Here is a 41,597-nt window from a genome sequence, read left to right as displayed (position 1 = left end):
ATGATGTTTCCAGTGATGTATTAGTAAAAAACTTCCCGGTTACCGACCGGGGCAAGCTGGACTGGTGGCAAAAGAATCATGCCTGGCTGAAGGAGAAATATGGCGTGCCGGAGTTTGCGCAGGACGGGAGCTTTTCTGTCTGGTTCTGGAATTTCGGTGATGGCTATAAGGCGTTGCCCACCCATGATTTGCGGTTAAGTCGCCAGACATCAGACTTACTCTGTTTCGATAAAATGAAAACAAAAAAGAACTGTATTGAGAAAGATGCTGTTCTCCATGTAGGTTCCACCTTTGACAAAAATATCTATTTTCTTCTTTTTGAAGGAAGTTATATCCAAAGTCCAAACGGGAAAATTGAAATCAGAGAGTGGAAATAGCTTCGCTGACGGTATCAACCCACCCGGAGATGCTCCGGCTGGGTTGATATCAGACAGGCTACAGACAAGGATGAAAAATGCGTTATCTGAGATATTTGCTGTTGCTGGGTATTATGCTGATGGCTGCCCACTTCTGTTACAGCATCTGGCAGGACTTCGAACCGGTAGAGATCGTGGCAGTGCATAAAGATGATGTTTCCAGTGATGTATTAGTAAAAAACTTCCCGGTTACCGACCGGGGCAAGCTGGACTGGTGGCAAAAGAATCATGCCTGGCTGAAGGAGAAATATGGCGTGCCGGATTTTGCGCAGGACGGGAGCTTTTCTGTCTGGTTCTGGCGGTTCGGCGAGGGTTATAAAAAATTGCCAACTCATGATTTTCGCTTAAGCGTAAATACCCCACAGTATCTCTGTTTCGCCGAGATGAAAACAGAAAAAAACTGTATTGAGAAAGATCCATTATTAACAGTAGACACGGGATCTGATGGATCAATCTATTACACCCTTTTTGAAGGGAGTTACCGACAACGACCTGGCGGAAAAATTGAAATAATAGAATGGGAATAATAATGCTATGAATAAACCCATCCGCCCTTTTCCGGGGGATGGGTATAGGATTGACGACAGACAAGGATGAGGAATGAAATATCTGAGATATCTGCTGTTGCTGGGTATTATGCTGATGGCTGCCCACTTCTGTTACAGCATCTGGCAGGACTTCGAACCGGTAGAGATCGTGGCAGTGCATAAAGATGATGTTTCCAGTGATGTATTAGTAAAAAACTTCCCGGTTACCGACCGGGGCAAGCTGGACTGGTGGCAAAAGAATCATGCCTGGCTGAAGGAGAAATATGGCGTGCCGGAGTTTGCGCAGGACGGGAGCTTTTCTGTCTGGTTCTGGAATTTCGGTGATGGCTATAAGGCGTTGCCCACCCATGATTTGCGGTTAAGTCGCCAGACATCAGACTTACTCTGTTTTGATGAGATGAAAACAAAAAAGAACTGTATTGAGAAAGATGCGGTTCTCAGGGTCGCCAGCTTTGATAAAAATATCACTTTTTTGCTGTTTGAAGGAAGTTATATCCAAAGGCCAAACGGGAAAATTGAAATCAGAGAGTGGAAATAGCTTCGCTGACGGTATCAACCCAGCTGGAGATGCTCCGACTGGGTTGATACCAGACAGGCTACAGACAAGGATGAAAAATGCGTTATCTGAGATATTTGCTGTTGCTGGGTATTATGCTGATGGCTGCCCACTTCTGTTACAGCATCTGGCAGGACTTCGAACCGGTAGAGATCGTGGCAGTTCATAAAAACAAGGTTGTCAGCAATGTGTTAGTAAAAAACTTTCCGGTTACCGACAGAGGAAAGCTGGACTGGTGGAAAAACAATCATGTCTGGCTGAAGGAGAAATATGGTGTGCCGGAGTTCAGGCAGAACGGGCGGTTTATCATATGGTTCTGGCGGTTCGGCGAGGGTTACAAAAAGTTACCCACTCATGAATCCTGGTTTAGTGTCAATACTCTGCAGTATCTCTGTTTCGCCGAGATGAAAACAGAGAAAAATTGTATTGCGAAAGATCCGGTTTTACTGGTCGACACGGGTTTCGATGGAACAATTTATTACACCTTATTTGAAGGCAGTTACCGACAAACGCCAGGTGGAAAAATTGAAATAATAGAATGGAAATAATAATGCCGTGAATCAACCCACCCGCTCTTTTTCCGGGTGGGTTGATATCAATTTGCCGATAAACAAAGATAAAAATTGCGATCTCTGAAATATCTGCTGCAGCTTAGTCGGCGTTATGACGACAGCTTATTTTTTTGTCGGGTGGCAAAAGTTTCAGCTGATAGCGATCGTCACAAGGCGACTCATGACCTCCTTGTACGGAGCACTTTGTATCCTGCGAGGCTATCAACGATACAAACTCGCTTTTCCCAGACCGCCAAACAGATTCATTTTGTAACGGATCACCGCTTTGGCTGCGTTAATCGCCTCCGGATAAATCACATTTGGATCCCACCAGCTTTCGCGCGCCAGAATCTCACGTACTTTCGCAAAATAGGCGTACTTCATATCGCTGGAAATATTGATCTTACCGACACCCAACGTCACGGCTTCGGCAATCTCTGCATCGGGATTGGCTGAACCGCCGTGCAGCACCAGCGGAATGGTCACACGCTGCGAAATCTCTTTCAATATATGCATTTGCAGTTCCGGCTTCATATCTTTTGGATAGATGCCATGCGCAGTACCAATCGCCACCGCCAGCGTATCGACGCCGGTGCGCTGCACAAAATCTTCCGCCTGCGCCGGTTCAGTGTAGATGACTTTGCTTACGCCGCCTTCTACCGTGGTGCCGGTATCGCCAATAGTGCCGAGCTCGCCTTCCACCGAAACGCCTACGGCGTGCGCCAGCTCCACCACTTCCCTGGTCAGCGCGACATTCTCTTCATATGGCAGCAGCGAGCCATCAATCATCACTGATGTGAAACCACACTGGATAGCACGCAGCACCTGCGCAATTGACGCGCCGTGATCAAGGTGCAGGGTGAAGGGCACTTTACTGTTCAGGGTGCGTTCGCGCACATAGCCAAAAAACGCATCGGTAACAAACTCCAGCTCGCTTGGGTGGATGGAGATGATGGCGGGCGTGTGGGTGGCTTCGGCTTCTTCTACTACCGCGCGGATAAAGCAGCTGTCCGCCACGTTAAATGCGCCAATCGCAAAGCGATGTTCACGGGTCGGCGCCAACATTTCTTTCATTGAAATCAACATGTTAATATTTCCTTAGCGTGAGTTTTACCAGAGCCGACGCGCACGCCGACCCGATGACAATAAAAGGGAAAACCCTGGCATTCCGGCAACGGAATGCGACCGATCAAACCTGATGCACCGATCCCGACCAGCTCAGGTATTCCACCACGACTTCACGGCAGGCGGTTTCCATCAGCGCGAGCAGATCGGCCAGTTCGGCCTGCGGATGCTGTTTCAGCGCCTGTCCCAGCGCTTTTTGGCCAGCCTCAAATACGGCTGCGCCCACATTGATTTTGGCTACGCCATACTGACTGACGCGACGAATATCCTCGGCGGGGGTACCAGACCCACCATGCAGCGCCAGCGGACGCGTCGAGACGTCATACAGTGCCTGCAAGCGCTGAAAATCAATCTTCGGCTTCACGCCTGCCGGATAGAGCCCGTGTGCGGTACCGACCGAAATCGCCAGCAAATCGATATCGGTTTGCTCAATGAAAGGTAAAACATCATGCACCTGCGTCATTTTCACCGAAGCATCGGCCAGCTGATAAGTCGGCGCATCGGCGATATGCCCAAGCTCACCTTCCACGCACACTCCGGCGGTGTGCGCCAGCTTCACTACCGCCGCGGTCTGGCGGATATTCTCTGCCAGCGGCTCGGAAGAGGCGTCGATCATCAGTCCGGTAAAACCCGCGCGAAACGCCTGACCAATCAGTGGAAAGGCCTTGCCGTGATCGAGCGCCAGCGCCACGGGCACAGTTGCCGCGTCGGCCAGCGCTTTCACCAGCGGCACCGCCACCGCAGGCGGGAAATGTATGCTATGCCCCTGATAAACGTTAAGAATCAGTGGCGCACGCTGCTGTTCGGCGGCCTGAATGGCGGCGCGCGCAGTTTCAAGGTTGAAGCAGTTGATCGCCAGTACCGCATACTGTTGACGGGCGGCGGCCTGAATCAGGTCCTTCATCATGGCAAACATGGTGGCTCCTTATTCCAGAGTGAATTTGATCTCTTCATCGCGGACGCCAGGGGCTTCCACATCATCGAACTCTTCATCCGCTTGCGTGACCGGCTTTTTCATCACCGACAGCATCACGCCGCACACCACAGTGCCGATAGCCAGTGCCAGGCAGAACATCAGCGGTTTAGTGAACAGGGGCACTACGAACATCCCGCCGTGCGGCACCGGCGCTTCTACCCCCCAAACCATAATCAGCCCACCGGCAATCGCCGAGGCGACCACGCAACTGGCGACTACGCGCAGCAGGTCACGCGCCGCAATGGGTATCACCCCTTCGGTAATCATGCAGATGCCCATCGGGAAAGCGGCTTTCAGCGCCTCTTTCTCGGCTTTGGTGTATTTATGGCGTGTCAGCAGGAATGACAGCGTGATACCGAAGGGGGGAATCATCGAGCCGACAAACTTTACGGCTTCCGGTCCGTAGATACCGTCGACCAACATGCCGTCAGCGAACAGCGACATGGTTTTATTGATGGGGCCGCCGAAATCGAACGTTGCCATGGCACCCAGGATCGCGCCCATCATGAATTTTGAGCCGCCCTGCATCGATTGCAGCAGATGAATCAGCGCTTTCTGCAGCCAGACAATCGGCTGTCCAATAAAGGTCATCATCAGGAGTCCGGCGATAATGGTGCTCAACACCGGCAGTACCATAATTGGCATCAATCCCTGCATCGACTGCGGCAGCTTAATAATGCGCCGCAGCAGCAGCAGGGTGTAACCCACCAGGAAGCCGCCAAGCATGCCGCCAATAAAACCGGTGCCGATCTGGCCGCAAATAAAGCCGACAATCAGGCCGGGTGCGAAGCCGGGGCGATCGGCAATGGAGTAAGCAATCGCCGCGCTGATCAGCGGCACAATCAGCCCCATCCCCCAGCCACCAATCTGGTTCAGCATCCAGGCAAAGGTACCCGGGTGTTTGCCGACATCTGGCCCGCCAAGTAGCTGGCCGAGCGCGATACAGATACCGGCGGCGACGATCAGCGGAATCATCCAGGAGATGCCGGTAAGCAGATGCCCTTTAATCTCCTGACCATACTGACGTTTGTGATCACTCATGATGGGTCTCCTCAGGCGCCCGCCAGTGAATCCGCCACTTTTTCGAGGAATTTCACCGGTGACTTGATCACCACTTCGGTTTTCACTCGCACAATGGGTTTGCCCTGGAAACGTTCTTCACCTTTGATCTTCACATCGACGGCGAGGATCACCACGTCAGCAGCGTCGATCGCTTCGCGCGTCAGCGGCGTCTCAGTGCCGATGGTGCCCTGGGTTTCAACGTGGATAGTGTGGCCCAGCGCATGAGCCCCTTTAATCAATTTTTCGCGCGCGATATAGGTATGGGCGATGCCTGCGGTGCAGGCCGCTACACAGACAATATTCATATGTCACCTCAGAGTGGTCGGGGGTTAACAGAGGTCGGTTTCGGCGTATTGACTGAACAGTTGAATGATATTGCCGGGGTCGTTTTCCACCAGCAGTTGGGCTATCACCTCGTCATCGGCCAGCGCGCTGGCTACCTGCGATAACAGGCGAATATGGGTGGTGTTCTGATCTTCCAGCCGCACCGCGAACAGGATGATACAGCGCACCTGGCTGCCATCCAGCGTCTCCCACGGAATGTCGTGTCGGGTACGACCAATGGCGAGCGTGGTCTGTTTGACGGCGGAAGATTTGCCGTGCGGAATAGCGATATGATTTTCGAAGCCGGTTGATCCTTCGCCTTCCCGCAGCCATACGTCCCTGATAAAAGCGGCACGGTCGGTAATCGCGCCGTCCTGATACAGCAGATCGGTCAGCTCGTTAATCACTTCTTCTTTCGTGGTGGCGGTCAGCGCCAGGTTAACGCGGCGTGGCGTCAGAATGCGGGAAATATCCATTGTTAATCCTCATTCAGTTAATGTGCGGCCATCGCGCAGTGCGCGCCGTTGGGCAGCTGGCTGCCAATCATGGCGTCAGTTACCCGCCGGATATCGTCATCGTTAAAAAATGCGCTGACATACACTGCCGGAACGGATCCGGCGTCGAGGTGAATAGTGGTAATCACCAAATCCACCGTCTGGTTCTGGCAAAAAGCAGCGTAATTGCTGGCGGAGATCACTCCGGCAATTTCCCAGTCCGGAAAGGCGCGCAGAATGCGACTTTTCAGCAGATGCGATGTGCCAACTCCGCTGGAACACACTACCAGAATGCGCTTATGGGCAATTTGCCGCTCCAGCGCGGCCTGGAAATGTACGCACAGATAACCGATTTCATCATCTGCCACTGGCGAGAGCGAAAAAGTACGTGCGGTTAATTGCATCGCCTGTTGCGTCAGAGAAAATATCTCTTTCATTTCCAGGCGAATATCATCCAGTAACGGATTGCGAATATTGATGTGATATTTAAGCCGGTTTAATAATGGCTTTATGTGTACTAATAAACCGTCAAATAATAACCGGTCCTGTGCCAGATCCCGCTGAATAAATGTCGAGAAACGATCGATTAATTCACAGGTTATTTTTACCGACTCAGCAGTGGAAAATTGATTATGCAGCGGCAGGTTGTCGCCGCGCTCTTCCACCACAATGCCGGACGAGACGATATATTGGTAAATAAACCCGACTTCATCCGCCGGTAGTGTGCAGCCCATACGCTGTTCTATCTGCGCGACCATCTGCCGGGCGATGGCGAGAATACGCTTATCGAGATCCTGCGCGGTAGTGAGCGTTTCCAGCGCCAGCGCGTTACCCTGCGCCATACGGTGCATCATGATGAGGATATGCGTGCAGAGATTGAGATACCAGGCATCGCCCAGCGGATAGCTCAGCTGCTGCTCCATCTGCTGTAGCAATGACTGTACAAAAGCCACATCCTCATCGCCAAAATAGTGCACCAGCGCCTGTTGACTACCGGGATCGAGCCGCGGCAGGACTGGCGTGCCCGCCACGTTTTGCTGCATCACATCGTTGATCAGCGATACCATTGCCTGGCGCAACGCCTGTTCAGGGCCCTCGATGTGCGTGCCGCCCGGACCGCGCTGCAGCGTCAGCCCCAGCGGCTGCAGCCACTCTTCAATCACTTTCAGATCGTTAACAATCGAGGCATGGCTGATAAAATAGCGTTCTGACAGCTTGCTGATCGAAGTGGCACGTGGCGCATCGCTCAACAGCTGCGAGGCGATCTTCACCCGACGACGATTATGACTCAGCGCTTCAGATCCGTTTTCGTCGCCGTTGAGCTGTTTTTCCAGCTGTAAACGCTGCTGGATATCATCAGCCCGTAACCGTACGCCCAGCCCCGGCGTTTTTTCCAGCGCCAGCGCCCAGTTGCTGAGCCAACTCTCCAGCCACTGCAAATCACGCTGAATGGTTTTTCCGGAGACGCCGAGCTGTAACGCCAGCTGCCCGATCGGCTGCGGTGCCGCTTGTTGCAATAACAATTTCACTAACCGGTGTTGTCGCGAAGTCAGTATTTGCATTCGGTCACCTTTTATTTTGGCAAAACGTTTTTCAAACTATTCCTCGTTTTTTATTTCTGTGCCAGAAATCAGAACAAACAACCTGTCTCTTATGGAGTATGAATTTAGGAAAGGCGGGTATAAGCAACAATACTAAATGTTGTCCTTCACTCCGGACATAATTAATACACAGCGCGAGTGATCTGATTAACTGAGAGGATGATCACAGTAAAAATGGTATATTTCCCGTGACCTTGTTCACACTCCGTTTTTATTTCTGCGCCGGATCACAATTGTTGCGGGAATTTACGCGCTGATCGGTAACAGGCAAAATCCCGCTTACACGTACCGATAAACGGAGGCCGCAGCATGCCTGGTGCGTCTCAGGGGCACCGGCGCGCCACCTCCAGGCCTGAGGCGTCTCGCAGGTCGTCAGAGGCGGAGGGCCCAGTGGCCTTAATGATGCACTGGCGCAGGTTGATGACAGCAAGCCATTTGCACAGGATGCTTGCCCGCTGGCTTCCCTGTGACTAAGTCTCACGAATAAGGTACTATCCTCGCCAAATGACCGCCGGATGTCCTGCCGTTGCGGGCCACGAAGTGAGGATACCAGTTTAATGAGTGAATTGACGCAGGATGGTGCAGAGCGTCTTGCCCTGCACAAGTTTACGGAAAATGCGTACCTGAACTATTCCATGTACGTAATCATGGACAGGGCATTGCCTTACATTGGCGATGGCCTGAAGCCGGTACAACGGCGAATCGTCTATGCGATGTCTGAGCTGGGACTGAACGCCAGCGCCAAATTTAAAAAGTCAGCGCGTACCGTGGGTGACGTGCTGGGTAAATACCATCCGCACGGCGACAGCGCCTGTTACGAAGCGATGGTATTGATGGCGCAACCTTTCTCCTACCGTTATCCGCTGGTTGACGGACAGGGTAACTGGGGCGCACCGGACGATCCAAAATCTTTCGCCGCGATGCGTTACACCGAATCACGTCTGTCAAAATATGCGGAACTGCTGCTGAGCGAGCTGGGGCAGGGCACGGTAGATTTTGTGCCTAACTTTGACGGCACCCTGCAGGAGCCAAAGATGCTGCCTGCGCGCCTGCCCAATATTCTGCTCAACGGCACCACCGGTATCGCCGTAGGGATGGCGACCGATATCCCGCCGCATAACCTGCGTGAAGTGGCGCAGGCGGCCATTGCGCTGATCGACGATCCGAAAACGTCGCTGGAAACGCTACTGGATATCGTTCAGGGCCCTGACTTTCCAACCGAAGCGGAGATCATTACGCCGCGCGAAGAGATTCGCAAAATCTACCAGAACGGCCGCGGCTCGATCCGCCAGCGCGCCGTCTGGAAAAAAGAGGATGGCGAAGTGGTGATTACGGCGCTGCCGCATCAGGTTTCCGGTGCGCGCGTGCTGGAGCAGATTGCGACGCAAATGCGCAATAAAAAGCTGCCGATGGTAGAAGATCTGCGTGACGAGTCCGACCATGAAAACCCGACGCGTCTGGTGATCGTGCCGCGCTCAAACCGTGTCGATCTGGAACAGGTGATGAATCATCTGTTTGCCACCACCGATCTGGAAAAGAGCTATCGCGTTAACCTGAATATGATCGGTCTGGATAATCGCCCGGCAGTGAAAAACCTGCTGGAGATCCTCTCCGAATGGCTGGTGTTCCGTCGTGATACCGTACGTCGCCGCCTTAACTATCGTCTTGAGAAAGTACTGCGTCGTCTGCATATTCTGGAAGGCTTGCTGGTCGCGTTTCTGAATATTGATGAAGTGATTCATATCATCCGCAGCGAGGATGAACCGAAACCGGTACTGGTGGCGCGTTTTGGTATCAGCGAAACCCAGGCCGAGGCGATCCTTGAGCTGAAACTGCGTCATCTCGCTAAGCTGGAAGAGATGAAAATTCGCGGTGAGCAGAGCGAGCTGGAGAAAGAGCGCGACCAGATTCAGGCGCTGCTCGCTTCTGAGCGCAAAATGAACACCCTGCTGAAGAAAGAACTGCAGGCAGACAGCAATAGCTATGGTGACGATCGTCGTTCACCGCTGCGTGAACGTGAAGAGGCGAAAGCGCTGAGCGAGAACGAGCTGGTGCCTTCCGAGCCGGTTACCATTGTCTTGTCGCAGATGGGTTGGGTACGCAGCGCCAAAGGGCATGATATCGATCCTGCCGGGCTGAGCTACAAGGCGGGCGACAGCTATCTGGCCGCGGCGCGCGGTAAGAGCAACCAGCCGGTGGCCTTTATCGACTCCACCGGCCGCAGCTATACGCTGGATCCTACCTCGCTGCCTTCAGCACGCGGACAGGGTGAGCCGCTGACCGGTAAACTGACGCTGCCGCCGGGTGCGGTAATGGAACAGGTGCTGATGGAGGCGGAAGAGCAGCGTCTGCTGATGGCCTCTGACGCCGGTTATGGCTTTATCTGTACCTTTAACGATCTGATATCGCGCAACCGCGCCGGTAAGGCGCTGCTGACGCTGCCGGATAACGCCAGAGTGATGACGCCAGCGGCTGTCCATGGTGAAAATGACATGTTGCTGGCGATTACCGCTGCCGGACGTATGCTGATGTTCCCGGTTGGCGATCTGCCGCAGATGTCAAAAGGCAAAGGCAACAAGATTATCTCTATTCCTGCCGCAGAAGCGGCGGCGGGCCAGGATAAACTGGCGTGGCTGCTGATTATGCCGCCGGGCAGTGCGATTACCCTGCATGCCGGTAAGCGCAAGATGACGCTGCGCAGCGAGGAGTTGCAGAAATTCCGCGCCGAACGTGGCCGTCGTGGCACCCTGCTGCCGCGCGGTTTGCAGCGTATCGATCGCGTGGAGCTGGATGCCCCGACCCGCGCTGAGACTGTGAGCGATGCAGAGTAAAGGCCCCCGTACGCTGGACTGATCAGGAGATGCCACAATGAGGAAGTTATGTTATTAATTCTGCGTACAATTTACATTGTTATCTTTTCAATTTTGGTCTGTATTTTTGGATCGCTGTGGTGTCTGTTTTCGCCACGCAATCCGCGTCACGTCGCGACCTTTGGCCACCTGTTTGGCAGCCTGTCGTCGGTATGTGGCGTCCGGGTGGAGTTACGTAAGCCCGCCGGAGCGGAAAACTATGGCAATGCGATTTATATTGCCAACCACCAGAACAATTACGACATGATCACAGCGGCGAAAATTGTTCAGCCGCCTACGGTGACGGTCGGGAAAAAAAGCCTGCTGTGGGTCCCGTTCTTCGGCCCGCTCTACTGGCTGACGGGCAATCTGCTGATCGACCGCGACAATCGTGCCAAAGCGCATGGCACTATCGGTGACGTGGTTGAGCAGTTTAAAAAGAAGCAAATCTCTTTCTGGATGTTTCCGGAAGGCACGCGCAGTCGTGGGCGGGGTCTGCTGCCGTTTAAAACGGGTGCGTTTCATGCGGCCGTAGCGGCCGGGGTGCCGATTATTCCGGTGGTGGTTTCTAATACGCACGGTAAAATCAATCTTAACCGCTGGAAAAACGGGTTAGTGATTGTAGAAATGTTGCCGCCCGTAGACATCAAAGAGTTTGAAAATGCATCGGTACGCAAGCTGGCGACTCACTGCCGGGAATTAATGGCGGCAAAGCTGGAAGCGCTGAATGCTGAAGTCGCCGAGCGCGAAAAAAACGGTAATATCTGACCCCCGGTGGTCATTACGGGCGGGCGCGCCAGCGCCCGCCTTATTGCACAGCAATCGCATAACAGAATAAAAATGGACGGCGCTCGCTCGCCACGCTCATAGGGTCAGAAGTTCTATGTCTTTCAGCAGACGTCAGTTTATCCAGCTTTCAGCCGGTGTGGCGCTTAGCGCCAGCGTGGCACCTTCAGCAGCACGTGCCGCCGAAGGGAGCGGTGATACCGCGCTACCCGTGCCGCCGCTGCTGGAATCCCGTCGCGGCCAGCCTCTGTTTTTAACGCTCCAGCGCAGCCACTGGTCGTTCAACGCCAGCAGCAGTAAGGTGCCGGTGTGGGGAGTGAATGGTTTATACCTTGGCCCGACCGTACGCGTTTACAGCGGCGACGATGTCAAACTGATCTATACCAACCGTCTGAACGAACCGGTTTCCATGACCATCAGCGGCCTGCAGGTGCCGGGAGCGCTGATGGGCGGCGCGCCGCGTATGATGTCACCGGGCGCTGACTGGGCGCCGGTGCTGCCGGTGCGTCAGGGCGCAGCCACCTGCTGGTATCATGCGAATACCCCGAACCGCATGGCACCGCATATCTATAACGGTCTGGCGGGCATGTGGCTGATTGAGGATGAGGTTAGTAAGTCCTTACCTTTGCCAAAGCATTATGGCGTGGATGACTTCCCGCTGATTATTCAGGATAAACGGCTCGATAACTTTGCCACGCCGGTCTACGATCCGCCGCAGGATGGAGGATTTCTGGGTGACGTGCTGCTGGTGAATGGCGTCCGCAATCCCTTTGTTGAAGTCTCCCGCGGCTGGGTGCGTCTGCGTCTGCTGAACGCCTCCAACGCGCGTCACTACCATTTGACCCTGACGGATAACCGGCCTTTTACCGTGATCGCCAGTGACCAGGGGTTTTTACCCGCGCCGGTGGCGGTGCAGCAGCTTTCCCTGGCACCAGGGGAACGACGTGAAGTGCTGATTGATATGTCGCAGGGCGATGAAGTCTCTGTCACGGCCGGTACCGCGGCGGGGATTATGGATCGTCTGCGCGGGCTGTTTCAGCCTTCGTCCATTCTGACCTCCACGCTGGTGCTGACGCTGCGTCCGACGGGCCTTTTACCGTTAGTGACCGATAACCTGCCGATGCGACTGCTGGCGGATCAGATTCTCGATGGCACCGCCGTGCGGACGCGCGAGTTCCGGCTCGGTGACAGCCTGCCGGGGATTAACGGCGCACTCTGGGATATGAACCGGATAGATACCATGGCGCAGCAGGGCAGCTTTGAGCGCTGGATCCTGCATGCTGACCGTCCGCAGGCGCTGCATATTCAGGGCGTGATGTTCCTGATCAAAAGCGTGAACGGCGCGCAACCGATGGGCGAAGATCGCGGCTGGAAAGATACGGTATGGGTAGATGGCGATGTGGAACTGCTGGTGAACTTCCCGCAAAGTTCCTCAGATCATTTTCCCTTTGTCTACTACAGCCAGAGCCTGGAGATGGCCGATCGCGGCACGGCGGGGCAGCTGGTGGTGCAACCGGTAGGCTAAACCGCGCGGGAAGGAACAGCGCGGCCCTCTCTCCCGGACCGGGGGAGGGGGCCGCGCAGAATACACGCGGTGATCAGTTAAACTCTTCCGGATTGGGTCCCAGACGTTTCCCCTGATCCAGTTTGGCGATCTCGCTGATTTCGCTCTTTTCCAGACGGAAATCGAATACCGCAAAGTTCTCTTCGATACGAGCTGGCGTCACTGATTTCGGGATCACCACCAGACCGCTGTCGAGATGCCAGCGAATCACTATCTGAGCCGGGCTTTTGCCATATTTCTTCGCCAGTTCTTTGATCACGGCCTGATCGAAGACGCCCTCGCCACCCTGCGCCAGCGGACTCCAGGACTCAGTCTGGATTTGATGCATCGCATTCCAGGCATGCAGGGTGCGTTGTTGCAGCATCGGATGCAGTTCGATCTGATTGATCACCGGGGTCACACCGGTTTCATCCATCAGGCGCTTCAGATGCGCTTCGTTGAAGTTACAGACGCCAATACTTTTCGTCAGTCCCTGCTGCTGCAGCGAAATCATGCCTTTCCACGCCTCGACGTAATGATCGTTAGCCGGGCAAGGCCAGTGCATCAGATAGAGATCAACCTGATCCAGCTGCAGTTTTTCCAGGCTGGTTTCCAGCGCCTGCTGCCAGTTCTGCTGATCGTCATTCCACAATTTGGTGGTAACAAAAATTTCCTCGCGCGGCACGTCGGTTTCCTGCAGCGCCTGGCCAATCGCCTCTTCATTTTTATAGGCGGCGGCGGTATCGATAGAGCGGTAACCGACTTCCAGCGCCTTGAGCACCGCTGTACGCGCCTCATCAATGCTGGCCTGCCATACGCCTAATCCCAGTTGCGGCATCATATTGCCATCGTGCAGTTTGATAATGGGTTGATCTGCCATGATTTCTCCTTTGTTCGCATTGAGCCTGAGTCGTAAGTGGTGAGTACTTAAGCCAGGACAATAAATGTTTGCGCCAGGTTAAATGTAGCTGGTGATCTGGCTGCCCGCCCTGCTTATTCCTGCCCGTTCGTTGTCTGATTCTCCAGACTACTGGAGATTCAGACAACGACGCGGCACAATCATTCTTTTGTCACCCTGGAGATGATGCTATGCCTCATGACGCGCTTTGCCGCCGCCTGGCGCAGCAGGTGATCGCGCTGATGACCACGCAACGCAGCAGCCTGTGCGCGGTAGATAACGTCTCGCTGATCTATGCCAACCAGCCCATTCCGCGCACGCCCATCATGTATCAGCCGGGCATTGTGATTCTGTTTCAGGGCCGCAAAACCGGCTATCTTGGCAGCACGGTCTTTCACTATGATGCTACCAAATATCTTATGCTCGCCGTGCCGTTACCGGTCGAGTGTGTGACCTGGGCAACGCCGGAACAGCCGCTGGCGGGCATCTGTCTGAACGTGGATGCGGCCGGCCTGCAGGATTTGCTGATGGACATCGGTGACGACGATACTTTCCAGCCCCAGCCGCAAACATCCGGAATCCATTCTGCTTACCTGAGTGAAGAGATGCTGTGTGCGGCAGAGCGTCTGCTGGATGTGATGAAACAACCGCGTGATGCCCGTGTACTTGGACCTCAAATCGTACGTGAAATTATTTACTATGTGCTGACCGGGCCCTGCGGTGGGGCACTGCTGTCACTGGTGAGCCGCCAGACGCAGTTCAGCCAGATCGCGCGTGCGCTGCGGCGCATCGAAAATCATTACGCCGATAACCTGAGCGTGGATGCGCTGGCGGCGGAAGTCAATATGAGCGTGTCGGCGTTTCACCATAACTTTAAGGCGGTCACGCAAACCTCGCCGTTACAGTATCTGAAACGCTACCGTTTGCATCAGGCGCGTTTGCTGATGATCCATGACGGGATGAAGGCCAGTACGGCAGCGGTGCGCGTCGGCTATGAGAGCGCCTCGCAGTTCTCGCGCGAGTTCAAGCGCTACTTCGGCGTGACGCCGGGGGAGGAGATTAACCGCATGCGCCAGACGGTCACAGAACCGCTTATCTGACGCAGCGTATCAGGCCTGTTTCTGCTTTCTCTTTTTCCAGATCACCACAAAGGTGCCGGTGAGACCGAGAAACAGCAACACGACAGGTAGCACCATCAGGATCGCCATCACCTGGTCTTCATGCCGCTTGATAAAGGGCACCTGGCTGATGCCATAGCCGAAGGCGACCACAAGACTTACCCAGAGAAAGCCGCTTAGCCAGTTAAAAAACTGAAAGCGGCCATTTTGCAGGCCGGAAATGCCAGCCATGGTAGGCAGAATGGTGCGGACAAAAGCCAGAAAACGGCCTGCCAGCAGCGCCACCAGACCATGACGGTTAAACAGATTCCAGGCGCGCTGATGATAATGCGCGGGCAAATGCATCAGCCAGCTCTTCACCAGTCGGGTATTGCCGAGCCAGCGCCCCTGCAGATAGCTCAGCCAGCAGCCAAGACTGGCGGCGGTGGTGAGAATCAGCATGGTGGGTACAAAGTCCATTACGCCTTTAGCCACCATGGCGCCCGCCAGCAGCAGCAGACTGTCGCCGGGCAGAAAAGAGGCGGGCAACAGACCATTTTCCAGAAACAGCGTCAGAAACATCACGCCATAGACGATCCATACCACATCCGGATTGGCCAGCGCGGCAAAATCCTGATGCCAGAGCGCATAGACAATCTCATGTAAAACACCCATCGGTTATCCCATCGAGTCACAAGGATTCTATTTTAGCGGTTAACAGGCAGTCACGCCGGAACTGTGCAGGTTATGGCCGCCTGATTGAGGTTTTGTTTAGTTTCCACTCGCCAGTCGGTCAAAACCCGCGGCAAGGTCGGCGATCAAATCATCTACGTGCTCCAGGCCAATATGCAGACGCACCAGCGTACCGGTAAAATCGATCCCACCGGCGGGCCGGATCGCTGCCAGCTCTTCTGGCTGATTCGCCAGAATCAGAGATTCATAGCCGCCCCAGGAGTAAGCCATACTGAAGTGGTGGAAATGATCGAGATAGTTGGCCAGCTGTGTCTTGCTGAGCTTCTCTTTCAGAATAAAAGAGAAGAGACCGCTGCTGCCGGAGAAATCGCGACGCCAGTATTCATGGCCTTTACATTGTGCCAGTGCCGGATGGTTCACGCGCGCCACGGCAGGGTGCTGCGCCAGCCACTCAGCCACCTGTAATGCGCTCTCTTCATGCTGACGCAGGCGGATGCCCAGCGTGCGCAGACCGCGGCTGGCCATATAGGCCGTGTCGGCATCGACCATCTGGCCCATCAGATAAGAATTCTCACGTAACTGATCCCAGCAGCGCGCATTGGCGACCGCGGTACCGATCATCGCATCGCTGTGGCCAATCAGGTATTTGGTGCCCGCCTGAATGGAGATATCGACGCCGTGCTCCAGCGCGTTAAATAATACGCCTGCGCCCCAGGTATTGTCGATCATGATCACCGCGTGCGGCGCTTTAGCCCGCACGGCCTGCACAATCGCCGGCACATCCTGTACTTCCATGGTGATCGAGGCGGGGGATTCAAGAAACACAACACGGGTATTCGGCTGCACCAGTTCTGCGATTTCGCTGCCAATGGTGTGATCAAACCAGGTGGTGGTGACATTCAGCTTGCCGAGAATTTTATTGCAGAAATCCTGGGTCGGCTCGTAGACTGCGCCGCTCATCAACAGATGGTCGCCCGCTTCCACAAAGGCCAGGATCGCATTGGAAACCGCCGCTGCGCCACAGGGATAAAGCACGCAACCGGCACCGTTTTCCAGCTCGGTGAGCGCATCCTGCAGGGCAAAGTGGGTCAGCGTGCCGCGTCGACCATAGAACAGCTCGCCCTTTGCCCGTCCTGCGGTGGCGCGCTGCTTATCCGCCACGCTCTCAAACACCAGCGAAGAAGCGCGCTGGATAACGCTGTTCACCGCGCCCTGGGTATAACGTTTGCTGCGTCCCGCATTCACCAGGGTAGTATCAATTTTTTGGGTTGCCATTATCGCGTTCCTGCCGCTTCCAACAAAGTCCCCACGTTACCATGAATTGCGCAACAGGGTTGACCATGAATTGTGCTTAACCGGGGGGGCGAGACGAGAAAAAACGGGCACCAGGCGGCACCCGTTTTGCCTGTTGGCTGGCAGGGGCGCTACATCACGTCCATCAGGTGCGGTAACCAGAGTGATACCGCTGGCACATAGGTAATCAGCATCAACACCAGAAACAGCATGACATAAAAGGGCAGCATTGCGCTGACCACCTCTTCAATCTTCTGTTTACTGACCGCGCTGGCAACAAACAGCACGGTGCCCACCGGCGGCGTGATCAGACCGATCCCGAGGTTGGTCATCATGATCATGCCAAAATGCACCGGATCGATACCCAGTGTGGTCGCGACCGGCAGCAGCACCGGCGTCAGGATCAGAATGATCGGTGCCATATCCATCAGGGTGCCGATCACCATCAGCAGCAGGTTAATGCACATCAGGATGACATATTTGTTATCCGAGATGCCGGTGAAGAATTCGGTGATCAGCGTCGGCAACTGCATAAAAGTCATGACAGCACCAAAACCTGCGGCAAAGGCGATCAGCACCATCACTATGGTGACCGTTTTAATGGTGCGGAACAGCAGAATATGCAGCTGGCTCCATTTGAAGTCACGGTAGATGAACATGGTGACAAAAAAGGCCCAGACACAGGCGATAGCAGCCGACTCCGAGGCGGTAAAAATCCCCGACAAAATGCCGCCGAGGATAATCACAACGGTAAACAGCCCCCAGAAAGCATCAAAGAAGATGTTTAGCGCCTGGCGAAACGGAATGCGTTCCCCTCTCGGATAGCCGCGCTTACGGGCAAAGCCGAGGCACATAATCATCAGGCAGAGGCCGAGCAGCAGGCCGGGCACAATACCTGCCACAAACAGCGACGAGATAGTGACCACGCCGCCGGTCGCCAGCGAATAGATCACTGAATTATGACTGGGCGGCGTCAGCACCGCCTGTACCGAACCGCTGGCGGTGACCGCGGCGGCAAAGTCGCGCGGATAGCCTTTCTGTTCCATCTGCGGGATCATCACCGAGCCGATGGAAGCGGTATCTGCGACCGAAGAGCCGGAAATAGCACCAAAAAAGGTAGAGGCGACGATATTCACCAGCGAGAGGCCGCCGCGAATAAAGCCGACAAAAATGTAGGCGAAGTTGACCAGACGCCGCGCAATGCCCCCTTCGGCCATAATGGCACCTGCCAGAATAAAGAAGGGAATGGTCAGCAGGGAAAATTTATTAATACCGTTGGTGATCTGAATTACCACCGCTTCCAGTGGCAGATCGATCCACCATGCGCCGATCAGCGCGCTCAGGCCAACAGCGAACGCGACGGGAAAACCAATCAACAGCAGGACGATCAAACTACCAATAAGAATTAAGGCATCCATGGCTTTGCTCCGCGCTAGTGCGTACCACCGAGAATAACGACCGGACGCTGGGTTTGCTCGCCACAAACCAGCCGCTCAACAACAAACAGCAGGGTAAACAGAATGCCAATCGGGATCGGCAGATAGATTTCGCCGTAGGTGACGGCGGGCAGCGAGGCCAGTGACTGCATCCACATCGCCTCACACAGGCTGTAGCTGGCCCGAAACAGGATAAGACAGGTGACGATCAGCAGCAGATTGCAAATCAGCAGCGCCACGCGTTGATGACGCGGCGACAGGCGATCGGTCACCATGGAAACGCAGATATGCGTCCCGGCCCGCATACCAACCGGAGCGCCGACAAATGTGAAGATGATCATGCAGATAATGGCTACCGGCTCCGGCCAGGCGAGCGCGCCGTTCAGCACATAACGCGCAAAGATACCGATGGGGATCACTGTCACCATGATCAATAGCGCCACGGCCGCTATTCCCATACACAGCAGATAGAGTTTATCCATCAGACGACAATAAGCAGTCATAGTGATGTACCTGATTCAGGCACCACGCCGCAACGTGGCGCGGGAGGGATTATTGTACGTCGGCAATCTGCTTCATCAGATCCTGATAGTTGCTGCCGAATTGATCGCGTACCGGCTGGGTAGCCTTTACAAAGGCGTCACGATCGATCTCCTGAAAGGTCACGCCGCCCGCTTTCATCTTATCGAGAGAGGCGCGGGTGTATTGCGCCCACAGTTCACGCTCTTCATTCTGCGCCTCGGTGCCCAGCTTTTTCAGCAGCGTCTGATCCTCCGGCGAGAGGCGGCTCCAGGCTGTTTTTGAGAACAGGATCATTTCCGGCTGAATAAAGTGGCCGCTCAGGGTGTAATACTTCGCTACCGGCATATAGTTATGGGCAACAAAGGTCGGCGGGTTATTTTCCGTTCCGTCAACCACACCGGTCTGCATGGCGCTGAACACTTCACTCACGCCCATCGCTACCGGGTTGGCTCCCATCGCCTTCAGCGTGGCAAGGGAAATGGCGCTGTTCTGCACGCGGATCTTCATCCCTTTGATATCTTCCGGTCTGGTCAGCGGCTTTTTGGTGATCATGTTGCGCACACCGGCATCGGTCCAGCCAAGAAACACCATGCGCGCATTGGCATCGTTATTAAATTTATCGACGATCTGTTTGCCCACTTCGCCATCCAGCACCTTATGCATATGATTTTCGTCACGGAAAATATAGGGCAGCGTCAGCACCCCGGTTTCCGGCGCGATGGTGGTCACCGGCGCCAGCGAAACGCGGATCATATCGATGGCGCCGAGCTGTACCTGTTGTAGCGTTTGATCCTCATCGCCCAGCACGCCACCGGCATACACTTTCATCTCCAGACGACCATCGGTAGCCTGTTTCAGTTTTTCCCCCATATGTTCCAGCGCCACCACCGTGGGATAGCCGGCTGGCTGTACTTCAGCCACCTTAAGCACTTTGGCGGAGACGGCTGCGGAAAAGAGCGCCGCAGCGGAGGATAACGAAACTGCGAGTAGTCGTTTTTTCAGTATCATTCTGTTTTCTCCAGCGTAGAAAGGGCGGGTACGGTGCGGCGCGGGTTGTAATGAGAGTGAGAAGAGAGCGGCCGCGTGCCAGACTGGCTGCCCCAGCATAAAGAAAAAGCGGCGGGTGAAAATGTGTGCCGTTGTGATTGAATGAAATGCATCACATTTTGAAACGACGTTTTAATAATTTTATATTCAGCGTCACATTTTTGAAAAGGGCGTTAACCTGAAAGAAAAATGTACCGCAGCAGGTCAAAATATAGCCGGTGAGTTTGTAAATAGTAATGAGAACTACTATCAATTCGCTGTTGATTTGATATGATCCGCGCTTATTCCGAAACTGTGCAAGATGAAGTTGGAGACGCAGCGTGGTAGCCAGTGATTTGATGCAAACGGATCTCTCCGTCTGGGGCATGTATCAGCATGCCGATATCGTGGTAAAAGTGGTGATGATTGGGCTGCTCCTCGCCTCTGTTGTCACCTGGGCGATTTTCTTTGGCAAATATGCTGAACTCAGCGCTGCCAGACGCCGCCTGAAACGCGAACAGCTGGCGCTGGGCGAAGCGCGTTCCCTGCAGGACGCGGCGCAAACTGCCGAAAGCTTCAGCGCCAACAGCCACAGCGGCGTACTGCTGAAAGATGCACAGAACGAACTGGAACTCTCCGCTGGCGTAGAAGATACCGACGGCATTAAAGAACGCACCAGCTTCCGTCTGGAACGTCGCGTCGCCGCCTTCAGCCGTCATGCCGGACGGGGTAACGGCTTCCTCGCCACTATCGGTTCCGTTGCGCCCTTTATCGGCCTGTTCGGCACCGTATGGGGCATTATGAACAGCTTTATTGGTATCGCAAAAACGCAGACCACCAACCTGGCCGTCGTGGCGCCGGGAATTGCCGAAGCGCTGCTGGCGACCGCCATCGGCCTGGTCGCGGCTATTCCTGCCGTGGTGATCTACAACGTCTTTGCCCGCATGATCGCCAGCTATAAAGCCTCGCTGGGCGATGTCGCCGCACAGATCCTGCTGCTGCAAAGCCGCGATCTCGACCTGGGAAACGCTGTCAGCGGTAAAGAAACGCCGCGCGTAGCCGCACAAAAATTACGCGTAGGTTAAGATTATGGCGATGCGATTAAAAGACGATCTGGAAAGCGACGGCGAAATGCATGAAATTAACGTGACGCCGTTTATCGACGTGATGTTAGTGCTGCTGATTATCTTTATGGTCGCGGCGCCGCTGGCAACGGTCGATGTGCGCGTTAATCTGCCCGCGTCCACCAGTGCGCCTCAGCCGCGCCCGGAAAAACCGGTCTACCTGTCAATCAAAGCGGATAAGCAACTCTATGTCGGTAATGATGCCGTCGCCAAAGAGAATCTGGTGCAGGTGCTGACGCAGCAGACGGAAGGCAACAAAGAGACCACCATCTTTTTCCAGGCGGACAAATCGGTTGATTATGAAACCCTGATGGCAGTGATGGACGAACTGCGCAGTGCCGGTTATCTCAAGATCGGTCTGATGGGGATGGAAAGCGTGCGTAAATAGCGCTGTCGCAGCAAAACAGCAGGGCGACCCAGGGGTCGCCCTTTTTTATGGCTGCAGTGCCCGCAGAGCGGCGAATTAACTCAGGTGCTCGCCGCCGGTCACGCCATGCACTTCGGCTGTTACGTAACTCGATTCCTGCGAGGCGAGATAGACATACACACCTGCCAGTTCAGCTGGCTGACCTGCACGTTTCATCGGCGTCTGCTGACCAAAGGTCGGCAGTTTTTCCTGCGGCTGACCGCCAGTCACCTGCAGCGCGGTCCAGATGGGACCCGGGGCCACTGAGTTTACGCGAATACCTTTCTCAGCCACCTGTTTGGCCAGCCCCCGGGTAAAGTTGAGGATTGCCGCTTTTGTTGAGGCGTAATCCAGCAGCGTCGGACTCGGCTGGTAGGCCTGAATCGAGGAGGTGGTGATAATTGAGCTGCCCGCTGGCAAATGCGGGATAGCGGCTTTGGTGATCCAGAACAGAGAGAATACGTTGGTTTCATAGGTCGCGCGAAACTGCTCGGTGCTCAGCTCAGTAATATCGCTGACCGCCGTCTGTTTACCCGCCACCAGCGCCAGAATATCGAGTCCGCCCAGCTGTTCGCGCGCCTCTTTCACCAGTTTTTCACAGAACGCCTCATCCCGCACATCCCCTGGCAGCAATACCACTTTGCGTCCCGCTTCGCGCACCAGCTGCGCTACTTCATCGGCATCGCGCTGCTCTTCTGGCAGGTAGGAAAGCGCAACATCTGCGCCTTCACGCGCATAGGCGATGGCGGCAGCGCGGCCAATACCGGAGTCTGCACCGGTGACCAGCGCTTTACGTCCTTCCAGACGGCCGGTACCACGGTAAGTTTTTTCACCGCAGTCCGGCACGGGGGTCATATCGGCCTGAATACCTGGCGTCGGCTGCTGCTGCTTATCATATTCACCGTGATAATACTGAGTAAGCGGATTCTGCATCTTGTATTGATCACTCATGTTTCCTCCTTGTCAGTTAGCGTCGTTCTACAGGTTTAAGGCTAGGTGACGAGAGGCTGCTGTCCAGTTTATTCCTGCGCTTTCTCCGTAATGAGGGTCATCATGGACAGATTCTGTACACTGTCAGACGATTGCCTCATTGATGCTGACGCTGATGTTGTCTGGCGCAGGCTTTCTGATGCGTCCGCCGGGAGCGATTGTGTCGGGCACGTATATTGACCATCGGGCCGTCTGCTGCAGGGCTTCTCTGTCGGGATGGAACTGGACGGTGTCTCAGTCTATCTGGCGGAGGTGGCACCCACCGGGCGTAAGGGCTGTTATGTCAGTTGGCAGTCAGATCGTCAGCAGAACGCCATGATTTTCTCTGCGCTGCCGGGGACGGCGCAGCGGCGCTCTGTGTCCGACGGGCAATTTACTGACTGGATGCATGGTAAAGCAGTAGCGGGCGCGGTACAGCAGCGCGGAGGTCAACGCTTAAAAGGTCACATCCACTACCACGCTGTCGCGGTAGTTTCCCGGCGGCGGCGTGCTCTGGCTGGTCAGAATGCGCACGGTGTAGTTGTAGCCGCGCGTTAATCCATCACTGCTAAGGCTGGTTGAGGTTGTGCTGCTCCACCGTTCGCTGCCCGTAGCTCCCCAGCGATTGTTGCTGGCTGGCCATTTACCAGGCAACCGGTGGTGAGCGTCAGGGTCGCGTTGATGGTGCCGGTGGTGGTCGCCGCAAAGCTAACAACAGAGGTGCCCGCGCTCAGGCTTGCGGCCAGCAGAAAAAGCTTGAGTTTCATAATCAATCCTTAACGATTATTGGTATTCAGTGCTTTTTCGCCAGGTGACACTTTGAAAGGGCAAACCAAAACCTTGAGGTTTCATCCCTGAGTCAGGGCTAACATCTAATAATAGTAAGAAAATTCCTAAGCCTGCTGGCGGGGCTTCCTGTTAGCTTTCTTTACTATAGAGCAGGAAAAAAGAAAGCGTAGCCCTGCGACTAAAAAAATCGCTAATCAATGGGCAACCCGCGCCGATAACCTAATTTCTTCAATGCGTTGCTGCAGTTAAAAAAAACGCCGGGAGAAAGTTTTCGTCCTCTATCGCCAGCTCAGGTTCAATGATATGTTCCTGTATTAATTAGTTCTGGTTATAAATTACTGTGCTGAGCATAAGCATGAAAATAAAACCCCCACCAGTGCCACGGACTTTTCTCTGACCCCGAAAAGCATTGTGAAAGCGTTTTCAACCTGACGGCCGTATGCCCCGGGTACGCTTTATCAGGCCTATTGCCAACACAGCCCTGTTCACTGGTGGGCAGGTGAGGAGTTGTACATGTTGCTGGTTACCTGGGACAACGTTCTGGTTAGCGTTTCCCTGATTGTTGCTTCTATTGCGTCCTTTACCGCCCTGGATACCGCCGGACGCGTTGTCAGTTCCCGGGGCTGGCTCGCTCGCCTGTGGCTGCTGGGCGGCGGTAGTGCAATGGGCATTGGTATCTGGGCCATGCACTTTATTGGCATGCTGGCGATGAGATTGCCCGTGGGCATGCGCTACGATATTAAACTGACCTGCCTGTCGCTGATCATCGCTATTGTGGCCTCGGTGCTGGCACTCGGTCAGGTGGTGAAGGGGGCCTGGCTTTCTCCCCGACGCCTGCTGTTGGGCACCTTTATTCTCGGCACTGGTGTGGTTTGTATGCATTTTACCGGCATGGAAGCGCTGCTGATTACGCCATCCATTCTGTGGGATTTGTCGCTGGTTGCGCTCTCTGTGGTCATCGCCTTTGCCGCTTCCGGCACCGCGCTCTGGCTGGCCTTTCACCTGCATCAGGGCGAAAAAGGCTCTCTGCTGATGCGGGCCCTCGCGGCGCTGGTGATGGGGATCGCTATTGCCGGTATGCATTATGTTGGCATGGCGGCAGCACAATTTACGGCACCCGCCAGCATGATGCCTCACGGCGTCAGCGTGGAGGGGCTCGCCGTTTGGGTCTCGATTGTCACCCTCACTATCCTCGGCCTGACGCTGCTCTCCTCTATGCTGGATGCGCAACTGCGCGCTGCGCGTCTCGCGGCGCGTCTGAGGCATGCGAACCAGGAACTGCGTCAGTTGGTGATGCATGACACCCTCACCGCCTTACCGAACCGGGTACAGCTTGAGCAGCAATTGTCGGTCAATATCAAGCACGGTACGCTATACGATGGCACTTTTGCCTTGATGTTTATGGACCTTGATGGCTTTAAGGCGGTCAACGACACCTGGGGACATCATGTGGGCGATCTGCTGCTGATAGCGGTGGCGGAGCGCCTGCGTGCGCAGCTGAATGAAGACGCGATGCTGGCACGGCTGGGAGGCGACGAATTCGTTTTGCTGGTGCCGGGTAGCGATGCCGACAGCGCGGGCGCGCAGGCGCAACGTCTGGTTGCCGCTATTGATGCGCCTTTTGAACTGGAATGCTATTCGCTGCGGGTGTCGCTGAGCGTCGGCATTGCTCTTTTTCCATTACATGGCCGCACTATGCAAGATCTGATGCTTCATGCCGACTCGGCGATGTATCATATCAAGCAGAGCGGTCGTAACGGCTGGTGTCTGTTTGAACCGGCGATGAGAGTCATGGCGCAACATCAGCTGGAACTGGCGAATGAGCTCTGGCGGGCGCTGGAGCACCAGGAGATGAAGCTGTTTTATCAGCCAAAGTTTAGCTCCAGCAACAGTGCCCTGATGGGATTTGAAGCGTTGCTGCGCTGGCAGCATCCGACGCGCGGCCTGCTGATGCCGGATATATTTCTGCCCCATGCGGAAAAAACCGGACAGATTGTCGCGCTCGGCAACTGGGTGATCAACGAAGCCTGCAGCCAGCTGAAACGCTGGCACAGAGAAGGGCATACCCACTGGACGGTTTCGGTTAATCTTTCCGCGCTGCAGTTCCATCAGCGCGATCTGGTTGAAACCGTACGCCAGGCATTAAAACGGCATCAGCTGACCGCAGCAGGTCTGACGCTGGAGATAAGCGAAGCCATTGCCATGCGCGACCCTCAGTTCAGTCAGCGGCTTATTGGTGAGCTGCACCGGCTGGGCGTGACGGTAGCTATTGATAATTTTGGCATCGGTTATGCCAGCCTGCTCCATCTGAAACATTTTGATGCCAGCGAGCTGAAAATCGATCGTAGCTTTATTAATAAGCTGCGCGCCAACAGTGAGGATGCGACGGTGGTGAGCGTGATGCTGTCGCTGGCGCAAAGCCTGAACCTGCGTATGGTCGCCGAAGGGGTAGAAACAGAAGAGCAGCAGCGTCTGTTAACCGGGCTGGGGTTCGATGTCCTGCAGGGCTATCTGCTGGGCAAGCCGACGCCGGCCGAAAGTATCAATACCTTTACCGCGACGGCGGGTGAGCCTCTGGTCAGCGGCTGATAAACGGGGTAAACGCTGAGACTGTGATCATTTCCATCAGCGGATCCCTGAATGCTTTCACTGCGCAGCCGATAATTTAAACAATCGTTTACCGTCACGCTTTTTAAACGCTTATTTGCTGCTCTGGCAGCTGCTTACGGGAACTCTGGAATGTTAGTGCCCACCTATGATGCTTTCATTGTTATCGTTTCCCTGCTGGTTGCTGTTCTCGCCTCTTTCACCGCACTGAATATGGCGGGACGCGTAGCGCAATCGACCGGCAAGGTTGCTTTATTCTGGCTCGCAGGCGGCGGTTTTGCGATGGGAACCGGCATCTGGGCAATGCACTTTATCGGCATGCTGTCGATGAACCTTAGCATGACCATAAGCTACAACGTCCCGCTGAACGCCCTTTCTATGGTGATTGCGATAGGCGCGGCGATATTTGCGCTCTGGCTGGTGTGCCATGCTGAATTGCCTTTCAGACGGTTGTGCGGCGGGGCGCTGGTATTAGGCTGTGGCGTGGCCGGAATGCATTACACCGGTATGGCGGCGCTGATGCTCAGTCCCGGAATTGTCTGGAATGGTTGGTGGGTAGCTACTTCACTGCTGATTGCACTGGTGGCTTCCGGCACGGCGCTCTGGCTGGCATTTAAACTCCGTGACGGTGCCAGCCATGCCAAATTGCTGCGGCTGGGCGCGGCGCTGGTGATGGGAGCTGCCATTGCCGGTATGCATTATGTCGGCATGGCAGCGGCGGGCTTTCCGCTGCACAGCCACACCACCCATCAGGGAGTTAATAATAACTGGCTGGCGATGCTGGTCACGGTGGTCACCCTGGCAATCCTTAGCATCACGCTGTTAGTCTCCATGCTGGATGCCCGCATGCAGGCGCGCACCGCCATGCTGGCGCGCTCGCTGGCCGAGGCGAACCGTGAACTGGCCCAGCTGGCGCTACATGATAACCTGACGCGTCTGCCGAACCGCATCCTGCTGGAAGATCGGCTGACGCAGGCGATCGGTAAAGCGCAGCGCGAGCAGTTGCGCTTCGCCCTGATGTTTATGGATCTCGACGGCTTCAAGGCGGTGAATGACGCCTTTGGCCATCATGTAGGCGACAATCTGCTGATCGCCGTGACGGAACGCATGAACGAGACGCTGAAAGGGCATTACACCCTGGCGCGACTGGGAGGCGATGAATTTGTTCTGTTGCAGGAGATTAATGATCCTGATGACGCGGCAGCGATTGCCGACAGCCTGGTGCGCGCCATTCAGACTCCTTTTACCCTCGCGCGTTATGAACTGATGGTGTCTCTCAGTATCGGTATCGCGGTCTATCCCGACGACGGTCAGGATGAGCGCGAGCTGATGTTTAATGCCGATGCGGCGATGTATTACACCAAAAACAGCGGCCGCAACGGCTACCACTTTTTCCAGCCGTCAATGAATACTCAGGCGCAGAACCAGCTACAGTTGAGCAACGATCTCTGGCATGCGCTGGAGCACCATGAGCTGCGTCTGTTCTATCAGCCGAAGTATGACGCGCCTGACGGGCCGCTTATCGGCTTTGAGGCACTGCTGCGCTGGCAGCATCCGGTACGGGGATTGCTGCTGCCGGATGATTTTCTGCCGCTGGCGGAGAAGACCGGTATGATTGTCAATATTGGCAACTGGGTGATCAACGAAGCCTGCCGTCAGCTACACAGCTGGCATATGCAGGGGCATCCGCACTGGTCGATGGCGGTGAACCTCTCGGCGTTACAGTTTGAGCAGAGCAATCTGGTAGAGATCGTGACCCGGGCGCTGGCGCAGCACCAGGTGCCGGCGCAGCTGCTGACGCTGGAAGTAACGGAGAGCACCGCCATGCGTAACCCGGACGAGAGCGTGCGTATTCTGACCGAACTGGCTACGCTTGGCGTTAAAGCCTCAATTGATGATTTCGGTACCGGCTACTCCAGTCTGCTGTACCTGAAGCGGCTACCTGCCAGCGAACTGAAAATCGATCGTGCTTTTGTGCATGAACTGCGCGGAGAAACGGAAGATGCCACTATCGTGACGGCAATTGTCGCTCTGGCGCGTTCGCTGAACCTGAAAGTGGTGGCGGAAGGGGTAGAAACCCAGGAGCAGCAGGCCTTCCTTACCGGACTTGGCTGCAATACGCTGCAGGGTTTTCTGTTGGGCAAACCGCTTCCGCCCGAAGGGATCGGTGAACTGACAGAGATGACGGTCATGGCAGCCACTGAACCTGTGCTCTCCTGAAAAGGCGGGGCGTTTGGCTCCGCTCAGGTTTGCACGATATACTCACCCCCCTTATCTGGCGATCCGATCATAAGTCATGGCCAAATACCAACAGCTGGTGCAGCAAATTCAGCAACAGATCGATGCCCATGTCTGGCAGCCGGGCGAGAAGTTGCCGTCACTGCGCCAGCAGGTAGAGCAGAGCGGGTTGAGCCTGATGACGGTGATGCGCGCCTATGAGGTGCTGGAAGGACAGGGCTGGATAGTTTCGCGGCCGCAATCGGGCTATTACGTTGCGCCGCGGGTGCAGGCGCTTGTCGGCGGACCCTATCCTCCCATGGAGCTGACGGAAAATGTCGATATTAACCGCGCGGTGTTTGATGTGTTACAGGCCAGCCGTGATCCCGCCATTGTCCCCTTTGGCTCTGCCTTTCCCGATCCGGAACTCTTTCCTCAGCGTCAGCTGATGCGCAGTCTGATTAGCGTTTCCCATAGCCTGAAGCCAGAGGATGCCATCAACAATCTGCCGCCGGGCAACGAGGCACTGCGCAAATTGCTGGCGCAGCGTTATGCCCAGCAGGGCATCACGGTGTCGCCGGATGAAATTGTGATCACCAATGGAGCGATGGAGGCACTGAATCTCAGCCTGCAGGCGGTAACGGAGCCGGGAGACTGGGTGGTGATTGAAAATCCCGCCTTTTATGGCGCGCTGCAGGCGATTGAGCGGCTGAAGCTGAAGGTGGTGGCCATCGCCACCGATCCCCGTGACGGCATCGATCTGGCGCAGCTGGAGGAGGCGCTTCAGCGCTGGCCGATTAAAGCCTGCTGGCTGATGACTAACCAGCAGAATCCGGTGGGCTTTACTCTGAGCCGCGCGCGCAAGCAGCAGGTGGTAGAAATGCTGGCAGCACATCAGGTGGCGCTGATTGAAGATGATGTCTACAGCGAACTCTGGTTCGGTGAAGAGAAGCCGCTGCCCGCCAAAGCTTTTGACCAGCAGGGCAGGGTCTTTCACTGTGGCTCATTCTCGAAAAATCTGGTGGCGGGCTTTCGCGTCGGCTGGGTAGCGGCTGGACGCTATGCGCGTCGTGTTCAGCGCCTGCAGCTGATGAGCACCATTTCCACCAGCGCGCCCATGCAACTGGCGATTGCTGATTTCCTCGCCACGCGTCGCTACGACAGCCATCTCAAACGTCTGCGTCAGACACTGGAGAAGCGCAAACAGCTGGCACGGCAAGCGTTGCGCCGTGCGCTACCTGCTGCCGCGCGTATTAATGAGTCAGAAGGGGGCTATTTTCTCTGGATTGTGCTTCCGGAGAAGGTCGATACGAGCCTGCTTTATCATCAGGCGCTGGCGTGCGGCATCAGTATCGCGCCGGGCCATCTCTTTTCATCAGGAGAACAGTTCAGACACTGTTTTCGTTTTAATACCGCCTGGCCGTGGAATGAGAAGGCCGAGGCGGCAGTTGAAACGCTGGGGACGCTGATACAGCAGCTTATGGAAGATTAGACTTGCGAGGCCTGTTTATGGCCCCAGGTCAGATAGTAGATATCGTAGAAATCCACTTCGCCTTTTTGCGCCAGCAGGCGCTGAATCCCGCTTTTTACCCGCTCGGGCGTTTCAGGATTATTCATAATTGCCGCCACGCCCGCTTCCGAAACCGGACGGATGTAATACCACTCACCGTTGTAACAGACGCGCAGATCGAGCGCATCAATATCCTCAAACCGGTACCGGGGATTGATATCCAGCAGCATCAGAAAACTCATCACCAGCACAAACAGGGTGGCAAACCAGAACGCCGGCCAGCCCAGCATGTCAGTGGTGAAAATCAGCGCCACACACAGGCCGTAGCAGAGATACATGACGGCCCACAAGCCAGGGTGATTTTTCAGAAAATTTAAGCTGAAGCGCGGCCGGTTATCGCGTTTTTCTTCACGATTCAGCCGGTCTATTTCATCAAGCAGGATTTGTTTAATGGCTTCCATCATATACCTCACAGTTATGAGGCTTATTTAATCATGTAACAGATGAAAAGTGCAGAGACAGATTCGCTCCACTTTTTTATAACAGTTGCCCGAAAAAAGCGGCGCAGCCAGCTTATGGACGGGTCATTATCAGAATTGTTATAGTATTATTTATTTTTGGTTAAACAATATAATAAGTTAAGTTAATTCAGGCGCTCTGTGCCAGCGACAAAGCTATCTCGCTTTGCCACACTAAGCAGAGCATGGCTAACCGGAGAATCCTTCATGGCCGTTCCTTCCTGTTCTCTGCTTATGATGATGTCTTTTGCCGCAGGCACCTTTTCTGCTGGTGCCTCAACCAATCCACAACACCTGATGCTGGCTACCCCGGATAATGGGGTGCCGAATAACCCGTTGCCGCTGATTATCTGGCCGCGTGTGGTGCCTGCTGAAGAGGAAGATGTCGCCAGTTGGTTTGAAACCACTTTCGCCCAACATGGCTGGCCGCCAGCCTGGCGTTACCCGATTTTTCCTTACACTCATTATCATCCCAATACTCATGAGTTACTTGGCGTCGGCGCAGGCTGGGCAGAAGTGCTGTTTGGCGGCGATAACGGACGCATGGTGACCTTACGGGTAGGAGATGCGGTACTGATCCCGGCCGGAGTAGGACATAAACAGATCAGTGCCAGTGAAGATTTTTTCTGTGTGGGTGCTTACCCGCAGGGCCTGGAGCCGCAAACCGAGCGCGATCGGCTGGAGAAGCTGAAGGTATCGCAGGAACAGATCAGGCGCGTAGCAGTGCCAGCCAGCGATCCCTTCGAGGGTAAAGAAGGCGCGATGACAGCTATCTGGGGACCGGTCATTAATCAGCTCGCCCGCCGTTAAGCGTGCGTATCCTTTTGCCCGGCGAATATCCGCCGGGCAACCTGCGCTGCCCGATGTAAAATCCCGACCTTATTGCCACGCTTCGTTGCGCCTTTTCCGCCCCGGCCAGTCGGGTCATCACTAACTTGCATAAACGTAGCGAAAGCGCTTGTTAATCGGACATTTTTACGTTTAATTCATTACTGGATTAAGGGGCTTTCGTTGACACAGCTTATTACCAGGGCAGTAGCAGGCAAAAACTATGGATAACAATGCTGACGTAATGTATCGGCTGCTCGTCCAGAGCGTGACCGACTATGCGATTTATATGCTTACCCCCGATGGCATCGTGGCGAACTGGAATATGGGGGCGCAACGCGCGAAAGGCTACCGTGCGGAGGAGATCCTCGGGCAGCACTTCTCGCTGTTTTACAGCGCGCAGGAACGGCAGATGTGTACGCCAGACGCCAATCTCGGCATTGCCCTGAAAACAGGACGCTTCGAGGATGAAGGCTGGCGCTACCGCAAAGATGGCAGCGCCTTCTGGGCCCATGTGATCATTGATGCTATACACAATGAGCAAGGAAAACTGCTCGGCTTCGCTAAAATTACGCGGGATATTACCGAGCGGCGTGAAAGCGAAATGCAGCTGATGCGCGCCCGGGATCTGGCGGAAGCGCAAAGCGCTCAGCTCGCATCAGTCTCCAGATTTCTCGACAATATTATTGAGAACATTCCTTCCTGCGTGCTGGTCGAGGATGCCATTACGCGTGAAATCCTGCTGGTTAACGACAAGGCGGAGCAGCTGTTCGGGCTCGCCAGAAACCTGCTGCTGCATAAACGCCCACACGAATGTATGTCCCCCGAACTGAGTGACTATTTTAACAACCTGGCGGATATCGCACTGCGTAACGAGGGGGTGCATCAGCGCGAGCAGCTGCTGCTGACCCCCAACGGTGAACGTATGTTACATACGCGAGCCACCGCCATTTCCGGCCAGGATGCGCGACAAAATTATGTGATGCTGATTGTGGAAGATGTGACCGATCAGCGCGCCGCCGATGCGCGTATTTATCATATGGCGCATCATGACAACCTGACCAGCCTGCCGAACCGTATTCTTTTCCGTCAACGCCTGAGCGAAGCGCTGCGCAGTGATAGCCGCAGCAACCTGTTGACCGCCACCTTCTGTCTTGACCTCGATAATTTCAAGAACGTCAACGACGCGCTGGGACATCAGGTCGGCGATGGGCTGCTGCAGGCGGTAGCGAAACGCCTGCGTCACAGCCTGCGTGATCAGGATACCCTGGCACGCATCGGCGGCGATGAGTTCGCCATTGTGCTGCCCGCCCTCAGCCAGCGGGAGGAGGCGGGCCAGATTGCCCGGCGGTTGATTGAGACCATTCGGCAGCCGATCAATGTAGAAGGACATTCTCTGAGCGTGGGGCTGAGCGTCGGCATCGTGCTGACCGACATCACCAGTCTGAATACGCCTGAACAGATGCTGCGCTGCGCCGACATGGCGCTCTATGAGGCAAAACGCAACGGCCGCGATCGTTATGAATACTATACGCTGGCGATGGATGAGCAGGCGCATAACCGACGCGTTATTGAAAACGATCTGCGCGATGCGATCAGCAGTCAGCAGCTGAAACTCTATTACCAGCCGATCACCAACGGCGATCAGTCCTCGATTATCAGCTACGAGGCGCTGATGCGCTGGCATCATCCGGTGAAAGGCGTGATTATGCCGGATAACTTTATCCCGGTGGCGGAAGAGACCGGGCTGATCCATATGCTGGGGGCCTGGGCGTTATATGAAGCCTGTCGCGAAGCCGCCAGTTGGGAAGGAAAGCAATCGGTATCGGTCAACCTTTCATCGCTGCAGTTCAAAAACAGCGCGCTGCTGTCGGTGGTGGAGGGCGCCCTGCAGTCATCCGGGCTGGAGCCGCAGCGACTGGAGGTGGAGATCACTGAATCGGTGCTGCTGGATGATACACTGGGCAATATCCGTATTCTGAAAAGCCTGAAAGCGCTTGGCGTGCAGATTGCTCTGGATGACTTTGGCACCGGCTACTCTTCCCTGAGCTACTTACGCTCTTTTCCCTTTGATAAAATCAAGATTGATAAGTCGTTTATCAACGATATGGGCGACAGCCGCGAGGCACTGGCGATTATTCGCGCCATCACCGGCATGAGCCGTAGCCTGGATATTCAGATCACCGCAGAAGGAGTAGAAAACACTGACCAGTTCATCCGACTGCGCGAGGAGGGCTGTACGCTGTTCCAGGGCTATCTGTTTGGTCGCCCGCAACCTTCGGAACAGCGGCTGAAAGTCCTCTCTTAAAAGCGGATGCGGCTTAATACGTAAAGGGCCCCTGCCAGGGCGTCTCATGCGGGTGCGCGTAGCTGGCCGTAGTCCTGCAGACGGAATTATTGTATGCTATGCCGCCTTTATGTTTACCAGGTAACCGGGAATCGCCGCCAGTGTAAAATTGCAGCCAACCCGTCGGTTGTGGAGGATAGCGCCACGCCCGGCACCGTTTACCTGCCGGTGACGCACACCGGCCTACGTGATTTATCGGCGCTGTTGCCTGTGAAGCAGTGAAACAGCGCCCCAACTGAAGAACTCACTCATGTCTAATGCTTCCTTTTTACAAGAGGTGGCGCGCCGCCGTACCTTCGCGATCATTTCGCACCCGGACGCCGGTAAAACCACCATCACCGAGAAAGTGCTGCTTTTCGGACAGGCGATTCAGACCGCCGGTACGGTAAAAGGCCGCGGCTCCAGCCAGCACGCCAAATCGGACTGGATGGAGATGGAGAAACAGCGCGGTATCTCCATTACCACCTCCGTGATGCAGTTCCCCTATCGTGACAGCCTGGTTAACCTGCTGGATACGCCGGGACACGAAGACTTCTCGGAAGATACCTATCGTACGCTGACCGCCGTGGACTGCTGTCTGATGGTGATCGACGCCGCGAAAGGGGTTGAGGATCGTACCCGTAAGCTGATGGAAGTGACGCGTCTGCGCGACACGCCTATCCTCACCTTTATGAACAAGCTCGACCGTGATATTCGCGATCCTATGGAACTGCTGGATGAGGTGGAGAACGAGCTGAAAATCGCCTGTGCGCCCATCACCTGGCCGATCGGCTGCGGCAAGCTGTTTAAAGGGGTATATCATCTGTACAAAGATGAAACCTACCTTTATCAGTCTGGTCAGGGCCATACCATCCAGGCGGTGCGCACAGTGAAAGGGCTGGATAACCCGGAGCTGGACAGTGCCGTCGGCGAAGAGCTGGCCGCGCAGCTGCGTGAAGAGCTGGAACTGGTCAAGGGTGCGTCGCACGAATTTGAACAGGAAGCCTTTTTGCAGGGTGAAATCACGCCGGTGTTCTTCGGTACGGCGCTGGGTAATTTTGGTGTCGACCATATGCTGGATGGCCTGGTGTCCTGGGCACCCGCGCCGATGCCGCGTAAAACGGACGTGCGTATCGTAGAAGCGCACGAAGAGAAGTTCAGCGGCTTCGTGTTTAAGATCCAGGCCAACATGGATCCGAAACACCGCGATCGCGTGGCGTTTATGCGTGTTGTTTCCGGTAAATATGAGAAAGGCATGAAGATGCGCCAGGTGCGTCTCGGTAAAGATGTGGTGATCTCCGATGCGTTAACCTTTATGGCGGGTGACCGTTCGCATGTGGAAGAGGCCTGGCCGGGCGATATTATCGGGCTGCATAACCACGGCACCATTCAGATCGGCGACACCTTTACTCAGGGCGAAAACATGAAGTTCACCGGGATTCCGAACTTCGCGCCGGAGCTGTTCCGTCGTATTCGCCTGCGCGATCCGCTGAAGCAGAAACAGCTGTTGAAAGGGCTGGTACAGCTGTCGGAAGAGGGCGCGGTACAGGTATTCCGTCCGGTACATAATAACGATCTGATTGTTGGCGCGGTCGGCGTGCTGCAGTTTGATGTGGTTGTGGCGCGCCTGAAGAGCGAATATAACGTTGAAGCGATCTATGAATCGGTTAACGTGGCCACGGCACGCTGGGTCGATTGCGATGATGTGAAGAAATTCGACGAATTTCAGCGCAAGAATGAAGTCAACCTGGCGCTGGATGGCGGTGATAACCTGACCTATATCGCCCCGACCATGGTGAACCTCAACATCACTCAGGAGCGCTATCCTGAAGTGACTTTCCGCAAAACGCGCGAACATTGATCCTGCCTTGATTTACAGGGCCTGCAACTGATGCTGGCCCTGTTTTGCCGCTTACAGACTCCTCTTAAAAACACTGTTTTTTCTCTTTTTCGCTGCTATTTCAACCAGAAAAGCCTGCGAAACGGGAAATGCCGACTATGATTATTCTGTCGGACGGTGAAGTTAGCGAAATCGCTTTCTTGCCGTCAGTTCCGCAACAGCATGGTTTGCTGTTGCCGCGCCCATAGTTGTGGGTGAGTTAATTGACAGAAGGAAGATATCGATGAATAAGACTAAGATTGCCCAAACCCTGATGGCTGTAATGGTAGGTTCTGCCCTGCTGAGTGGCTCTGCCCTGGCAGAAGAGGCTTCCATGACGCAAAAAGCGCAACAGACGGCGGACAGCGCGGGTGCGAAAATCGATAGCTCTATGAAAAAAGTCGATGGGTTTATGGATGACAGCGCTGTTACAGCTAAAGCCAAAGCGGCTCTGGTTGATGATGAGACCATTAAAAGCACAGATATTTCCGTTGAAACCGAGAAGGGCGTAGTCACGCTGAGCGGTTTCGTTTCTTCCCAGGATCAGGCTGAAAAAGCGGTAGCGCTGGTGAAGAAAGTGGAAGGAGTAAAATCTGTCAACGACAAAATGCATGTCAAAGATGAGCAGAAACAGTCTGCGAAAGATTATGCGGACGATGCCGCAACCACCAGCAAAATTAAAGCTAAGTTTTTAACCGATGACATCGTGCCTTCACGTAATGTGAAAGTGGAAACCACCAATGGCGTGGTGCAGTTATCAGGCACGGTAGAAAATCAGGCACAGTCTGAACGAGCGGAAAGCATTGCGAAATCCATTGAAGGCGTGAAAAGCGTTAAAAACGATCTGACCGTTAAGTCTTAATAGCGTATCCGGCGCGGCCTCTGTGTGAGGCCGCACAATAAGACACTATCCGCATGGCGGACAACCCTTATTTACCCCGTTATCTTTCAGGTTGCGTTGGTAGAGGTTTTGCCTGCGTGTCTGCTATCTGAAGCAGCGCGGGTGCGGAGATGAAACAAGCAGTTCGATTTTCACTATGGTAAAGGAGAGGCTTATGTTTCGTTGGGGTATTATCTTTCTGGTTATTGCATTGATCGCGGCAGCATTAGGTTTTGGTGGTCTGGCCGGTACGGCAGCCTGGGCCGCTAAAGTCGTCTTTGTCGTCGGTATTATTCTGTTTCTGGTCAGCCTGTTTACCGGCCGCAAACGACCCTGACCTTCAGGTCGCTTTATATCACGCATTATCAGCAAAAGCGGAGACCAGTCATGAACAACGACATCGTTGCAGGCAAATGGAAACAATGGAAAGGCCAGATGTGGTTGTTATGGGCGGAATGGTTTGATTCTGATTCCGCCTGGTTGACAGGAAACAGTGACTGGTTCTCCGGCATGCTGCAGGAAGACTACGGAAAAGCACAACAGCGCGTCCCGGAGCACAAGCAAAACTGAGGAATGCACTGTGGGCATACGCATTCCGGTGACGCCCGGCGCTGTGGATCCTTTGACACTCAAATCCTTTCAAACCAGCAAACTCGCTCTGGACTGTGAAGGCGGCGACCAACACGGTATCTTTACCGCTGGCGTGCTCAATGCGGATCAACAGGCAAACTTCAATCCTTTTCAGCCGCTGCCTGACACCTCAGCCGGCGCGCAAAATCTCCCGGCCTACGTTTGTACCCAGCCAGGTTATGCCAGGCAGGTTATTACCCATTACACCGCCAGCAAACGGTTTTATGATCCTCTGCACTTTATGCGTGGCGGCGATTTAATTGATCCGGACTGGCGGGTGGCTATCATCCAACAGGCGCTGCCGCTGGTGCCGGGGGCTGCTGAAAATGTTTGCCAGCGGACGTGATTTCTACATATGCGACTGCCGCAGCAACGATGACAGTGCACACTATTTTTTTGCCCCGCTCAGCAGCAACTGGCATGATATCATCAGAGCCAGCAGCGCGATTCCCGGCGTGGATCTGGCGTGCATCAGCTATTTTGTAGCGGCATCAGCAATAACAATTCGGTGCGTGAGGCCACCTGCCGCCGCCAATGTGCCCCGGCATCACTCTCTGCGTATGCCACCACTGGCCGACAACGATGGCGATTATGATAAAGGTTCACGGGCATGAAATTTATTGATACCCATTGTCATTTCGATTTCCCCCCCTTTACTGGCGATGAAGCGCCGAGCCTGGTGCGGGCGGCGGCGGCAGGCGTAGAAAAACTGATTGTCCCTGCGGTGGATGCCAGCGGTTTTCAACCGTTACTGGCACTGGCGGCGCAGCATCCGGCGATCTATATCGCGCTTGGTCTGCATCCTATCGCCATTGATCAGCATCAGGAAGCGCATCTGGAACATCTGGAGGCGCAACTGCAACAGCCGCCGGCGAAGCTGGTCGCGATCGGCGAGATCGGACTCGATCTCTACATGAATAATCCCTGCTTTGACAAACAGGAGCGGCTGCTGGATGCGCAGCTGGCGCTGGCTCGCCGCTACGAGCTGCCGGTGATCCTTCACTCGCGCCGTACGCATGACAAGCTGGCCCTGCATTTACGCCGTCACGATCTGCCGCGTCGTGGCGTGGTGCATGGCTTTGCCGGCAGTCTGCAGCAGGCGCAGGCGTTTATTAAACTTGGCTACGCCATTGGCGTTGGCGGCACCATCACCTATGAGCGGGCGAGCAAAACGCGCAATACCATCGCGCAACTTCCATTGAGCGCTCTGCTGCTGGAGACCGACGCGCCAGATATGCCGCTGCACGGTTATCAGGGACAGCCCAATCGCCCTGAGCGCGCCCGTCTTGTCTGGCAGGCGCTGTGTGCCTTACGTCAGGAAAAGCCTGACGCGATTGCTGAAGCTCTTTACGCCAACAGTCAGCGGGTATTCCAGATTTAACAGCTGCCAGGATGCCGCTCTCTGAGGCAATCGGCTGCTTTTTCCCTGTCTGACGGAACCTTTGCTACCCTCAAAATAATCATTGCATGGTTGTCGCTCTGCGCGTGTCCGGGATGTGATAATTATCACATTCGGCTCGCCGCAGTCTTGTGCGGGAACGGTGCGCATCTGGGGAAAATACGTGATTTGTATCACTTATGATGTAAAATTGGTCTGTAAGATTTCAATTTTATGTGATGAGTGACGCAAATTTCCCCGGCGTCCATTGTTAGAATCGTCACATTCAGCCTGCCGTTGCGATCCGTTACGCGCGGTAAGACCCTGACCCTCTGGAGAGTAATATGAGTGAGATAACCGCTGCGGCGCTGCGCGCGCTAAAACTGATGGACCTGACCACCCTGAACGAAGATGACACCGATGAAAAAGTGATTGCGCTTTGCCGTCAGGCGAAATCTCCGGCAGGCAATACCGCAGCGATCTGCATCTATCCGCGTTTTATTCCTGTGGCGCGCAAAGCGCTGCGTGAGCAGGGTACGCCGGAGATCCGTATTGCGACTGTAACCAACTTTCCGCACGGCAGTGATGACATCGACATTGCGCTGGCAGAAACCCGTGCCGCCATTGCTTACGGCGCCGATGAAGTGGATGTGGTGTTCCCGTACCGTGCGCTGATTGCCGGCAATAATCAGGTCGGCTATGACCTGGTGAAGGCGTGCAAAGCAGCCTGTGCTGAGGCGGATGTGCTGCTGAAAGTGATTATCGAAACCGGAGAGCTGAAAGAGCCCGCGCTGATCCGGCAGGCGTCTGAAATCGCTATCGATGCCGGTGCCGACTTTATCAAAACCTCGACCGGTAAAGTAGCGGTGAACGCGACGCCTGAAGTGGCGGAGATCATGATGACAGTTATCCGTGACAAAGGCGTGGCGCAGCAGGTGGGCTTCAAGCCAGCTGGCGGCGTGCGTACGGCAGAAGATGCTGCTCTCTATCTGGCGCTGGCTGACCGAATTCTCGGCAGCGACTGGGCCGATGCGCGTCACTTCCGCTTCGGCGCCTCCAGCCTGCTGGCAAGCCTGCTGAACGCGGCTGGTTATCAGGCCGAGACGGCAAAATCAGGCTACTGATTACCTTTCGGGCGGCGGCACCGCCGCCTGCACACAGCTACGTCATTAACTATCCCTGAATCAGGGGGGCAACCTTGTTTCTGCCACAAGAAATCATTCGCAAAAAACGTGATGGACATGCGCTCAGTGAAGAAGAGATCCGCTTCTTTATCAACGGGGTACGCGATAACAACGTCTCTGAAGGGCAGATTGCTGCGCTGGCGATGACCATTTACTTCCATGATATGACGCTGGCGGAACGCGTGGCGCTGACCATGGCGATGCGCGACTCCGGCACGGTGCTGAACTGGCGATCTCTGAATCTCAATGGTCCGGTGGTGGATAAGCATTCCACCGGCGGCGTGGGGGATGTCACTTCGTTGATGCTGGGGCCAATGGTTGCCGCCTGCGGTGGCTATGTACCGATGATCTCCGGACGCGGCCTCGGCCATACCGGCGGTACCCTCGACAAGCTGGAGTCGATTCCCGGCTTCGATATTTTCCCCAGTGACGAGCGTTTCCGGCAGATTATCAAAGAGATCGGTGTGGCGATTATCGGCCAGACCAACTCGCTCGCCCCGGCGGATAAACGCTTTTATGCCACACGTGATATTACCGCCACCGTTGACTCCATTCCGCTGATTACCGCTTCGATACTGGCGAAGAAGCTGGCAGAAGGGCTGGATGCGCTGGTGATGGATGTCAAAGTGGGATCCGGGGCCTTTATGCCCAGCTATGAACAGTCCGAGCTGCTGGCGCAGTCGATTGTCGGCGTGGCGAACGGCGCAGGCTGCAAAACCACGGCGCTGCTCACCGATATGAATCAGGTACTCGCCTCCAGCGCCGGTAATGCGCTGGAAGTGCGCGAGGCGGTACAGTTCCTGACCGGCACGGCACGCAATTCGCGTCTGCTGGAAGTGACGCTGGCGCTCTGTAGCGAAATGCTGCTTTCCGGTCAGCTGGCAGCCAGTGAAGCGGAAGCGCGTCAGAAGCTGATGCGGGTGCTGGATAATGGCCAGGCGGCAGAGGTGTTTGCGCGCATGGTAGCCGCGCAGAATGGCCCGTTCGATTTTATCGAACGCATCGACAGTTACTTACCGACCCCCATGCTGAGCAAAGCGGTATATGCCGATCGTCCCGGAATCGTCAGTGCCATGGATACCCGGGCGCTGGGAATGGCGGTAGTGGCGATGGGGGGTGGCCGTCAGCGCGCTACCGATACGATCGACTACAGCGTCGGCCTGAGCGATATGATTATGCTCGGTGAGCGGGCCGATGCGCAGCGGCCGCTGGCTGTGATCCATGCCGCCAGCGAAGCGCACTGGCAGCAGGCCGCTCAGGCGGTGCAAGCCGCGATTACGCTGAGCGACAGCGCGCCTGCTGCCACACCGGTCGTTTATCGCCGCATCAGCGAATAACACCTTTTGCGCACGTCTGCCTTAGGCCAGGCGCGGCGCAATCAGGTATACTGTTCTGATCGCATTTTTTTGACTTCTCATCGCGCAAAGACGCAGGAGACCAGCATGAAACGTGCATTTATTATGGTTCTCGACTCCTTCGGGATCGGCTCCAGCAAAGATGCCGACAAATTCGGCGACCATGGTTCAGATACGCTTGGCCACATTGCCGAAGCGTGCTTTAAGGGCGAAGCGGATATCAATCGCCAGGGCCCGCTGCATCTGCCTAACCTCACAGCGCTGGGGCTGGCGAAAGCTGCTGAGCTTTCTACCGGCCGCGTACCGCCAGGCATGGATGAAACAGCGGAGATTAAGGGTGCTTATGCCTATGCCAGCGAGATCTCCTCCGGGAAAGATACACCGTCAGGCCACTGGGAAATCGCCGGCGTGCCGGTGCTGTTTGACTGGGGCTACTTTAGTGACAAAGAGAACAGTTTTCCGCAGGCGCTGCTGGACAAGCTGGTGGAGCGCGCCGAACTGCCGGGTTACCTGGGCAACTGTCACTCCTCCGGGACGGTGATCCTTGATCAGCTCGGCGAAGAGCATATGAAAACCGGCAAACCGATTTTCTATACCTCCGCAGACTCGGTGTTCCAGATCGCCTGTCATGAAGAGACCTTTGGACTGGAGCGTCTCTACGCGCTTTGTGAAATCGCCCGTGAAGAGCTGACCGAAGGGGGGTATAACATTGGTCGCGTGATTGCCCGTCCGTTTGTCGGTGATAAAGCGGGGAACTTCGAGCGTACCGGTAACCGTCACGATCTGGCAGTCGAACCGCCGTCACCGACCATGCTGAAAAAGCTGGTGGATGAGAAGGGCGGCGAGGTGATTTCGGTCGGCAAAATCGCCGATATCTATGCGCAGCAGGGCATCACCAAAAAAGTGAAGGCCACCGGACTGGATGCGCTGTTTGATGCCACGATCGCCGAGATGAAGCAGGCACCGGACAATTCGATTGTCTTCACCAACTTCGTCGACTTCGACTCCACCTGGGGGCATCGTCGCGACGTGGCGGGGTATGCGGGTGGTCTGGAGCTGTTTGACCGTCGCCTGCCCGAGCTGATGGCGCTGGTGAAAGAGGATGATATTCTGATCCTGACGGCGGATCACGGCTGCGATCCTACCTGGAAAGGCACTGAGCATACGCGTGAGCATATCCCGATCCTGATCTATGGTCCGA

Annotated in this window: 39 protein-coding genes and 3 pseudogenes (2 of these 42 cut by a window edge); 26 read left to right on the top strand and 16 right to left on the bottom strand. The window is 55.1% G+C overall.

The genetic code is table 11. From position 1 onward, the window contains the following. The 5 genes from E0E17_RS04115 to E0E17_RS04095 all read left to right on the top strand — a co-directional run. Positions 1 to 24 carry the final stretch of a DUF943 family protein gene (locus E0E17_RS04115; protein ID WP_130831805.1) on the top strand. 249 nt of this gene lie to the left of the window's left edge, so 24 of the gene's 273 nt are visible here — the last part of the coding sequence; its start codon lies off the left edge, out of view; it ends in the stop codon at positions 22 to 24. Positions 25 to 104: 80 nt separating this feature from the next. Further along, entirely contained in the window at positions 105 to 377 is a 273-nt protein-coding gene (locus tag E0E17_RS20590) for a DUF943 family protein (RefSeq protein WP_369408689.1), read from the top strand. A 77-nt stretch (positions 378 to 454) separates the two neighbouring features. Further along, positions 455 to 943 carry a DUF943 family protein gene (locus E0E17_RS04105; RefSeq protein ID WP_369408688.1) on the top strand — a complete coding sequence of 163 codons (489 nt, stop codon included), beginning with the start codon at positions 455 to 457 and terminating at the stop codon, positions 941 to 943. Positions 944 to 1,016: 73 nt separating this feature from the next. Then, on the top strand, positions 1,017 to 1,502 hold the full coding sequence (locus E0E17_RS04100; protein ID WP_130831801.1) for a DUF943 family protein: 486 nt from the start codon (positions 1,017 to 1,019) through the stop codon (positions 1,500 to 1,502). Positions 1,503 to 1,579: 77 nt separating this feature from the next. Next, entirely contained in the window at positions 1,580 to 2,068 is a 489-nt protein-coding gene (locus tag E0E17_RS04095; protein ID WP_130831799.1) for a DUF943 family protein, read from the top strand. A 225-nt stretch (positions 2,069 to 2,293) separates the two neighbouring features. Here the strand turns inward: E0E17_RS04095 and E0E17_RS04090 are convergent, their stop codons facing one another. The 6 genes from E0E17_RS04090 to E0E17_RS04065 form a co-directional block, all read right to left on the bottom strand. Then, positions 2,294 to 3,157, bottom strand: a complete 864-nt coding sequence (locus tag E0E17_RS04090; RefSeq protein ID WP_130831797.1) for a ketose-bisphosphate aldolase — start codon at positions 3,155 to 3,157, stop codon at positions 2,294 to 2,296. Positions 3,158 to 3,260: 103 nt separating this feature from the next. Continuing rightward, a complete protein-coding gene (locus E0E17_RS04085; protein WP_130831794.1) occupies positions 3,261 to 4,112 on the bottom strand; it encodes a class II fructose-bisphosphate aldolase in 852 nt (283 codons plus the stop codon). A 9-nt stretch (positions 4,113 to 4,121) separates the two neighbouring features. After that, positions 4,122 to 5,213, bottom strand: a complete 1,092-nt coding sequence (locus tag E0E17_RS04080) for a PTS fructose transporter subunit IIC (protein WP_130831792.1) — start codon at positions 5,211 to 5,213, stop codon at positions 4,122 to 4,124. Between the two features lie 11 nt (positions 5,214 to 5,224). Next, entirely contained in the window at positions 5,225 to 5,539 is a 315-nt protein-coding gene (locus tag E0E17_RS04075; protein ID WP_130831790.1) for a PTS fructose transporter subunit IIB, read from the bottom strand. Positions 5,540 to 5,563: 24 nt separating this feature from the next. After that, entirely contained in the window at positions 5,564 to 6,034 is a 471-nt protein-coding gene (locus tag E0E17_RS04070) for a PTS sugar transporter subunit IIA (protein ID WP_130831787.1), read from the bottom strand. A gap of 17 nt (positions 6,035 to 6,051) precedes the next feature. After that, positions 6,052 to 7,614: a BglG family transcription antiterminator gene (locus tag E0E17_RS04065; protein ID WP_130831785.1), complete on the bottom strand. Its 1,563-nt coding sequence runs from the start codon at positions 7,612 to 7,614 to the stop codon at positions 6,052 to 6,054. 596 nt (positions 7,615 to 8,210) lie between these two features. Here E0E17_RS04065 and parC point away from each other — a divergent pair. The 3 genes from parC (at position 8,211) to ftsP (ending at position 12,813) form a co-directional block, all read left to right on the top strand. Next, positions 8,211 to 10,484: a DNA topoisomerase IV subunit A gene (gene parC / locus E0E17_RS04060; protein ID WP_130831783.1), complete on the top strand. Its 2,274-nt coding sequence runs from the start codon at positions 8,211 to 8,213 to the stop codon at positions 10,482 to 10,484. A gap of 48 nt (positions 10,485 to 10,532) precedes the next feature. Further along, positions 10,533 to 11,270, top strand: coding sequence for a 1-acylglycerol-3-phosphate O-acyltransferase (locus E0E17_RS04055; RefSeq protein WP_130831781.1), 738 nt, complete (start codon positions 10,533 to 10,535; stop codon positions 11,268 to 11,270). 115 nt (positions 11,271 to 11,385) lie between these two features. Then, complete coding sequence (gene ftsP, locus E0E17_RS04050; RefSeq protein WP_130831778.1) at positions 11,386 to 12,813, top strand: cell division protein FtsP; 1,428 nt, start codon at positions 11,386 to 11,388, stop codon at positions 12,811 to 12,813. A 73-nt stretch (positions 12,814 to 12,886) separates the two neighbouring features. Here ftsP and dkgA read toward each other — a convergent pair whose 3' ends face one another. After that, positions 12,887 to 13,711 carry a 2,5-didehydrogluconate reductase DkgA gene (gene dkgA / locus E0E17_RS04045; protein WP_130831776.1) on the bottom strand — a complete coding sequence of 275 codons (825 nt, stop codon included), beginning with the start codon at positions 13,709 to 13,711 and terminating at the stop codon, positions 12,887 to 12,889. Between the two features lie 209 nt (positions 13,712 to 13,920). Between dkgA and E0E17_RS04040 the strand changes: the two genes are divergently transcribed. Continuing rightward, positions 13,921 to 14,829, top strand: coding sequence for an AraC family transcriptional regulator (locus tag E0E17_RS04040; protein WP_130831774.1), 909 nt, complete (start codon positions 13,921 to 13,923; stop codon positions 14,827 to 14,829). Between the two features lie 9 nt (positions 14,830 to 14,838). Here the strand turns inward: E0E17_RS04040 and E0E17_RS04035 are convergent, their stop codons facing one another. The 5 genes from E0E17_RS04035 to E0E17_RS04015 form a co-directional block, all read right to left on the bottom strand. Continuing rightward, positions 14,839 to 15,501, bottom strand: coding sequence for a DedA family protein (locus E0E17_RS04035; protein ID WP_130831772.1), 663 nt, complete (start codon positions 15,499 to 15,501; stop codon positions 14,839 to 14,841). Positions 15,502 to 15,597: 96 nt separating this feature from the next. Beyond that, the gene (gene metC, locus E0E17_RS04030) at positions 15,598 to 16,794 is read right to left on the bottom strand and encodes a cystathionine beta-lyase (RefSeq protein WP_130831770.1); all 1,197 of its coding nucleotides are present in this window, start codon (positions 16,792 to 16,794) and stop codon (positions 15,598 to 15,600) included. A gap of 149 nt (positions 16,795 to 16,943) precedes the next feature. After that, on the bottom strand, positions 16,944 to 18,230 hold the full coding sequence (locus E0E17_RS04025) for a TRAP transporter large permease (RefSeq protein ID WP_130831768.1): 1,287 nt from the start codon (positions 18,228 to 18,230) through the stop codon (positions 16,944 to 16,946). A 14-nt stretch (positions 18,231 to 18,244) separates the two neighbouring features. Then, entirely contained in the window at positions 18,245 to 18,751 is a 507-nt protein-coding gene (locus E0E17_RS04020; RefSeq protein ID WP_130831766.1) for a TRAP transporter small permease, read from the bottom strand. Between the two features lie 49 nt (positions 18,752 to 18,800). Next, positions 18,801 to 19,778, bottom strand: a complete 978-nt coding sequence (locus E0E17_RS04015; RefSeq protein ID WP_130831764.1) for a TRAP transporter substrate-binding protein — start codon at positions 19,776 to 19,778, stop codon at positions 18,801 to 18,803. Between the two features lie 377 nt (positions 19,779 to 20,155). On the opposite strand from E0E17_RS04015, the gene exbB reads away from it, so the two are divergent. After that, complete coding sequence (gene exbB / locus E0E17_RS04010) at positions 20,156 to 20,881, top strand: tol-pal system-associated acyl-CoA thioesterase (RefSeq protein WP_207302073.1); 726 nt, start codon at positions 20,156 to 20,158, stop codon at positions 20,879 to 20,881. Between the two features lie 4 nt (positions 20,882 to 20,885). Beyond that, complete coding sequence (gene exbD, locus E0E17_RS04005) at positions 20,886 to 21,308, top strand: TonB system transport protein ExbD (protein WP_130831760.1); 423 nt, start codon at positions 20,886 to 20,888, stop codon at positions 21,306 to 21,308. 75 nt (positions 21,309 to 21,383) lie between these two features. On the opposite strand, the gene E0E17_RS04000 is transcribed toward exbD, so the two are convergent. Beyond that, complete coding sequence (locus E0E17_RS04000; RefSeq protein WP_130831758.1) at positions 21,384 to 22,277, bottom strand: SDR family oxidoreductase; 894 nt, start codon at positions 22,275 to 22,277, stop codon at positions 21,384 to 21,386. Positions 22,278 to 22,410: 133 nt separating this feature from the next. On the opposite strand from E0E17_RS04000, the pseudogene E0E17_RS03995 reads away from it, so the two are divergent. After that, positions 22,411 to 22,700: pseudogene (locus E0E17_RS03995) on the top strand (citrate-proton symporter); the annotation flags it as partial. Positions 22,701 to 22,751: 51 nt separating this feature from the next. Here the strand turns inward: E0E17_RS03995 and E0E17_RS03990 are convergent. Together E0E17_RS03990 and E0E17_RS03985 are read right to left on the bottom strand one after the other, a co-directional pair. Continuing rightward, positions 22,752 to 22,928: pseudogene (locus E0E17_RS03990) on the bottom strand (spore coat protein U domain-containing protein); the annotation flags it as partial. Continuing rightward, a complete protein-coding gene (locus tag E0E17_RS03985) occupies positions 22,850 to 23,062 on the bottom strand; it encodes a hypothetical protein (protein ID WP_439654641.1) in 213 nt (70 codons plus the stop codon). The gene E0E17_RS03985 and the pseudogene E0E17_RS03990, both read right to left, overlap by 79 nt. 535 nt (positions 23,063 to 23,597) lie before the next feature. On the opposite strand from E0E17_RS03985, the gene E0E17_RS03980 reads away from it, so the two are divergent. From E0E17_RS03980 to E0E17_RS03970, 3 genes are all read left to right on the top strand, one after another. Then, the gene (locus E0E17_RS03980; protein WP_130831754.1) at positions 23,598 to 25,673 is read left to right on the top strand and encodes a putative bifunctional diguanylate cyclase/phosphodiesterase; all 2,076 of its coding nucleotides are present in this window, start codon (positions 23,598 to 23,600) and stop codon (positions 25,671 to 25,673) included. Positions 25,674 to 25,823: 150 nt separating this feature from the next. Then, positions 25,824 to 27,911 carry a putative bifunctional diguanylate cyclase/phosphodiesterase gene (locus tag E0E17_RS03975; protein WP_130831752.1) on the top strand — a complete coding sequence of 696 codons (2,088 nt, stop codon included), beginning with the start codon at positions 25,824 to 25,826 and terminating at the stop codon, positions 27,909 to 27,911. A gap of 76 nt (positions 27,912 to 27,987) precedes the next feature. After that, a complete protein-coding gene (locus E0E17_RS03970; protein WP_130831750.1) occupies positions 27,988 to 29,400 on the top strand; it encodes an aminotransferase-like domain-containing protein in 1,413 nt (470 codons plus the stop codon). Here E0E17_RS03970 and E0E17_RS03965 read toward each other — a convergent pair. Beyond that, the gene (locus E0E17_RS03965) at positions 29,397 to 29,879 is read right to left on the bottom strand and encodes a YlaC family protein (protein ID WP_130835459.1); all 483 of its coding nucleotides are present in this window, start codon (positions 29,877 to 29,879) and stop codon (positions 29,397 to 29,399) included. The two genes, E0E17_RS03970 and E0E17_RS03965, sit on opposite strands and share 4 nt — an antisense overlap. A gap of 264 nt (positions 29,880 to 30,143) precedes the next feature. Between E0E17_RS03965 and E0E17_RS03960 the strand changes: the two genes are divergently transcribed. From E0E17_RS03960 to deoB, 11 genes and pseudogenes are all read left to right on the top strand, one after another. Further along, positions 30,144 to 30,746: a hypothetical protein gene (locus E0E17_RS03960; RefSeq protein ID WP_130831748.1), complete on the top strand. Its 603-nt coding sequence runs from the start codon at positions 30,144 to 30,146 to the stop codon at positions 30,744 to 30,746. Positions 30,747 to 30,987: 241 nt separating this feature from the next. Next, positions 30,988 to 33,072 carry a putative bifunctional diguanylate cyclase/phosphodiesterase gene (locus E0E17_RS03955; protein WP_130831746.1) on the top strand — a complete coding sequence of 695 codons (2,085 nt, stop codon included), beginning with the start codon at positions 30,988 to 30,990 and terminating at the stop codon, positions 33,070 to 33,072. A gap of 289 nt (positions 33,073 to 33,361) precedes the next feature. Next, positions 33,362 to 34,951: a peptide chain release factor 3 gene (gene prfC / locus E0E17_RS03950; protein ID WP_130831744.1), complete on the top strand. Its 1,590-nt coding sequence runs from the start codon at positions 33,362 to 33,364 to the stop codon at positions 34,949 to 34,951. Positions 34,952 to 35,213: 262 nt separating this feature from the next. Further along, positions 35,214 to 35,831: a molecular chaperone OsmY gene (gene osmY / locus E0E17_RS03945; protein ID WP_130831742.1), complete on the top strand. Its 618-nt coding sequence runs from the start codon at positions 35,214 to 35,216 to the stop codon at positions 35,829 to 35,831. 193 nt (positions 35,832 to 36,024) lie between these two features. Next, complete coding sequence (locus E0E17_RS03940; RefSeq protein ID WP_065426276.1) at positions 36,025 to 36,186, top strand: DUF1328 domain-containing protein; 162 nt, start codon at positions 36,025 to 36,027, stop codon at positions 36,184 to 36,186. A 50-nt stretch (positions 36,187 to 36,236) separates the two neighbouring features. Then, positions 36,237 to 36,419: a CsbD family protein gene (locus tag E0E17_RS03935; RefSeq protein ID WP_130831738.1), complete on the top strand. Its 183-nt coding sequence runs from the start codon at positions 36,237 to 36,239 to the stop codon at positions 36,417 to 36,419. Positions 36,420 to 36,429: 10 nt separating this feature from the next. Then, a pseudogene (locus E0E17_RS03930) lies at positions 36,430 to 37,008 on the top strand (patatin family protein); the annotation flags it as partial. An 81-nt stretch (positions 37,009 to 37,089) separates the two neighbouring features. Then, positions 37,090 to 37,860, top strand: a complete 771-nt coding sequence (locus E0E17_RS03925) for a TatD family hydrolase (RefSeq protein WP_130831736.1) — start codon at positions 37,090 to 37,092, stop codon at positions 37,858 to 37,860. Positions 37,861 to 38,201: 341 nt separating this feature from the next. Then, positions 38,202 to 38,981 carry a deoxyribose-phosphate aldolase gene (deoC, locus tag E0E17_RS03920; RefSeq protein WP_130831734.1) on the top strand — a complete coding sequence of 260 codons (780 nt, stop codon included), beginning with the start codon at positions 38,202 to 38,204 and terminating at the stop codon, positions 38,979 to 38,981. Positions 38,982 to 39,055: 74 nt separating this feature from the next. After that, the gene (gene deoA, locus E0E17_RS03915) at positions 39,056 to 40,378 is read left to right on the top strand and encodes a thymidine phosphorylase (RefSeq protein WP_130831731.1); all 1,323 of its coding nucleotides are present in this window, start codon (positions 39,056 to 39,058) and stop codon (positions 40,376 to 40,378) included. 105 nt (positions 40,379 to 40,483) lie between these two features. Further along, positions 40,484 to 41,597, top strand: partial view of a phosphopentomutase gene (gene deoB / locus E0E17_RS03910; RefSeq protein WP_130831729.1) — the 5' portion only. Its footprint extends 110 nt past the window's final position; only the first 1,114 of its 1,224 coding nucleotides appear in the window; it begins with the start codon at positions 40,484 to 40,486; its stop codon lies off the right edge, out of view.

This window comes from [Erwinia] mediterraneensis (genome assembly GCF_900604315.1).
Lineage (GTDB): Bacteria > Pseudomonadota > Gammaproteobacteria > Enterobacterales > Enterobacteriaceae > Pantoea > Pantoea mediterraneensis_A.
The sequence above is the reverse complement of the archived record's forward strand: the minus strand, read 5'-3'. Positions and strand labels throughout refer to the sequence as shown.

Coding starts and splice junctions, on each gene's coding strand:
- E0E17_RS04105 (WP_369408688.1), top strand. CDS start 455: ATGCGTTATCTGAGATATTTGCTGTTGCTGGGTATTATGCTGATGGCT.
- E0E17_RS04100 (WP_130831801.1), top strand. CDS start 1,017: ATGAAATATCTGAGATATCTGCTGTTGCTGGGTATTATGCTGATGGCT.
- E0E17_RS04095 (WP_130831799.1), top strand. CDS start 1,580: ATGCGTTATCTGAGATATTTGCTGTTGCTGGGTATTATGCTGATGGCT.
- E0E17_RS04090 (WP_130831797.1), bottom strand. CDS start 3,157: ATGTTGATTTCAATGAAAGAAATGTTGGCGCCGACCCGTGAACATCGC.
- E0E17_RS04085 (WP_130831794.1), bottom strand. CDS start 4,112: ATGTTTGCCATGATGAAGGACCTGATTCAGGCCGCCGCCCGTCAACAG.
- E0E17_RS04080 (WP_130831792.1), bottom strand. CDS start 5,213: ATGAGTGATCACAAACGTCAGTATGGTCAGGAGATTAAAGGGCATCTG.
- E0E17_RS04075 (WP_130831790.1), bottom strand. CDS start 5,539: ATGAATATTGTCTGTGTAGCGGCCTGCACCGCAGGCATCGCCCATACC.
- E0E17_RS04070 (WP_130831787.1), bottom strand. CDS start 6,034: ATGGATATTTCCCGCATTCTGACGCCACGCCGCGTTAACCTGGCGCTG.
- E0E17_RS04065 (WP_130831785.1), bottom strand. CDS start 7,614: ATGCAAATACTGACTTCGCGACAACACCGGTTAGTGAAATTGTTATTG.
- parC (WP_130831783.1), top strand. CDS start 8,211: ATGAGTGAATTGACGCAGGATGGTGCAGAGCGTCTTGCCCTGCACAAG.
- E0E17_RS04055 (WP_130831781.1), top strand. CDS start 10,533: ATGTTATTAATTCTGCGTACAATTTACATTGTTATCTTTTCAATTTTG.
- ftsP (WP_130831778.1), top strand. CDS start 11,386: ATGTCTTTCAGCAGACGTCAGTTTATCCAGCTTTCAGCCGGTGTGGCG.
- dkgA (WP_130831776.1), bottom strand. CDS start 13,711: ATGGCAGATCAACCCATTATCAAACTGCACGATGGCAATATGATGCCG.
- E0E17_RS04040 (WP_130831774.1), top strand. CDS start 13,921: ATGCCTCATGACGCGCTTTGCCGCCGCCTGGCGCAGCAGGTGATCGCG.
- E0E17_RS04035 (WP_130831772.1), bottom strand. CDS start 15,501: ATGGGTGTTTTACATGAGATTGTCTATGCGCTCTGGCATCAGGATTTT.
- metC (WP_130831770.1), bottom strand. CDS start 16,794: ATGGCAACCCAAAAAATTGATACTACCCTGGTGAATGCGGGACGCAGC.
- E0E17_RS04025 (WP_130831768.1), bottom strand. CDS start 18,230: ATGGATGCCTTAATTCTTATTGGTAGTTTGATCGTCCTGCTGTTGATT.
- E0E17_RS04020 (WP_130831766.1), bottom strand. CDS start 18,751: ATGACTGCTTATTGTCGTCTGATGGATAAACTCTATCTGCTGTGTATG.
- E0E17_RS04015 (WP_130831764.1), bottom strand. CDS start 19,778: ATGATACTGAAAAAACGACTACTCGCAGTTTCGTTATCCTCCGCTGCG.
- exbB (WP_207302073.1), top strand. CDS start 20,156: ATGCAAACGGATCTCTCCGTCTGGGGCATGTATCAGCATGCCGATATC.
- exbD (WP_130831760.1), top strand. CDS start 20,886: ATGGCGATGCGATTAAAAGACGATCTGGAAAGCGACGGCGAAATGCAT.
- E0E17_RS04000 (WP_130831758.1), bottom strand. CDS start 22,277: ATGAGTGATCAATACAAGATGCAGAATCCGCTTACTCAGTATTATCAC.
- E0E17_RS03985 (WP_439654641.1), bottom strand. CDS start 23,062: ATGAAACTCAAGCTTTTTCTGCTGGCCGCAAGCCTGAGCGCGGGCACC.
- E0E17_RS03980 (WP_130831754.1), top strand. CDS start 23,598: ATGTTGCTGGTTACCTGGGACAACGTTCTGGTTAGCGTTTCCCTGATT.
- E0E17_RS03975 (WP_130831752.1), top strand. CDS start 25,824: ATGTTAGTGCCCACCTATGATGCTTTCATTGTTATCGTTTCCCTGCTG.
- E0E17_RS03970 (WP_130831750.1), top strand. CDS start 27,988: ATGGCCAAATACCAACAGCTGGTGCAGCAAATTCAGCAACAGATCGAT.
- E0E17_RS03965 (WP_130835459.1), bottom strand. CDS start 29,879: ATGGAAGCCATTAAACAAATCCTGCTTGATGAAATAGACCGGCTGAAT.
- E0E17_RS03960 (WP_130831748.1), top strand. CDS start 30,144: ATGGCCGTTCCTTCCTGTTCTCTGCTTATGATGATGTCTTTTGCCGCA.
- E0E17_RS03955 (WP_130831746.1), top strand. CDS start 30,988: ATGGATAACAATGCTGACGTAATGTATCGGCTGCTCGTCCAGAGCGTG.
- prfC (WP_130831744.1), top strand. CDS start 33,362: ATGTCTAATGCTTCCTTTTTACAAGAGGTGGCGCGCCGCCGTACCTTC.
- osmY (WP_130831742.1), top strand. CDS start 35,214: ATGAATAAGACTAAGATTGCCCAAACCCTGATGGCTGTAATGGTAGGT.
- E0E17_RS03940 (WP_065426276.1), top strand. CDS start 36,025: ATGTTTCGTTGGGGTATTATCTTTCTGGTTATTGCATTGATCGCGGCA.
- E0E17_RS03935 (WP_130831738.1), top strand. CDS start 36,237: ATGAACAACGACATCGTTGCAGGCAAATGGAAACAATGGAAAGGCCAG.
- E0E17_RS03925 (WP_130831736.1), top strand. CDS start 37,090: ATGAAATTTATTGATACCCATTGTCATTTCGATTTCCCCCCCTTTACT.
- deoC (WP_130831734.1), top strand. CDS start 38,202: ATGAGTGAGATAACCGCTGCGGCGCTGCGCGCGCTAAAACTGATGGAC.